General features: G+C 60.4%; 48 protein-coding genes (2 of these 48 running past the window's edge). 28 read left to right on the top strand and 20 right to left on the bottom strand.

The genetic code is table 11. The features are described 5' to 3' along the window. Positions 1-1,029, bottom strand: the 5' portion of a protein-coding gene (locus tag CKW30_RS07325) for an amino acid ABC transporter permease (RefSeq protein WP_041479500.1). Its footprint begins 153 nt before the window's first position; only the first 1,029 of its 1,182 coding nucleotides appear in the window; the start codon lies at positions 1,027-1,029; its stop codon lies off the left edge, out of view. Positions 1,030-1,095: 66 nt separating this feature from the next. Further along, positions 1,096-2,127 carry an amino acid ABC transporter substrate-binding protein gene (locus CKW30_RS07320; RefSeq protein WP_016771583.1) on the bottom strand — a complete coding sequence of 344 codons (1,032 nt, stop codon included), beginning with the start codon at positions 2,125-2,127 and terminating at the stop codon, positions 1,096-1,098. Positions 2,128-2,595: 468 nt separating this feature from the next. Here CKW30_RS07320 and CKW30_RS07315 point away from each other — a divergent pair, with 468 nt between their 5' ends. The 5 genes from CKW30_RS07315 to CKW30_RS07295 all read left to right on the top strand — a co-directional run bounded on the left by CKW30_RS07315 (position 2,596) and on the right by CKW30_RS07295 (position 7,878). After that, the gene (locus CKW30_RS07315; RefSeq protein ID WP_056783069.1) at positions 2,596-3,252 is read left to right on the top strand and encodes an alpha/beta hydrolase; all 657 of its coding nucleotides are present in this window, start codon (positions 2,596-2,598) and stop codon (positions 3,250-3,252) included. Positions 3,253-3,348: 96 nt separating this feature from the next. Next, entirely contained in the window at positions 3,349-4,827 is a 1,479-nt protein-coding gene (gene rhlB, locus CKW30_RS07310; RefSeq protein WP_095180428.1) for an ATP-dependent RNA helicase RhlB, read from the top strand. 117 nt (positions 4,828-4,944) lie between these two features. After that, a complete protein-coding gene (locus tag CKW30_RS07305) occupies positions 4,945-5,889 on the top strand; it encodes an ornithine cyclodeaminase family protein (RefSeq protein ID WP_095180427.1) in 945 nt (314 codons plus the stop codon). Positions 5,890-6,039: 150 nt separating this feature from the next. Beyond that, positions 6,040-7,167 carry an FAD-binding oxidoreductase gene (locus CKW30_RS07300; RefSeq protein ID WP_095180426.1) on the top strand — a complete coding sequence of 376 codons (1,128 nt, stop codon included), beginning with the start codon at positions 6,040-6,042 and terminating at the stop codon, positions 7,165-7,167. A gap of 84 nt (positions 7,168-7,251) precedes the next feature. Beyond that, on the top strand, positions 7,252-7,878 hold the full coding sequence (locus CKW30_RS07295) for a transcriptional regulator (protein ID WP_016771588.1): 627 nt from the start codon (positions 7,252-7,254) through the stop codon (positions 7,876-7,878). 101 nt (positions 7,879-7,979) lie between these two features. On the opposite strand, the gene CKW30_RS07290 is transcribed toward CKW30_RS07295, so the two are convergent. The 6 genes from CKW30_RS07290 to CKW30_RS07265 all read right to left on the bottom strand — a co-directional run bounded on the left by CKW30_RS07290 (position 7,980) and on the right by CKW30_RS07265 (position 13,236). Then, positions 7,980-8,756 carry an ABC transporter substrate-binding protein gene (locus CKW30_RS07290; RefSeq protein WP_056783062.1) on the bottom strand — a complete coding sequence of 259 codons (777 nt, stop codon included), beginning with the start codon at positions 8,754-8,756 and terminating at the stop codon, positions 7,980-7,982. Between the two features lie 262 nt (positions 8,757-9,018). Further along, the gene (moaE, locus tag CKW30_RS07285) at positions 9,019-9,471 is read right to left on the bottom strand and encodes a molybdopterin synthase catalytic subunit MoaE (RefSeq protein ID WP_095180425.1); all 453 of its coding nucleotides are present in this window, start codon (positions 9,469-9,471) and stop codon (positions 9,019-9,021) included. A 2-nt stretch (positions 9,472-9,473) separates the two neighbouring features. Then, the gene (locus CKW30_RS07280) at positions 9,474-9,716 is read right to left on the bottom strand and encodes a MoaD/ThiS family protein (RefSeq protein WP_016771591.1); all 243 of its coding nucleotides are present in this window, start codon (positions 9,714-9,716) and stop codon (positions 9,474-9,476) included. After that, positions 9,713-10,186, bottom strand: coding sequence for a cyclic pyranopterin monophosphate synthase MoaC (gene moaC, locus CKW30_RS07275; protein ID WP_095180424.1), 474 nt, complete (start codon positions 10,184-10,186; stop codon positions 9,713-9,715). Before moaC ends, CKW30_RS07280 begins: the two co-directional genes overlap by 4 nt. A gap of 240 nt (positions 10,187-10,426) precedes the next feature. Beyond that, entirely contained in the window at positions 10,427-11,821 is a 1,395-nt protein-coding gene (locus tag CKW30_RS07270) for a PhoH family protein (RefSeq protein WP_024011685.1), read from the bottom strand. Between the two features lie 338 nt (positions 11,822-12,159). Further along, complete coding sequence (locus CKW30_RS07265; protein WP_370695134.1) at positions 12,160-13,236, bottom strand: polysaccharide deacetylase family protein; 1,077 nt, start codon at positions 13,234-13,236, stop codon at positions 12,160-12,162. Positions 13,237-13,599: 363 nt separating this feature from the next. Here CKW30_RS07265 and yaaA point away from each other — a divergent pair, with 363 nt between their 5' ends. The 13 genes from yaaA (at position 13,600) to CKW30_RS07200 (ending at position 31,815) form a co-directional block, all read left to right on the top strand. After that, entirely contained in the window at positions 13,600-14,379 is a 780-nt protein-coding gene (gene yaaA / locus CKW30_RS07260; protein WP_095180422.1) for a peroxide stress protein YaaA, read from the top strand. A gap of 809 nt (positions 14,380-15,188) precedes the next feature. Next, positions 15,189-16,505: a nucleotide sugar dehydrogenase gene (locus CKW30_RS07255; protein ID WP_016771595.1), complete on the top strand. Its 1,317-nt coding sequence runs from the start codon at positions 15,189-15,191 to the stop codon at positions 16,503-16,505. Between the two features lie 79 nt (positions 16,506-16,584). Further along, positions 16,585-18,066 carry a mannuronan synthase gene (alg8, locus tag CKW30_RS07250; protein WP_162098720.1) on the top strand — a complete coding sequence of 494 codons (1,482 nt, stop codon included), beginning with the start codon at positions 16,585-16,587 and terminating at the stop codon, positions 18,064-18,066. A 35-nt stretch (positions 18,067-18,101) separates the two neighbouring features. Next, positions 18,102-19,271, top strand: coding sequence for an alginate biosynthesis protein Alg44 (locus CKW30_RS07245; RefSeq protein ID WP_024011680.1), 1,170 nt, complete (start codon positions 18,102-18,104; stop codon positions 19,269-19,271). Positions 19,272-19,280: 9 nt separating this feature from the next. Beyond that, positions 19,281-20,789 carry an alginate biosynthesis TPR repeat lipoprotein AlgK gene (gene algK, locus CKW30_RS07240; RefSeq protein ID WP_177342702.1) on the top strand — a complete coding sequence of 503 codons (1,509 nt, stop codon included), beginning with the start codon at positions 19,281-19,283 and terminating at the stop codon, positions 20,787-20,789. Then, on the top strand, positions 20,786-22,267 hold the full coding sequence (locus CKW30_RS07235; RefSeq protein WP_095180421.1) for an alginate export family protein: 1,482 nt from the start codon (positions 20,786-20,788) through the stop codon (positions 22,265-22,267). The genes algK and CKW30_RS07235 overlap by 4 nt, the downstream gene beginning before the upstream one ends. 26 nt (positions 22,268-22,293) lie before the next feature. After that, on the top strand, positions 22,294-23,865 hold the full coding sequence (algG, locus tag CKW30_RS07230) for a mannuronan 5-epimerase AlgG (RefSeq protein WP_073473915.1): 1,572 nt from the start codon (positions 22,294-22,296) through the stop codon (positions 23,863-23,865). A gap of 11 nt (positions 23,866-23,876) precedes the next feature. Beyond that, a complete protein-coding gene (locus CKW30_RS07225; RefSeq protein WP_095180420.1) occupies positions 23,877-25,343 on the top strand; it encodes an alginate O-acetyltransferase in 1,467 nt (488 codons plus the stop codon). Between the two features lie 8 nt (positions 25,344-25,351). Beyond that, entirely contained in the window at positions 25,352-26,464 is a 1,113-nt protein-coding gene (locus CKW30_RS07220) for a mannuronate-specific alginate lyase (protein WP_095180419.1), read from the top strand. A 271-nt stretch (positions 26,465-26,735) separates the two neighbouring features. Beyond that, a complete protein-coding gene (locus CKW30_RS07215; RefSeq protein WP_041479485.1) occupies positions 26,736-28,301 on the top strand; it encodes an MBOAT family protein in 1,566 nt (521 codons plus the stop codon). A gap of 10 nt (positions 28,302-28,311) precedes the next feature. Continuing rightward, positions 28,312-29,484: an alginate O-acetyltransferase gene (locus CKW30_RS07210; protein ID WP_041479484.1), complete on the top strand. Its 1,173-nt coding sequence runs from the start codon at positions 28,312-28,314 to the stop codon at positions 29,482-29,484. Between the two features lie 14 nt (positions 29,485-29,498). Then, a complete protein-coding gene (locus CKW30_RS07205; RefSeq protein ID WP_095180418.1) occupies positions 29,499-30,155 on the top strand; it encodes an alginate O-acetyltransferase AlgF in 657 nt (218 codons plus the stop codon). Positions 30,156-30,363: 208 nt separating this feature from the next. Further along, entirely contained in the window at positions 30,364-31,815 is a 1,452-nt protein-coding gene (locus tag CKW30_RS07200; protein WP_024011673.1) for a mannose-1-phosphate guanylyltransferase/mannose-6-phosphate isomerase, read from the top strand. A gap of 79 nt (positions 31,816-31,894) precedes the next feature. On the opposite strand, the gene CKW30_RS07195 is transcribed toward CKW30_RS07200, so the two are convergent. Then, positions 31,895-34,639 carry an RHS repeat domain-containing protein gene (locus CKW30_RS07195; RefSeq protein WP_177434202.1) on the bottom strand — a complete coding sequence of 915 codons (2,745 nt, stop codon included), beginning with the start codon at positions 34,637-34,639 and terminating at the stop codon, positions 31,895-31,897. 170 nt (positions 34,640-34,809) lie between these two features. Here CKW30_RS07195 and CKW30_RS07190 point away from each other — a divergent pair, with 170 nt between their 5' ends. The 3 genes from CKW30_RS07190 (at position 34,810) to CKW30_RS07180 (ending at position 37,591) form a co-directional block, all read left to right on the top strand. Beyond that, the gene (locus tag CKW30_RS07190) at positions 34,810-35,274 is read left to right on the top strand and encodes a hypothetical protein (protein ID WP_056783040.1); all 465 of its coding nucleotides are present in this window, start codon (positions 34,810-34,812) and stop codon (positions 35,272-35,274) included. A gap of 35 nt (positions 35,275-35,309) precedes the next feature. Next, positions 35,310-36,134 (top strand): SDR family oxidoreductase, encoded by an 825-nt coding sequence (locus CKW30_RS07185; protein WP_095180417.1) that lies wholly within the window; start codon positions 35,310-35,312, stop codon positions 36,132-36,134. Between the two features lie 161 nt (positions 36,135-36,295). Further along, positions 36,296-37,591 (top strand): hypothetical protein, encoded by a 1,296-nt coding sequence (locus CKW30_RS07180; RefSeq protein ID WP_095180416.1) that lies wholly within the window; start codon positions 36,296-36,298, stop codon positions 37,589-37,591. 45 nt (positions 37,592-37,636) lie between these two features. Here the strand turns inward: CKW30_RS07180 and CKW30_RS07175 are convergent, their stop codons facing one another. From CKW30_RS07175 to CKW30_RS07155, 4 genes are all read right to left on the bottom strand, one after another. Then, positions 37,637-38,503, bottom strand: a complete 867-nt coding sequence (locus CKW30_RS07175; protein WP_095180415.1) for an HlyD family secretion protein — start codon at positions 38,501-38,503, stop codon at positions 37,637-37,639. Positions 38,504-38,513: 10 nt separating this feature from the next. Continuing rightward, complete coding sequence (locus CKW30_RS07170) at positions 38,514-38,714, bottom strand: DUF1656 domain-containing protein (RefSeq protein WP_016771611.1); 201 nt, start codon at positions 38,712-38,714, stop codon at positions 38,514-38,516. Next, positions 38,704-40,893: an FUSC family protein gene (locus CKW30_RS07165; protein WP_095180414.1), complete on the bottom strand. Its 2,190-nt coding sequence runs from the start codon at positions 40,891-40,893 to the stop codon at positions 38,704-38,706. The genes CKW30_RS07170 and CKW30_RS07165 overlap by 11 nt, the downstream gene beginning before the upstream one ends. A gap of 139 nt (positions 40,894-41,032) precedes the next feature. Continuing rightward, positions 41,033-42,532 carry an efflux transporter outer membrane subunit gene (locus CKW30_RS07155; RefSeq protein WP_095180413.1) on the bottom strand — a complete coding sequence of 500 codons (1,500 nt, stop codon included), beginning with the start codon at positions 42,530-42,532 and terminating at the stop codon, positions 41,033-41,035. 272 nt (positions 42,533-42,804) lie between these two features. Here CKW30_RS07155 and CKW30_RS07150 point away from each other — a divergent pair, with 272 nt between their 5' ends. From CKW30_RS07150 to CKW30_RS07135, 4 genes are all read left to right on the top strand, one after another. Beyond that, positions 42,805-43,773: a LysR family transcriptional regulator gene (locus tag CKW30_RS07150; RefSeq protein WP_024011667.1), complete on the top strand. Its 969-nt coding sequence runs from the start codon at positions 42,805-42,807 to the stop codon at positions 43,771-43,773. Between the two features lie 413 nt (positions 43,774-44,186). Then, entirely contained in the window at positions 44,187-44,561 is a 375-nt protein-coding gene (locus CKW30_RS07145) for a DUF6124 family protein (RefSeq protein WP_095180412.1), read from the top strand. Positions 44,562-45,828: 1,267 nt separating this feature from the next. Further along, the gene (locus tag CKW30_RS07140; RefSeq protein WP_095180411.1) at positions 45,829-46,803 is read left to right on the top strand and encodes a D-glycerate dehydrogenase; all 975 of its coding nucleotides are present in this window, start codon (positions 45,829-45,831) and stop codon (positions 46,801-46,803) included. 140 nt (positions 46,804-46,943) lie between these two features. Then, positions 46,944-47,453, top strand: coding sequence for a DUF2165 domain-containing protein (locus CKW30_RS07135; protein ID WP_073473697.1), 510 nt, complete (start codon positions 46,944-46,946; stop codon positions 47,451-47,453). A gap of 18 nt (positions 47,454-47,471) precedes the next feature. Here the strand turns inward: CKW30_RS07135 and CKW30_RS07130 are convergent, their stop codons facing one another. Continuing rightward, positions 47,472-48,374: a DMT family transporter gene (locus tag CKW30_RS07130; protein WP_056783026.1), complete on the bottom strand. Its 903-nt coding sequence runs from the start codon at positions 48,372-48,374 to the stop codon at positions 47,472-47,474. 140 nt (positions 48,375-48,514) lie between these two features. Here CKW30_RS07130 and CKW30_RS07125 point away from each other — a divergent pair, with 140 nt between their 5' ends. Then, the gene (locus tag CKW30_RS07125; protein WP_056783023.1) at positions 48,515-49,390 is read left to right on the top strand and encodes a helix-turn-helix domain-containing protein; all 876 of its coding nucleotides are present in this window, start codon (positions 48,515-48,517) and stop codon (positions 49,388-49,390) included. Between the two features lie 462 nt (positions 49,391-49,852). On the opposite strand, the gene CKW30_RS07120 is transcribed toward CKW30_RS07125, so the two are convergent. The 6 genes from CKW30_RS07120 to CKW30_RS07095 form a co-directional block, all read right to left on the bottom strand. Further along, positions 49,853-52,282, bottom strand: a complete 2,430-nt coding sequence (locus tag CKW30_RS07120) for a TonB-dependent receptor (protein WP_095180410.1) — start codon at positions 52,280-52,282, stop codon at positions 49,853-49,855. Positions 52,283-52,494: 212 nt separating this feature from the next. Then, the gene (locus CKW30_RS07115) at positions 52,495-53,484 is read right to left on the bottom strand and encodes a FecR family protein (RefSeq protein ID WP_095180409.1); all 990 of its coding nucleotides are present in this window, start codon (positions 53,482-53,484) and stop codon (positions 52,495-52,497) included. Next, positions 53,481-54,047, bottom strand: a complete 567-nt coding sequence (locus tag CKW30_RS07110) for an RNA polymerase sigma factor (protein WP_071174434.1) — start codon at positions 54,045-54,047, stop codon at positions 53,481-53,483. Before CKW30_RS07110 ends, CKW30_RS07115 begins: the two co-directional genes overlap by 4 nt. Before the next feature lies 1 nt (position 54,048). Beyond that, complete coding sequence (locus CKW30_RS07105; RefSeq protein ID WP_095180408.1) at positions 54,049-54,375, bottom strand: DUF3325 domain-containing protein; 327 nt, start codon at positions 54,373-54,375, stop codon at positions 54,049-54,051. Beyond that, positions 54,375-55,958, bottom strand: coding sequence for a PepSY domain-containing protein (locus tag CKW30_RS07100; RefSeq protein WP_095180407.1), 1,584 nt, complete (start codon positions 55,956-55,958; stop codon positions 54,375-54,377). Before CKW30_RS07100 ends, CKW30_RS07105 begins: the two co-directional genes overlap by 1 nt. Next, entirely contained in the window at positions 55,955-56,260 is a 306-nt protein-coding gene (locus tag CKW30_RS07095; protein WP_095180406.1) for a DUF3649 domain-containing protein, read from the bottom strand. Before CKW30_RS07095 ends, CKW30_RS07100 begins: the two co-directional genes overlap by 4 nt. Before the next feature lie 146 nt (positions 56,261-56,406). Between CKW30_RS07095 and CKW30_RS07090 the strand changes: the two genes are divergently transcribed. Then, positions 56,407-56,937, top strand: coding sequence for a sigma-70 family RNA polymerase sigma factor (locus tag CKW30_RS07090; RefSeq protein ID WP_095180405.1), 531 nt, complete (start codon positions 56,407-56,409; stop codon positions 56,935-56,937). Then, a protein-coding gene (locus tag CKW30_RS07085; protein ID WP_095180404.1) for a DUF4880 domain-containing protein crosses the window boundary here: on the top strand, positions 56,934-57,671 show its 5' portion. It continues 195 nt past the right edge of the window; only the first 738 of its 933 coding nucleotides appear in the window; its start codon is at positions 56,934-56,936; the stop codon falls past the right edge of the window. The genes CKW30_RS07090 and CKW30_RS07085 overlap by 4 nt, the downstream gene beginning before the upstream one ends.

The following is a 57,671-nucleotide window of genomic DNA, read 5'->3' as shown; positions in this document are numbered from 1 at the left end:
TTCCGGGTAACCGATGCCGGCGGCCAGCGAGGAGTTCTTCGCAAGGTTCAGGTATTGGCTGGTCAGCGGCGGAATGATCACGCGCAGGGCCTGCGGGATGATCACCTTGCGCAGGGTCGGGCCGTTGCGCAGGCCAAGCGAACGCGCCGCTTCGGTCTGACCGTGGCTGACCGACTTGATCCCGGAACGCACGATCTCGGCGATAAACGCTGCGGTGTACACAGTGAGCGCCAGGGTCAACGCCAGCAGTTCCGGGATCAGCACCCAGCCACCGACAAAGTTGAAGCCCTTGAGCTCGGGCATTTCCCAGTGCAACGGAGCGCCGAAGATCAGCGCGCACAAGGTCGGGATCACCAGCGCAATTGCCAGGCCGGTCCAGAACTTGTGGAACGGTACGCCGGTTTCTTCGAAACGCTTGTTGGCCCAGCGGCACATCAGCACGATGCCGACGATGGCCAGCACGATGCTGATCACGAACGCCCAGAAGCCGTCAGCGGCGAGTGCGGCCGGCATGTTCAGGCCACGGCTGCTGACGAAGAAGGTGTCGCCGAAGTTGTGGCTGTTGCGCGGCCCCGGCATGGTCAGGAACACCGCGAAGTACCAGAACAGGATCTGCAGCAGTGGCGGAATGTTGCGGAACACTTCCACATACACCGTCGCCAGTTTGGCGATGATCCAGTTCTGCGACAGCCGCGCCACGCCGACGATGAAACCGAGGATCGTCGCCAGGATCACGCCGATAAAGGTCACCAACAGGGTGTTGAGCAGGCCGATGACAAACACCCGCGCGTAGCTGTCCGCTTCGGTGTAGTCGATCAGGGTTTGAGCGATGCCGAACCCGGCACTGCGCTCCAGAAAGCTGAAACCGGAAGTGATACCCCGGTGCTGAAGGTTGGTTTGCGTGTTGTCGAACAGGTACCAGCCAAGCGAGATCACCGCCACAACGGTGATGATCTGGAATAGCCACGCACGCACTCGTGGATCGCTGAGGCTGAGCCTCTGCTTTGGTGCGCCGATAGAATTTTGCATGAAGTGCCCCGGAAGAAATGGAACAAGAACATCACCCGGCGGTTGGCCCGCCGGGCGATAGAACCATTAGCGCACTGGTGGTGCGTACTGAATGCCGCCGTTGTTCCACAGGGCGTTCAGGCCACGGTCGATTTCCAGCGGAGTGCTCTTGCCGAGGTTTTTCTCGAAGATTTCGCCGTAGTTGCCGACCTGCTTGACGATCTGCACAACCCAGTCTTTGGGCAGCTTCAGGTCTTTGCCGTATTCGCCGTCAGCACCGAGCATACGGGCCACGTCCGGGTTCTTGGTGGACTTGGCTTCAGCTTCGACGTTCTTCGAAGTGATGCCGGCTTCTTCGGCATTGAGCAGCGCGTAGCCGACCCAACGCACGATGGCCAGCCACTCGTCGTCGCCGTTACGTACGACCGGGCCCAATGGTTCTTTGGAAATGGTTTCCGGCAGAACCACGTAGTCCTTCGGCGAGGCCAGCTTGCTGCGCTGGGCGAACAGCTGGGACTTGTCGGAGGTCAGCACGTCGCAACGACCGGATTCCAGCGACTTGGCGCTTTCATCGGAGGTGTCGAAGGTGATCGGGGTGTATTTCAGACCGTTGCCACGGAAGTAGTCGGAAACGTTCAGTTCGGTGGTGGTACCGGCCTGGATGCAGATGGTCGCGCCGTCGAGCTCTTTGGCACTTTTCACGCCCAGCTTGTTGTTTACCAGGAAGCCGATGCCGTCGTAGTAGGTGATGAAGCCCGGGAATTTCAGGCCCATGCCCGCGTCACGGGAGCTGGTCATGGTGGTGTTGCGCGACAGGATGTCGATCTCGCCGGACTGCAGCGCGGTGAAGCGCTCCTTGGCGTTCAACTGGCTGAACTTGACCTTGTTGGCGTCGCCGAAAACGGCTGCGGCCACAGCGCGGCAGACGTCGGCGTCGATGCCGAGAATCTTGCCGGTCGCATCCGGTACCGAGAAGCCCGGCAGACCGTCGCTCACGCCACACTGCACGAAACCTTTTTTCTGTACCGCATCCAGGGTTGCACCCGCCTGAGCGAACCCGCTGACGCCGAGTACTGCTGCAGCAGTCACGACCGCCAGAGTGGATTTCAACATCTTCATTCAAACCTCCAGTTTTGCTCTTGTTGTGTCGGAGCTTGAGTCCAGTCGCACCCTTTTGAGGCGTTGTTGACCCGTGTTGGCTTTTTTTGGGGTCAACCGACGTAAGACCTTCGCTATGAGTCTAGTAGGAGAAAATCCACATCATGGATCACTCACTTCTCACCAATCGGCCGAACGGGCTGTAGCCCTTTCACGTTCGCTAAGCCCGTAGCGGCCATTGGCGAACATCCATCACCGGATTCGTTGCTATCCCATCACGCGACTGACACTGATAGTGTTACCGCCACGCGTAGGACGCTTCGTACGCAAACCTCCATAGCAAACGCCGTACCACACCGCTTGCGAAAGTGATTGCGCGACACGTCAATAGCTAAACTTGTAACCTTGCGACATCTTGTTAACGGATCAACCGGGCGCGCACTTCAATCACGCACTCAATGAGAGCGCCCGCACATTTTTGGAGCAGACATGACCGAGCCCTTGATTCTTCAGCCTGTTAAGCCCGCAGACGCCTGCGTGATCTGGCTGCACGGCCTCGGCGCCGACCGTTACGACTTCCTGCCGGTGGCCGAGGCGTTGCAGGAAAGCCTGCTGAGCACGCGTTTTGTGCTGCCGCAGGCGCCGACGCGTCCAGTGACGATAAATGGCGGATATGCCATGCCCAGCTGGTACGACATCAAGGCCATGAGCCCGGCCCGGGCGATCGACCGTGACCAGTTGGAAGCTTCGGCAGAGCGCATCATCGAACTGATCGAAGCCGAGCGCGCCAGCGGAATAGACGCCTCGCGGATTTTTCTCGCCGGTTTTTCCCAGGGCGGCGCGGTGGTTCTGCACACCGCATTTCTGAAGTGGCAGGGGCCGTTGGGTGGGGTGCTGGCGTTGTCTACTTACGCACCGACATTCAGCGACGAACTGGAGTTATCCGCCAGCCAGCAGCGCATTCCGGTGCTATCGCTGCACGGCCAGTTCGATAACGTGGTGCAGAACTCGATGGGCCGCAGTGCTTACGAGCATTTGAAGAAGCATGGTGTCACCGTGACATGGCAGGAATACCCAATGGAGCACGAAGTGTTACCTGAAGAGATTCGCGACATTGGTGTCTGGTTGAGCGAACGACTGCGCTGATTGTCGACCAATCCCTGCCCATTGATCCCTCCTACTACGCCGCGCCCGATTCTTGCATTACACTGGCCGGCGTACATTCCTTAACCAATTGATGAGATGACCGTGCTCAAAGCACTCAAGAAAATGTTCGGTAAAAGCGAGGCTGAGCAGCTCGCGCCAGTTCCCAGTGCGCCGTCGCACGCCCCCGGTCATCGCGCCGATGCCCCGCAGGCCGACCGCCCCGCTCCCGCAGCCGCACCGAAGCCCGAAGAAAAACCCGCTGCGGCCGCGCCAATGGCCCTAGAGCCTGCACCCGGCGAAGCGCCGAAACCGGCCAGACCGCGTCGCGAACCGAAGCCCAAGGCACCGGTCATTCCATGGAAACTCGAAGACTTCGTCGTCGAGCCACAGGAAGGCAAAACCCGCTTTCACGATTTCAAGCTTGCCCCGGAACTGATGCACGCCATCCAGGACCTGGGCTTTCCGTACTGCACGCCGATCCAGGCGCAGGTGCTGGGCTTCACCCTCGCCGGCAAAGACGCCATTGGCCGCGCGCAGACCGGCACCGGCAAGACCGCCGCGTTCCTGATCTCGATCATCACCCAGTTGCTGCAGACGCCGCCGCCGAAAGAGCGCTATATGGGCGAGCCGCGTGCGCTGATCATCGCGCCGACCCGCGAACTGGTGGTGCAGATCGCCAAGGACGCCGCTGACCTGACCAAATACACCGGCCTCAATGTCATGACGTTCGTCGGCGGCATGGACTTCGACAAACAGCTCAAGCACCTCGAAGCGCGGCATTGCGACATCCTCGTCGCCACGCCGGGCCGCTTGCTCGACTTCAACCAGCGCGGCGACGTGCACCTGGACATGGTCGAAGTGATGGTCCTGGACGAAGCCGACCGCATGCTCGACATGGGTTTCATCCCGCAGGTACGGCAGATCATTCGCCAGACCCCGCCGAAGTCCGAGCGCCAGACCCTGCTGTTCTCCGCGACCTTCACCGAAGACGTGATGAATCTGGCCAAGCAATGGACCACCGACCCGGCGATTGTCGAAATCGAAATCACCAACGTCGCCAACGAGAACGTCGAGCAGCACATCTACGCCGTGGCCGCTGCCGACAAATACAAGCTGCTCTACAACCTGGTCAACGATAACGGTTGGGAGCGAGTCATCGTGTTTGCCAACCGCAAGGACGAAGTACGCCGCATCGAAGAGCGTCTGGTGCGTGATGGCATCAACGCCGCGCAGCTGTCCGGCGACGTGCCGCAACACAAGCGCATCAAGACTCTGGAAGGCTTCCGCGAAGGCAAGATTCGCGTGCTGGTGGCCACCGATGTCGCCGGTCGCGGCATCCACATCGACGGCATCAGCCACGTGATCAACTTCACCCTGCCGGAAGTCCCGGACGATTACGTGCACCGCATTGGCCGTACCGGTCGTGCCGGCGCCGATGGCGTGTCGATCAGCTTTGCCGGCGAGGACGACTCTTACCAGTTGCCGTCGATCGAAGAAAAGCTTGGTCGCAAGATCAGCTGTGAAACCCCGCCGACGCATCTGCTGCGTGCGGTTGAGCGCAAGCGTCCGCAGTAAGCGCCACGAAATGAAAAAGCGCAGCCGGCAACGGACTGCGCTTTTTTTATGCCCGATGGTTGCTCGCCAGAACTAAAAGTCCATAATGGAAAAATAAGTTTAGTTTCGGAGCGCGAAATGTCCAGTACGCCCTATGTGATCGATCAAGCCCAGGCCCATGAGCTATTGGCGCGTATCGATGTTCCGCAAATCCTGCGCAAGCTGTTCCGCGATCTGGCGGCCGGGAACGCCGTGCAGCCGGCGCAGCAATGGGTCGAGTTTCCGCAGGGTGCCGGCGACTTCATCAACTACTTGGGTGTACTGGCCGAGGACGGCGTGTACGGAGTGAAGACTTCGCCGTACATCGTCCGTGAGCAGGGAGCGCTGGTGACGGCATGGACCCTGCTGATGTCGATGAAAACCGGCCAGCCGCTGCTGCTCTGTGATGCCGGTGAACTGACCACCGCGCGCACCGCCGCGACCACGGCCGTGGCGGTCGACGTCCTCGCCCCGTTGAATGCACAGCGACTGGCGATCATCGGCAGCGGCAAGGTCGCTCAAGCGCATCTGCACTACGCCAAAGCGCTGCGCGACTGGCAGAGCATCAGCCTGTATTCGCCATCGCTGCTGGAAGATGCGCAAACACAGGCCGAGTTGAAGTGCATTGTGCCGTCAGTGAAGATTGCCGACAGCCTTGAGACCGTCACCGCCGATGCGGATGTGATCATGCTCTGCACCTCGTCGGCCGGGCCGGTGATTGATCCTGCAACGTTAAGCAAACCGGCGCTGATCACCTCGATCAGCACCAACGCCCCCCGCGCCCATGAGGTACCGCCGCAAAGTCTCAACGACATGCAGGTGTTCTGCGACTATCGTCTGACCACGCCGGGTTCGGCAGGTGAGATGCTGATTGCCGCCGAACAGCATGGCTGGAACAAGGATTCGATTGTCGGCGACCTCGCCGACTTGCTCAGCGAAAAAGTGCAGCGCCCGGGTTACGACCGTCACGTGTTCTTCCGTTCAATCGGCTTGGGCCTGGAAGACATTGCCCTCGCCAATGCGGTTTATCACTTAACCCACTAACGCCAAAAATCCCCTGTGGGAGCGAGCCTGCTCGCGAATGCGGTCTGACATTCAGCGAAGATGTCGACTGATACACCGCTTTCGCGAGCAGGCTCGCTCCCACAAGGGACTAGCGAACGCCTTGATATTGCGTACCCACTGGAGACCTACATGAACCACGCAGATTTCATCATCATCGGCGGCGGGATTGCCGGCGCTTCCACCGGGTTCTGGCTGGCGCCGCACGGCAAAGTGATCGTGCTCGAGCGTGAAACCCATCCCGGCTATCACTCCACCGGTCGCTCCGCCGCGCTGTACACCGCCGCCTACGGCACCGCACAGGTCCGCGCACTGACTCAGGCGAGCCGCGCGTTTTTCGACAGTCCTCCGAGCGGCTTTTGCGAGCACCCGCTGCTGACCCCGCGCGGCGAAATGACCGTCGACTTCATCGGTGATCCCGCCGAACTGAACAACCAATACCTCAGCGCCAAAGCCACCGTGCCGCAGATGCAACTGCTCAGCGCCGACGAAGCCTGCGCGCGTCTGCCGATCCTGCGCCGGGAAAAAGTCCACGGCGCGATCTACGATCCATCGGCCTGCGACATCGACACCGACGCGCTGCATCAAGGCTACCTGCGCGGCATCCGGCGCAACCACGGCGAAGTGCGCACCGATTGCGAAGTGCTCGGCTTGAGCCGCGATGCCGATGGCCTGTGGATCGTGCAGACCAACGGCGAGACATTCACCGCACCGGTGCTTATCAATGCCGCCGGTGCCTGGGCCGACAAGATCGCTGCCCTGGCCGGTGCGCAGCCGCTGGGTCTGCAAGCGAAACGCCGCGCCGCATTTATCTTTGCCGGCCCGGAAGGCGTTGACACTCATCATTGGCCAATGCTGGTCAGCCTCGACGAATCCTTCTACATGAAGCCCGACGCCGGCATGTTCCTCGGCTCGCCGGCCAACGCCGATCCGGTCGAACCGCACGATGTGCAGCCGGAAGAACTCGACATCGCCATGGGCATTTATCAGATCGAAGAGGCCACCACGCTGACCATTCGCCGTCCGACCCGCACCTGGGCCGGTCTGCGCAGTTTCGTTGCCGACGGTGATTTGCTCAGCGGCTTTGATCCGCAGGTGCCAGGGCTGTTCTGGGTCGCCGCGCAGGGCGGTTACGGCATTCAGACGTCGCCGGCGATGGGCCAGGCCAGTGCGGCGCTGGTGCGCGGCGAGCCATTCCCCGAGCACCTGCATCAATTCGGTCTGGACAGCGCCATGCTCTCCCCGGCCCGACTGGCTTGATCGCATCGACTCGTCCAAAGGATTGCGGCACACTCGCAGCGCCCCGGCACAAGGGGCGCTGACGCTGCCTGGAGCTCCACTGTCATGACTGCCCCCGAATTCGACCCAGCGCTGGATAACTTCCGCGCCATCGCCGACGCCATCGCCACGCTGTTCTTTCCCCACGCCGAGGTGGTGCTGCACGACCTGCGCACGCAGAAGGTCGACTACATCGCCAACAACCTGTCCAAGCGCGAGATCGGCGACGACTCGTCACTCGAAGACATGCTCAGCGAGGATGTCAGCGACAGGAACATCGGCCCGTACGAAAAGCTCAACTGGGACGGTCAGAAAATTCGCAGCCTGAGCACCGTGCTGCGTGACAGCGAAAGTCGGCCGCTGGCGGTGCTGTGCATCAATCTGAATATTTCCCTGTTCGAGAACGCCAAAGCGGCGCTGGACCTGTTTCTCTCGCCGAGCAAGCTGATTCCGCAGCCGGACTCGCTGTTCCGTGATGACTGGCAGGAACGCATCAACACCTTCCTCCACGCCTGGTTGCGCGAGCGGCAGTTGAGCCTGAACCTGCTGACCCGCGATCACAAACGCGAACTGGTGCTGGCGCTGCACGCCGAGGGCGCGTTCAAGGGCAAGAGCGCCTCGAACTACGTGGCCAATGTGCTGAACATGGGGCGGGCGACGGTGTACAAACATTTGAAGGAATTGAAGGGCTGAAGATTTGCATCGCTAGCGCTGGCCTCTTCGCGAGCAGGCTCGCTCCCACATTTGGAATGCGTTACCCCTGTGGGAGCGAGCCTGCTCGCGAAAGCGCTTGATCAATCGCCGTAGATATCGGTCTTGAAATACTTCTCGGAAATCTTCTGATACTCGCCATTCGCGCGAATCCCGTCGATGGCGCTGTTCAACTGGCTGACCAGTTCACCGTTGCCCTTGCGCACGGCAATCCCGGCACCCTCGCCGACGTACTTCGGATCCTTCAGCTCCGGCCCGACAAACTCATAACCCTTGCCACGCGGCATCGACAGAAAGTCATTGAGCGGGATGGTGTCGGCGAAAATCGCATCGAGGCGCCCCGCCGCCAGGTCCATGTAGATTTCTTCGTTGTTGCTGTAGCGCTTGACGTTGATGCCCTTGGGTTCGAACACCTCGGTGGCGTAACGATCAGTGGTGGTCGCGCGCTGCACGCCGACGTTCTTGCCTTTGAGGCTGGCGTACTGATCATCGACCGTAGCGCCTTCCTTCATGACCAGACGCGAAGAAGTGAAATAGTACTTGTGGCTGAAATCCACCGACTTCTTGCGATCTTCGTTGATGGTCATCGACGACAGCGCCATGTCGATCTTCTTCACTTTCAGCGAAGGAATCAGCCCGTCGAACTCACCTTCGACCCACACGCACTTGACCTTCATCTGCGCACAAAGGGCATTGCCGATGTCGTAGTCGAAGCCGACGATTTCACCTTTGTCGGTTTTCGACGCGAATGGCGGATAGGCCGCTTCGATGCCTATACGCAGGGTTTTCTCGGCGGCGAAGACGCTGGAGCAAGCCAGCAGACTGAGAGCCAGACCGGTGATGAGGGGAAGTTTCTTCATGTTCGTTCTCTCGCGGGTTGTTGTTGGTTTGGCGAAGAAGAGCAGCTACAAGCGGCAAGCTGATAGCTGCAAGACAGAAGCTTTTTTGTACTTGGAAATCCATACTGGACTCTCAGGTACAAATCGTCAATCGGGTAGAGAGGGAAGGATTTTCGGTGTCACAGATGACGCCTTCGCGAGCAGGCTCGCTCCCACAGGGGAACGCTTTCCAATTGTGGGAGCGAGCCTGCTCGCGAAGACTGACCGGAGGGCGCTACAGAAACTACTTCTTCCAGCGATCCGCAGCCGCATGATCACTGTCACGCCCTTCGACCCAACGCGGGCCGTCACTGGTGTTTTCTTTTTTCCAGAACGGCGCGCGGGTTTTCAGGTAGTCCATGACGAAGGCGCAGGCATCGAACGCGGCCTGGCGGTGGGCGCTGGCGGCGCCGACGAAGACGATCGGTTCGCCCGGCTCCAGCGCGCCGATGCGGTGCAGCACTTCCAGTTTCAACAGCGGCCAGCGCTGCTCGGCTTCGACAGTGATCTTGCCCAGAGCCTTTTCGGTCATGCCCGGATAGTGTTCGAGGAACATCCCGGCCACGTCGAGCCCGTCGTTGAAGTCGCGCACATAACCGACAAAACTCACCACTGCGCCAACGCCGACATTGGCCGCGTGCATCGCATTGACTTCAGCGCCCGGATCAAACGGCTTGGCCTGCACGCGAATCGTCATGTTCAGCCTCCGGTGACGGTGGGAAAAAACGCCACTTCGTCGCCATCAACTACTGGCTCGTCGAGCTGGCAGAGGTCTTCGTTGCGTGCGCACATCAGGTTCTGCTCGCTCAGCACTTCGGCGCCATCACGTTGCGCCAACAGTGCGCGAACGTCATCGACGGTGGCGAAATCGCCTTCAACCGCAACCGAATCCACGCCCAGCGCTTCACGGTAGCGGGCAAAAAATTTCACGGTCAGTTTCATGGCTGCTCCGCCTGGAAGTGGCCGCTCTTGCCGCCGACTTTCTCCAGCAGACGCACGCTTTCGATGGTCATGCCCCGGTCGACGGCTTTGCACATGTCGTAAATGGTCAGGGCGGCGACGCTGGCGGCGGTCAGCGCTTCCATTTCGACGCCGGTCTGCCCGGACAACTTGCAGCGAGCGACGATGCGCACGCTGTCATCACCCTCAGCGCTGAGTTCGACTTTGACGCCGGTGAGCAGCAGCGGGTGGCACAGGGGAATCAGATCGCTGGTCTTCTTCGCCGCCTGAATTCCGGCAATGCGCGCCACGGCGAACACATCACCCTTGGGATGGCCGCCGCTGACGATCATCTGCAGGGTTTCAGGGAGCATGCGCACCAGCGCTTGAGCGGTCGCTTCACGGAACGTCACGGCTTTTTCAGTGACGTCGACCATGTTGGCGCGACCTTGGGAATCGAGATGAGTCAGCACGGGATTACTCCTGATCAGGAGCGTGGATTGTAAACCTGTGGGTCAGATATCCGCATCACTGATTATGAAATCACCGTTGCCCCCTGTGGGAGCGAGCCTGCTCGCGAAAGCGGATTCAGATTCACTATAGATGTCGACTGATACACCGCATTCGCGAGCAGGCTCGCTCCCACAGGAGATATGCATTTATCCATAAAAAAACCGGGCGGCTTTAAGGGCCGCCCGGTTCTGGGTGAAGGGTTACAAATGCGATTCGGCGTATTCGGCCAGGATCGAGCGAGGCACCCCTTGCAGGGTGATGTGCACACCGTTGGGGAAATCCTTGAAGCGTTCGGTCAGGTAGGTCAGCCCGGAGCTGGTCGCGGACAGGTATGGGGTGTCGATCTGCGCCAGGTTGCCCAGGCACACCACTTTGGAACCGGCGCCGGCACGGGTGATGATGGTTTTCATCTGATGCGGCGTGAGGTTCTGGCATTCGTCGATCAGGATCAGGCTCTGCTGGAAGCTGCGACCACGAATATAGTTGAGCGATTTGAACTGCAACGGCACTTTGCTGAGGATGTAGTCGACGCTGCCATGGGTGTTTTCGTCATCCATGTGCAAGGCTTCGAGGTTGTCGGTGATGGCGCCCAGCCAAGGCTCCATTTTTTCCGCTTCGGTGCCGGGCAGGAAGCCGATTTCCTGGTCCAGACCCTGCACGCTGCGGGTGGCGATGATGCGGCGATAACGTTTGCTGACCATGGTCTGCTCGATCGCAGCGGCCAGCGCCAGAATGGTTTTACCGGACCCGGCGGCGCCGGACAGGTTGACCAGATGAATGTCCGGGTCAAGCAACGCGTACAGCGCCAGACTCTGATAGATGTCGCGCGGCTTCAGCCCCCAGGCCTCTTGATGCAGCAGTGGCTCCTGGTGCAGGTCGAGGATCAGCAGGCGGTCTTCCTGGATTTCCTTGATCCAGCCAACAAAGCCCTGCTCGTCGATGATGAACTCGTTGATGTGCACGGCCGGCAGGTTATCGATCAGTTGCACCTGATGCCAGGTGCGGCCGTGGTCCTGACGGGTTTCGACCTTGCTCACGCGGTCCCAGAAGGAGCCGGTCATGTTGTGGTAGCCGTTGGGCAGCAGGGACACGTCATCGACCAATTGGTCGGTGCTGTAGTCCTCGGCGTCGATCCCACAGGCGCGCGCCTTGAGGCGCATGTTGATGTCTTTGGTGACCAGCACCACCGGTTTTTGCGGATCGCGGGTATGCAGATCAATCAGTTGGTTGATGATTTTGTTGTCGTTCAGATGTTCGGGCAGAATCAGGTTCGACTCGGCCTGCTTGCTCATCAGAATTGACAGCAAGCCCTTCGGCCCGCCCTTGCCACGCTGGATCGGCACGCCCAGTTCAACGTCTTCAGGGGACGCATCGCCCAGGGTCTTGTCGATCAGGCGGATCGCCTGGCGGCATTCGGCGGCCACGCTGTGATGGCCGCTCTTGAGCTTGTCCAGCTCTTCCAGCACGGTCATCGGGATGGCGACGTGGTGTTCTTCGAAATTCAGCAGGGCATTTGGATCGTGAATCAATACGTTGGTATCGAGTACATACAGGATTGGCTGGTTGGAGGAAGGGCTGCGTCCGTGATCATCCATACTCGGTCACCTTTGTGGGAGCCATTCGACGCAATACCGTGACAGTGCTGCGCCTCGAGGTGACTGCCGAATTCATCCACGAGGGCTTGGATGAACTGCACACAATAGGAGTCTGGGAAGACGCCACCTGTGTTGCAGGTTTCGGCGGTCTGTCTTCGTAATACTCCAAAACCGATGACATAAAAAAGCTCTTTGACGGTTTTTTTAAGTTTATTTTTCAGAGTGACGAAAAGCCCTTGGCGGACTCCCCGTACCCCGCTAAAGTCGGAAGTCCGCCTGCATCGAATTCCTCCTGAAAATCACCCCAAGCCCAATGTTTCCGGGCTTTTTGTCGTTTCTCAACGAAACGCGTCCTGACAGTCTTCCCAGCCGATGCCGCTCTGCGCAGTCTGGGTGATCAGCCACGGCAGGGACGTCTTCACCGCATCCTGTTTCATGTTGAAATTGATCACCCCGTGCCGCCACAGCAGCATCAGGGTCAGCACCCGCTGCGCGCTTGCAGGGCCTTTGAGTTTGCCGGCACCGTCCTGGGCATCGATGTCCCACAGCGCCACTTGCAGGCCCTGGCTATTGAAGAAACCTTGTGCGTCACTGCGGCGCTGGCCATCCGGCGGACGGAACAGCGGCACGTAGTTTTCCGGCAGTTTGTTCTTCACCAGATCGGCGCTGCGCCGCACCGAATCCTGCCAGTCCTGCCAATGGCTGTGAGAGCGGAACTCCCAGCCCTGCACGCCAACGCACTGCCGGGAGAAACTCGCCTGCAGGCTGCTGACCGAACGGCCAGCGAGTCGCGCCTGAATATCCTTGCCCAGTACAAAGAATGTCCCGCTCAGATTAGATTTTCGCAGGTATTCGGTCAGCCAGTCGGTGTTGTCCGGTTGCACGTTGGCGGCGCTGTCGAAGGTCAGCAGAAACAGCCGGTCGTGCATGTCGTCGCCGTTGCGCTCGTAGTCGCCGAAACGATCGAATTCGTTACTGGTTTGCGGTGACAGCGCGGCCTTGCGCATCAGCTCGTCGAGGTACTGCAAATGGAAGATCCGGCTCGGCTCGGCCCACTTGGTGTAATAGCTGTCGTCGCTGACGACGAACTTGGCCGCCTGCTCGCGCAGGGTCGGCAGGTCTTCGACGAGGAAGCAGAACGAGGCGTCCTGATCGCAGCTTTGCTGGGCGTGGTTGTAGTTGGCGAGCAAGCGCTGCCAGAGGCGCTGGCGCAGCTGATTGACCGCATCGATATTGACCGTGCGCAGGCCCAGGCGCTGGGCCAGTGCCGCCTCGTCGATGGACTCGGTGCCGAGCAGGCCGCGAGCGAACATGAGGATTTCCGCCCGCGACGCGACGTCGAACAGGGTCGGATTGCTGAGCTGCTCCGGCCAGGTCGTGCGATCCAGCGTCGCCGCATCGCCGGGCGCCGCCATGGCGCCGAAGCTCAGCAGCCACGCGGTGAATAAAAGAACAATGCGCAAAGGGATGTCTCCATAACAAAACCCGCGCGGCACTATAGCTGATCCTGTCCTATTCCCCTCAGCCACGGATGATCGTTCCCACGCTCTGCGTGGTAACGCCTCCCCGGACGCTCCGCGTCCGACGACTGTGACGCAGAGCGTCACGGGCTGCATTCCCACGCGGAGCGTGGGAACGATCATGTGAATCCGCTTTCGCGAGCAGGCTCGCTCCCACAAGGGGTTTGAGTTAAGCCGTCGATCACCTATGGGCTTGATAGCTGGAGTCAACCCGGACAACCCCCTAGAATCGCCCCCACGATTAAAGGAGACGACTTCATGCTGATGGTGATTTCCCCCGCCAAGACCCTCGACTACGAAACACCGCCGGCGACCCAGCGCTTCACCCAGCCGCAGTACCTCGACCATTCCCAGGAATTGATCCAGCAGTTGCGCGAGCTGAGTCCGGCGCAGATCAGCGAGTTGATGCACGTGTCCGACAAGATCGGTGGCCTCAACGCCGCGCGTTTCGGCAGCTGGACACCCGCCTTCACCCCGGAAAACGCCAAGCAGGCCCTGCTCGCCTTCAAGGGTGACGTGTATACCGGCCTCGACGCTCAGTCCTTCAGCGAGGCGCAATTCGATTACGCGCAAAAGCACTTGCGCATGCTCTCCGGCCTTTATGGCCTGCTGCGGCCGCTGGACCTGATGCAACCCTATCGCCTGGAAATGGGCACCAAACTGGCCAACGGCCGTGGCAAGGATCTGTATGCGTTCTGGGGTACGCGCATCAGCGAGTGGCTGAATGAAGCGCTGGCCGATCAGGGCGATGACGTACTGCTCAACCTTGCATCCAACGAATACTTTTCTGCGGTCAAGCGCAGCGCCCTGAATGCGCGGATCATCAACACCGAGTTCAAGGATCAGAAGAACGGCCAGTACAAGATCATCAGTTTCTACGCGAAAAAAGCGCGCGGCCTGATGAGCCGTTTTGTGATCCAGGAACGGATCAACGACCCGGCTCAGCTCAAGCAATTCGATGTCCAGGGTTATCGCTACAGCGCCGAACAATCGAAACCCGACAATCTGGTGTTTTTGCGCGACCACGCCCCGGAATAAAGCATGCCCTTTGCACGACTCTTTTTCTCAAGAGTCGTGCAGTCCGCCCGAAGTCAAAATTCCCCCGCCGCATATCGCCAAATTCATGGCGCCAATAAAACCACACTCTATTTTCTAATTTTAGTTTCACTCGACACTGAAGTTTTTTTTCAGTAGTGGCACCTAAATTTTTTACCCGTAGTGGCACAAAACTATCGGCCCCGGTTTCGCCCCGATAACTAAAGGGCGAAATCGTTAGTGCTATCAATTTGCACCCAGTGCCATCTTCATCAATATTTCAAAAAATTTCGACTGGCACGATGAGCGGGCTGGAACTATGTCCAAATGCATTGCTCATACCACCGGTAACGATTCTCGCCGAGTTTGTACGAGATAACTTACGCAGAGCTGATAGCCATGTAACCAAGTTGTCACAGCAACTTGCCTGAGTGACTAACTAGTCTCAAAACAATCGAAGGACAGGAGATACGCACCATTAATATCCCCTACAAAGGCCAAGGCCGCGCCCCTATAAACGTGCTCGCCTGAGCACCTAACTGCTTGATTTACCGGCCCCCTACCGGACGTCGAGCAGGCTACACGACTGCACTAGAGTCTTCCCGCACGGAAGATCGGCTGCATAACAGGGCAAGTCATAACAACAAGGCCTAGTTGCGCACATCTTGAGTGCACTTATTAGACACTCGGAACTTTGTATGCCTGCACACGGCATTGTGGCGCCTGTAAGCCGCACTTCCGAGTGCACTAGTGACCGCTGAACACCATTAACTCCGGCCTTCTAAGGCCTGATATATACAGAGGTAATTGCGATGCGCATCAGCATATTTGGTTTGGGTTACGTTGGCGCAGTATGTGCCGGTTGCCTGTCTGCACGGGGCCATGACGTAGTTGGCGTCGATGTTGCCAAAGACAAGATCGACATGATTAACGCCGGCAAATCGCCGATTGTAGAACCAGGCCTGGGCGAACTGCTGCAGCAGGGTATCCAGACCGGTCGTCTGCGCGGCACGACCAACTTCGCCGAGGCGATTCGTGATACCGACCTGTCGATGATCTGCGTCGGCACGCCAAGCAAAAAGAACGGCGACCTGGAACTGAACTACATCGAGGCCGTGTGCCGCGAGATCGGTTTTGTCCTGCGTGAAAAAACCACCCGCCACACCATCGTCGTGCGCAGCACCGTGTTGCCAGGCACCGTGGCCAACGTGGTCATCCCGATTCTGGAAGACTGCTCGGGCAAGAAAGCCGGCGTCGATTTCGGCGTTGCGGTCAACCCGGAATTCCTCCGCGAATCCACCGCCATCGCTGACTACGATCAGCCACCGATGACCGTTATCGGCGAGTTCGATACCGCCTCGGGCGACGTTCTGCAATCGCTGTACGAAGAACTCGACGCACCGATCATCCGCAAGGACATCGCCGTTGCCGAGATGATCAAGTACACCTGCAACGTCTGGCACGCGACCAAAGTGACCTTCGCCAACGAGATCGGCAACATCGCCAAAGCCGTCGGCGTCGATGGTCGTGAAGTGATGGAAGTGGTCTGCCAGGACAAGACCCTGAACCTGTCCCAGTACTACATGCGTCCGGGCTTCGCCTTCGGCGGTTCGTGCTTGCCGAAAGACGTACGTGCGCTGACCTACCGCGCCGGTTCCCTGGACGTCGAAGCACCGCTGCTCAACTCGCTGATGCGCAGTAACGAATCGCAAGTGCAGAACGCTTTCGACATCGTTGAAAGCCATGAAAAACGCAAAGTCGCCCTGCTCGGTCTGAGCTTCAAGGCCGGCACCGACGACCTGCGCGAAAGCCCGCTGGTCGAACTGGCGGAAATGCTGATCGGCAAGGGTTACGACCTGAGCATCTACGACAGCAACGTCGAATACGCCCGTGTCCACGGTGCGAACAAGGACTACATCGAATCGAAGATTCCGCACGTATCGTCCCTGCTCAACTCCGACTTCGACTCGGTGATCGATAACTCCGACGTGATCATCCTCGGCAACCGCGACGAGAAATTCCGTTCGCTGGCCCAGGAAGCGCCGCAGGGCAAGCAAGTCATCGACCTGGTGGGCTTCATGTCCAAGGCCACCAGCGCCGGTAGCCGCACCGAAGGCATTTGCTGGTAAGGCAAGCCTCAAGCTTCAAGCCGCAAGCAAAAGCAACACGCTTGCGGCTTGAAGCCTCCATCACCTTCGGATGACGGTTATGACCAAGCTCAAACATTTTTTTCTGCAATCAGCCGGCTGGCTTTTTTATCTCAGTCTGCTGATGGGCCTGGCCTTGATGCTGCCCACGTCCACATTCGACTCCGAGTCGAAGGACTTCATTTTCCTGATTGGCGCCGTGGGTATCTGGCGCTACTCGATGGGTGCAACGCACTTTGTGCGCGGCATGATTTTTCTCTACATCGTTTACCCGCACCTGCGTCGCAAAGTACGCAAGCTGGGTAAAGCGGCCGATCCGTCGCATGTGTTTCTGATGGTCACCAGCTTTCGTATCGACGCGCTGACAACCGCGCAGGTCTACAGCTCGGTGATCCGCGAAGCCATCGACTGCGAACTGCCGACCACCATTGTCTGCTCGATCGTGGAAATGTCCGACGAGCTGCTGGTCAAGGCGCTGTGGGCACGGATGAATCCGCCGGAGCGGGTCAAGCTCGACTTCGTGCGCATTCCCGGCACCGGCAAGCGCGATGGTCTGGCCTTCGGTTTCCGTGCGATCTCCCGTCACCTGCCGGACGACCGTGCCGTGGTGGCCGTGATCGACGGCGACACCGTGCTCGGCGAAGGCGTCGTGCGCAAGACCGTGCCGTGGTTCCAGCTGTTCGGCAATGTCGGCGGCCTGACCACCAACGAGTTCTGCGAAGTGCGCGGCGGCTACATCATGAGCGAATGGCACAAGCTGCGTTTCGCCCAGCGCCACATCAACATGTGCTCGATGGCCCTGTCCAAGCGCGTACTGACCATGACCGGTCGGATGTCGGTTTTCAAAGCCTCCGTGGTGACCAATCCGGAGTTCATCGCCGACGTTGAAAGCGACTCGCTGCAACACTGGCGTCTGGGCCGCTTCAAGTTCCTGACCGGTGACGACAAGTCGAGCTGGTTCAGCCTGATGCGCCTGGGTTACGACACCTTCTACGTGCCGGACGCCGCGATCAACACCGTTGAGCATCCGCCGGAAAAGAGCTTCATCAAGGCCAGCCGCAAGCTGATGTTCCGCTGGTACGGCAACAACCTGCGCCAGAACTCGCGAGCACTGGGCCTGGGTATCCGCCGCCTCGGCGCGTTCACCTCGGTGGTGCTGTTCGACCAGCGCGTGTCGATGTGGACCTCGCTGCTCGGCCTGACCGTCGCACTGATCGCCAGCTTCAAGTACGGCACCGCGTTCATCCTCGTGTACCTGCTGTGGATCGGTATCACCCGCCTGATCCTGACGCTGTTGCTGTCGTGTTCCGGCCACCGCATCGGCCCTGCTTACCCGGCGATTCTGTATTACAACCAGATCGTTGGCGCCCTGGTGAAGATCTACGTGTTCTTCCGCCTCGACCAACAATCCTGGACTCGCCAGCCCACATCCCTGACCCGTGATCTCGCCAGCTTTCAACGTTGGTTCAACACCTGGTCGTCTCGGACCATGACCTTCTCCGCCGGCAGCATTTTTGTCGCCGTGCTGCTGATGATGGTCTGACCCGCTCCTATTGAATTAACAAGGAAATCGCCCCTATGAATACCGCCGTCAACGTCAACGTAGTGCATGAATCCGAAGCCCAGCGCCAGCACGCTCGCGTGAAAATCCCGGCCAAGCTGCGTTTCTTCGGCCCTGACCGGACTCCGCTCGAAGCGCGGGTCCTCGATCTGTCGGCTGGCGGTCTGGCGTTCAACGCCGGGCAGATGCCGCTGACCATCGGCGAGGTGTACAAGGCGCGTCTGCAATTTGTCATCGACAACCTCGGCCTGGCCATGGACGTTGAACTGCAGGTGCGTTCCTTTGACCGCGCCACCGGCCGCGCCGGCTGCCAGTTCCAGAACCTCGAGCCGCAGGACATTTCCACCCTGCGCCACCTGATCACTTCGCACCTGGCCGGCGACATCGTCAGCATCGGCGAAGTGCTGGCGACCCTGCAGCGCGACAACTTCACCAAGGCGCGCAAGAACAAGACCAACGACACCGGCATGACCCCGTTCGGCCGCCTGAAAGCCGTGACCTTCAGCGCCGGTATTTTCGCTGTTGGTCTGGTCGCTGCCGGTTTCATCTTCAAGTCGGTGTACGGCATGTACTTCGTCAGCCACGCGCAGGCCGGTCTGGTCAGCGTGCCGGGGATGAACATCACCATGCCGCGTGACGGCACCGTACAGAGCCTGGTCAAGTCCGACGGCGTTGCCGCCAAAGGCGCACCGCTGGCGACCTTCAGCACCAGCATGCTCGACGTGCTCAAGGGCCATCTGGCCGAAGACCAACTGGCCCCGGCCAAGGTTGAAGAACTGTTCGGCAAGCAAATGACCGGCACCCTGACTTCGCCGTGCGACTGCACCGTGGCCCAGCAACTGGTGGCTGACGGGCAGTACGCGAGCAAGGGCGACGTGATCTTCCAGTTGGTGCCGCGCAACACCCAGGCCAACGTTGAAGCACGCTTCTCCTATCGCCAGTTCGGCGACGTGCGCCCGGGCACCCCGGTGAGCTTCCAGATCGCCGGCGAAGACAAGACCCGCACCGGCAAGATCGTCAGCAGCACGAGCCTGAAGAGCGCCGACCTGTCCTCCGACATCCGCGTGCAGATCCAGCCTGACGAGCCGCTCGACAGCAGCCTGGCCGGCCGCCCGGTCGAAGTGAACAGCGACCGTGGCCCGAACCTGAACTGGCTGATCGACAAAGCCATGGCTGCCGGTCTTTAAGTCGAGGACATGCCTGTGACTACGCATAACTTGAACACACCGCCGACCCTGTGGGAGCGAGCCTGCTCGCGAAAGGGCCAGCGCGGTTTGTCTGAAGTACCGAGTCGACTGCTTCGCGAGCAGGCTCGCTCCCACATGGGATTGATGGTGTGCTCGCTGGCACTGGCAGTTTCTCTGGCCGGTTGCGCCGGGCTGCCCGATCAGCGTCTGGCCAACGAAGCGCTCAAGCGTGGCGACACCGCCACCGCTGCGCAGAATTACCAGCAACTGGCCGATCTGGGTTATAGCGAGGCGCAAGTCGGCCTGGCCGATATCCAGGTCGACAGCCGTGACCCGGCGCAGATGAAACAGGCCGAGGCGACTTACCGCGCAGCGGCCAGCGTGTCGCCGCGTGCCCAGGCACGTCTCGGTCGTTTGCTGGTGGCCAAGCCGGGCTCCACCGAAGCCGAGCACCACGAAGCCGAAACCCTGCTGAAAAAAGCCGCCGCCAATGGCGAAGGCAACACGTTGATCCCGCTGGCGATGCTGTACCTGCAATACCCGCACAGCTTCCCCAACATCAACGCGCAGCAGCAGATCGATCAGTGGCGCAAGTCGGGCTACCCGGAAGCGGGCCTGGCGCAGGTGCTGCTGTATCGCACCCAGGGCACTTACGACCAGCATCTGGATGACGTGGAAAAGATCTGCAAGGCCGCGCTCAACACCACTGACATCTGCTACGTCGAACTGGCCACCGTTTACCAGAAACGTGGCCAGGCGGACCAACAGGCCGAGCTGATCAAGCAGATGCAGGCCGGTTACAGCCGTGGCACCGTCACCGCGCAGCGTGTCGACTCCGTAGCCCGCGTGCTGGCCGATTCGACCCTGGGCAAGACTGACGAAAAAACCGCGCAGGCGCTGCTCGAGCCGATCGCTCCGGGCTACCCGGCATCGTGGGTCACCCTCGCCCAACTGCTTTACGACTTCCCCGAACTGGGCGACGTCGACCAGATGATGAAGTACCTGGACAACGGTCGCGCCGCCGACCAGCCGCGCGCCGAACTGCTGCTGGGCAAGGTCTACTACGAAGGCAAAATGGTCCCGGCCGATGCGAAAGTCGCCGAGGAACACTTCCAGAAAGCCGTTGGCCGCGAAGTCGCCGCCGACTACTACCTCGGCCAGATCTACCGTCGTGGCTACCTGGGCAAGGTCTATCCGCAGAAGGCTCTGGACCACCTGCTGACCGCTGCGCGCAACGGCCAGAACAGTGCCGACTTCGCCATCGCCCAGTTGTTTTCCCAAGGCAAGGGTACCAAGCCCGACCCGCTGAACGCCTACGTATTCAGCCAACTGGCCAAGGCGCAGAACACCCCGCAAGCCGATGAACTGGCAGCGACACTCGAGGCGCAATTGCCGCCCGAGCGCCTGCCCGAAGCCCGCCGCCTGTTGCAACAGGAACAGGCCAGCCGTGGCGCCCTGAACTCGAACACGCTGCAACTGCACGCCCTGCAAGAAGAAGACGGCGAGGAAAAACTATGAAGCTGAACCCATTCGTGAAGGCCGGTATTGGCCTCACCTTCGCGCTGCTCTGGTCTTGCCCGACACTGGCTGCGATGACTGAAACCAAGAATTTCGGTCTGGAAGTGAAACTCACCGGCCAGTCCGAAGACGACCGTGACCTCGGCACTGCCGGCGGCGGTGACGTCAATGGCGTGGGCCTCGACCTGCGTCCCTGGATCTACGGCGAAAGCGGCGCGTGGAGCGCCTACGCGATGGGTCAGGCAGTGACCTCGACCGACATCATCGAGACCGACACCCTGCAACAATCGGACGGTGAACAAGCCACCGACAACAGTGATCGCAAAACCAAGAAGAACTACCTGGCGATGCGCGAGTTCTGGGTCGGCTACAGCGGCCTCACCCCGTACCCGGGCGAGATGCTCAAGTTCGGTCGCCAGCGTCTGCGCAATGACGACGGCCAATGGCGCGACACCAACATCGAAGCGCTGAACTGGACCTTCGACACCACCCTGCTGCGCGCCAATGCCGGTGTTGCCGAGCGTTTCAGCGAATACCGCACCGACTTGAAAGAGCTGGCGCCGAAAGACAAGGATCGCCTGCACGCCTACGCCGACGCTGCTTACCAGTGGACACCGGGCCAGTGGGTCGGCATTCGCGGCCACCACACTCACGATGACGGCAAACTCGATTACGCCGAGCCGGGCGTCCCGCGCGACTCGCTGGACAAGACCGAGAACGGCGACATCAGCTGGATCGGACTGACTGCCGACAGCGACGCCTACAACTGGCGCAACACCAACACCGTCAACTACTGGGGCAGCATCACCGGCATGAGCGGCGACCGCGACACGGTCAATGCGCTGAACGCCGACGGCACGCGCCCGACACAAGCCAAGCGCAGCGATGACATCAGCGGCTGGGCAGCCGATGTCGGCGTGCGTCTGCGCCTCGATCCGCAGTGGCAAGTCGGCGGTGCATACGCCCGCGCCAGTGCCGATTACGAACAGAACGGTCTGGAGAGCAACCGCTCCAACTACACCGGTACCCGCTCGCGCGTGCAGCGTTTCGGCGAAGCGTTCCGTGGCGAAATGAACAACATGCAGACCGCCACCCTGTTCGGTTCCTGGATGGTCAACGACGAGTACGACGCCAGCCTGATCTACCACAAGTTCTGGCGTGTCGACGGCAACAAGCCGGTCGGCAGCAACGGCATCAATGCGGTGGAAAACAACACCGACGACGTCACCGGCGCAATCCTCTCCAGCACATCCTTGCCGCTTGAAGATGGCAACAAGGACCTCGGTCAGGAAATGGACCTGGTCGTCACCAAGTACTTCAAGCAAGGCCTGTTGCCGGCGGCGTTGAGCCAGTCGATCGACGAGCCTTCGGCACTGGTGCGATTCCGTGGCGGTGTGTTCAAACCGGGCGATGCCTACGGCAGCCAGGTTGATTCCTACATGCACCGCGCATTCATTGACGTGATCTGGCGCTTCTGATGCAAACCGCCAAGGGAGTGCCCGACATGATCAGCACCAGAACAGGCTCACTCAGCCTGCTGGCCGGCGCGATGCTGCTGGCCAGCGCCGGCGCCTTCGCCAATGTTGAACCGGCGAAACCTGCGACCGTGGCCAAGGAACTGCAACAGGCCAAGACCTACACCGTCAGCAGCGCGCCGACCGACGCACTGAAACTGGCCAAGCCGACACTGCCCGACCTCTCCGGCTTCACCGCCGAAGCCGCTGCCGCGAAGATCGTGCGCAGCAAACCGGGCAAGATCAGTGTGCGCCGGATGATGCAGGAAAACGCCCTGAAGGACTTCATCGGCGGCGATAACAAGATGGCCGAATGGGTGGTGCGTCAGCACGGCATCCCGCAGGCGATCTTCATCGACGACGGCTACATGAACCTCAAGGATCTGGCGAAAAAACTGCCCAAGCAGTATTTCAGCGAGACGTCCCCGGGCGTGTATCTGGCCAAATTGCCGATCGTCGTCGGCGAGAAAGGCATCCTCGAAATCGACGGTCAGACCCAGGAACTGCGCCTGTCCCAAGAGGCCGGTTCGTTCCTGGTCAACGACGGCAAACTGTTCGTGCGTGACACTAAAGTCACCGGCTGGCGCGAGAAGGACAACGGCCCGGCGACCTTCCGTTCGCCGAAGGAATTCCGTCCGTTCCTGCTCTCCTGGGGCGGCACCGAGACCTACATCGTCAACAGCAAGATGGCCAGCTTCGGTTACGCCAACAGTAAGTCGTACGGGGTGAGTATTTCCCAGTACACGCCGAACATGGCCAAAGTCCTCAAGCGCCCGGAACCGACCGGCTGGATCGTCGGCTCCGAGTTCTCGGACATGTGGTACGGCTTCTACTGCTACGAAACCAGCGACTTTGTGGTCAAGGGCAACACCTACAAAGACAACATCGTCTACGGCATCGACCCGCATGACCGCTCGCACCGTCTGATCATTGCCGAGAACACCGTTCATGGCACGAAGAAGAAGCACGGGATCATCATTTCCCGTGAGGTCAACGACAGCTTCATCTTCAACAACAAGAGTTTCGACAACAAGTTGTCGGGCCTGGTGATCGACCGTAACAGCGTCAACAACATCATTGCCTACAACGAGATCTACAAGAACCACACCGACGGCATCACGCTCTACGAGTCTGCCGACAACCTGCTGTGGGGCAACAAGGTCATCAGCAATACCCGTCACGGCATTCGTATTCGTAACAGCGTGAACATCCGCCTCTACGAAAACGTTGCCATGACCAACGGCCTGACCGGTATCTACGGCCACATCAAGGACCTGACCGACACCGACCGTGACATCAAGCTCGACCCGTTCGACGCGCAGGTCTCGCTGATCGTCGTCGGCGGCGAGCTGGCGGCCAATGGCAGCGGTCCGCTGTCGATCGACTCGCCGCTGAGTGTCGAGCTGTATCGCGTGTCGATGCTGGCGCCGACCAAGTCCAGCGGGATCAGCTTCAACGGCATCCTCGGCGAGCGCCAGGATGAAATTCTCGATCTGTTGGTGCGCCAGCAGAAAGCCGTGCTGATCGACCCTGTCGAACGCCAGACCGAATTGCAGGACTGAGGATAATTTTTATGCACCCACACATGATCAAACTGCTCAGCCTCTCGGCCCTGACTCTCGGCATTCTCGCTGCCGGCAACGCCCGCGCCGACGCTGAAGGCGCAAGCGTCACGCCACCGAAGTTCACCGCCGAGCCGTGCTGCAACCTGTGCCCGGCGGCCCATGACGCGAAGAACTACACCACGCGTTATCAGCAGAACTTCACCACCCTGGTACAGGCTCAGGGCGACTGGCTGTTCCGTACCCAGGAAGACCTGCGCACCGAGTTCAACACCACGCCGGCCGGCTACAAGCGCCTGCAGCAGTTGCACGATGCGTTCAAGAGCAAAGGCGTCGAGCTGGTGATCGTTTACCAGCCGACCCGTGGCCTGGTGAACCGCAACAAGCTCAACCCGCAGGAAAAAGCCGCGTTCGATTACGAAAAAGCGCTGGGCAACTACAAGACCATGCTCGGCCGTTTCGCCAAGATGGGCTACGTGGTGCCGGACCTGTCGCCACTGACCAACGAATCGCTGCCGGACACCCTGCCCGCCCACGATTTCTACTTCCGTGGCGACCAGCACTGGACACCTTACGGTGCCCAGCGCACGGCAAAAATCGTCGCCGAAAAGGTCAAGCAGATCCCGGCCTTCGCCGACATTCCCAAGCGTGAATTCGAGACCAAGCGCTCCGGGCGCATGGGCAAGACCGGCACTCTGCACAACATGGCCGGGCAACTGTGCGGCACCAGCTATGCGATCCAGTACATGGACCAGTTCACCACCGAGCCGAAAGGCGAGGCAGGCGACGGCGATCTGTTCGGCGATTCCGGCAATCCGCAGATCACCCTGGTCGGTACGTCGCACAGCGGCAAGAACTACAACTTCGCCGGCTTCCTCGAAGAAGCCATCGGCGCCGACATCCTCAACGTGGCCTTCCCCGGCGGCGGTTTCGAAGGTTCGATGCTGCAGTACCTGGGCAGCGAAGAATTCCAGAAGACCCCGCCGAAGATTCTCATCTGGGAATTCTCGCCGCTGTATCGCCTCGACCAGGAAACCATCTATCGCCAGATGATGGCGCTGCTGGATAACGGTTGCGAAGGCAAGGACGCGCAGATGTCCGCCAGCGCCACGCTGAAGCCGGGCAGCAAGCAAGAACTGCTGGTCAACAGCAAGAACCTGAACCTGCAGAACGCCAACCATCAGGTTGATATCCGCTTCGCCGACACCTCGGTGAAAACCCTGCAAGCCACCCTCTGGTACATGAACGGTCGCCACGAGGACATCAAGATCGAGAAACCGGAAACCTCCGACACCGACGGTCGTTTCGCCTTTGAGCTGCGCACGGACGAAGACTGGGCCTCGCAAAACCTGCTGGCAGTCGAAGTCCAGGGTCCTGAAGCCGGACCTGGCGCCGCGCCACAAAAAGTCGAAGCGAAAATCTGCAAACGCAACGTATTCCCGGGCGTCGGTCAACAGACCGCGCAGCTCGGGCAATGAGGTCTGCTATGCGAAATCCGAAACTGAAAAATCTGTTGGCACCGACACTCCTGAGCCTGGCGATGTTCGCCGGGGCAACTCAGGCCGCCGCGCCATTGCGTCCACCGCAGGGCTACTTCGCCCCGGTGGATAAATTCAAGACCGGCGACAAGAGCGACGGCTGCGACGCGATGCCGGCGCCATACACCGGTCCGCTGCAATTTCGCAGCAAATACGAAGGTTCGGACAAGGCCCGCGCGACGCTGAATGTGCAGTCGGAAAAAGCCTTTCGCGACACCACCAAAGACATCACCACGCTGGAGCGCGGCACCGCCAAGCGCGTCATGCAGTTCATGCGCGACGGTCGCCCGGAGCAGCTCGAATGCACGCTCAACTGGCTGACCGCATGGGCCAAGGCTGACGCGTTGATGTCCAAAGACTTCAACCACACCGGCAAGTCGATGCGCAAATGGGCACTGGGCAGCATGGCCTCGTCGTACATTCGCCTGAAGTTTTCCGACTCGCATCCGCTGGCCCAGCATCAGCAGGAAGCGCAGGTGATCGAAGCCTGGTTCAGCAAAATGGCCGATCAGGTGGTCAGCGACTGGGACAACCTGCCGCTGGAAAAAACCAACAACCACTCGTACTGGGCCGCCTGGTCGGTGATGGCCACCGCCGTCGCCACCAACCGCCGCGACCTGTTCGACTGGGCGGTGAAGGAATACAAGGTCGGCGTCAACCAGGTCGACGCCGACGGATTCCTGCCCAACGAACTCAAGCGCCAGCAACGCGCCCTCGCCTATCACAACTACGCCCTGCCGCCGCTGGCGATGATCGCCAGTTTCGCCCAGGTCAACGGTGTCGATCTGCGTCAGGAAAACAATGGCGCACTGAAGCGTCTGGGTGACCGCGTGTTGGCCGGCGTGAAGGACCCTGACGAGTTCGAAGAAAAGAACGGCAAAAAGCAGGACATGACCGACCTGAAAGAGGACATGAAATTCGCCTGGCTCGAACCGTTCTGCACGCTCTACACCTGTGCGCCGGATGTGATCGAGAAGAAACGCGACATGCAACCGTTCAAGACTTTCCGTCTTGGCGGCGACCTGACCAAGGTCTACGACCCGTCGCATGAAAAGGGCTAAAAGCCCCTCACCCTAACCCTCTCCCGGAGGGAGAGGGGACTGACCGAGGTGGCTGTGCGAGTTACGTCGAAATGAAATACCGAGTCGATCTCCATTTTTGAAAACCATGGAGATCAGGCTCCCTCTCCCTCCGGGAGAGGGCGGGGGGTGAGGGGCGCGGTTTGACGGCCAGCCCAGACCTCAAGCAAACACTGTGTCACCCCTCCACTACCACGGGGGGTTTGGGGGGGCTTTGGCCCTTGACTGTTGGTTCAAACATGGAGAGATCGGGATGGTATTTTCATCCAACGTGTTCCTGTTTCTGTTCTTGCCGATCTTTCTCGGCTTGTACTACCTGAGCGGGCAACGCTATCGCAACCTGCTGCTGCTGATCGCCAGCTATGTGTTCTACGCCTGGTGGCGGGTGGACTTCCTCGCGCTGTTCGCAGCGGTCACGTTGTGGAACTACTGGATCGGCCTGAAAGTCGGTGCCGCTGGCGTCAGAACCAAACCGGCGCAGCGCTGGCTGCTGCTCGGCGTGGCCGTCGACCTGTGCATCCTCGGCTACTTCAAGTACGCCAACTTCGGTGTCGACAGCATCAACGAAATCATGACTTCGTTCGGTCTCGAGCCGTTCATCCTCACCCACGTGCTGCTGCCGATCGGTATTTCGTTCTACATCTTCGAATCGATCAGCTACATCATCGACGTGTACCGTGGCGACACTCCGGCCACGCGCAACCTGATCGACTTCGCAGCATTCGTGGCGATCTTCCCGCACCTGATTGCCGGCCCGGTTCTGCGTTTCCGCGACCTCGCCGATCAGTTCAACAACCGCACGCACACCCTCGACAAGTTCTCCGAGGGCTGCACGCGGTTCATGCAGGGTTTCATCAAGAAGGTCTTCATCGCCGACACCCTCGCCGTGGTCGCCGACCATTGCTTCGCCTTGCAAAATCCGACCACGGGTGATGCCTGGCTCGGTGCGCTGGCGTACACCGCGCAGCTGTACTTCGACTTCTCCGGTTACAGCGACATGGCCATCGGTCTGGGCTTGATGATGGGTTTCCGCTTCATGGAAAACTTCAAGCAGCCGTATATCAGCCAGTCGATCACCGAGTTCTGGCGCCGCTGGCACATCAGCCTCTCCACCTGGCTGCGTGACTACCTGTACATCACCCTCGGCGGTAACCGTAAAGGCACGCTGATGACCTATCGCAATCTGTTCCTGACCATGCTTCTGGGTGGTCTGTGGCACGGCGCGAATATCACTTACATCATCTGGGGCGCCTGGCACGGCATGTGGCTGGCGATCGAAAAAATGCTCGGCCTGAACACTTCGCCGCGCAGCCTCAACCCGATCCGCTGGGCACTGACCTTCCTGCTGGTGGTGATGGGCTGGGTGATCTTCCGTGCCGAGAATCTGCACGTCGCCGGTCGCATGTACGGTGCAATGTTCAGCTTCGGCGACTGGTCGCTGTCGGAACTCAATCAGGCCAGCCTCACCGGTCTGCAAGTAGCGACTCTGGTGGTGGCTTACGTAACCCTGGCGTTCTTCGGCCTGCGTGATCTGTATACCAATCAGCCGCCAGCCAAGACCAAACCGGAAGTCAACGTCGAGGCCAATGGTCCTGCCACGGCGACGCCGGGAATGATCAAGGCAGCGCCTGGGGAAAATCCGGCGAGCATCCACGAACCTGGCTACACCGTTGGCGTCGAAGCCCAGGTGCAACCGGCTTACTGGACCGCTGACTGGTCGCGCTACGTGATGCGCGGGCTGATCCTGCTGCTGTTCATCGCCTCGATTCTCAAACTCTCGGCGCAAAGCTTCTCGCCGTTCCTTTACTTCCAGTTCTGAGGGATCTGACATGACCCGCTCATTACGCATCTTCTACATCGCCCTGTTCCTGGTGACGCTGTTGGTCCTGGGTCTGTGGTCGGTTCGCAGCTTCTTCGGCTTCAGCACCAACGCTGATGCGACGGTGCTCAACGGCCGCTGGACGAAGGCGGTGGAAACCCACTATGACGATGAATTCCCGATCAAGCGTCTGGGCACCAACCTCTGGGCCGCGCTGGATTTCAAACTGTTCAACGAAGGTCGTCCGGGCGTCGTGCTCGGCCGCGACCAGTGGTTGTACAGCGATGAGGAATTCAACCCGATCGTCAACGAACAGCAGAACCTGCAAGGCAACTACGCGCTGGTCGAAGGCGTGCGTCAGACCCTGAAAGAGAAAGGCGTGAAACTGGTGATGGCGATCGTTCCAGCCAAGGTGCGTCTGTACCCGGAGCATCTGGGTGAAGTGAAGCCTTCGAGCATTCACCAGAATCTGTACCAGGATTTCCACGCCCGTGTCGCGGCCGACAAGATCCTCGCCCCTGACCTGCTCGGCCCGCTGCAACAGGCCAAGCAGAACGGTGAGCAGGTGTTCCTGCGCACCGACACCCACTGGACGCCGGAAGGCGCCGAGATCGCCGCCAATACGCTGGCGAAAACCATTGCCGAGAAATTCCCGCTGAGCGGCGAGCCACAGCGCTTCGTTACCACGCCAGCAGAGAAGGTCACGCACAAGGGCGATCTGCGTCTGTTCCTGCCACTCGATCCGCTGTTCGAAAACATGATGCCGGCGCCTGAGCCACTGCTCAAACGCAACACCGTTGCCGCCGAACAGCCTGCCGGTGACGACGCCCTGTTCGCCAACAGCGAAGTACCGGTCGCGCTGATCGGCACCAGCTACAGCGCCAACCCCAACTGGAACTTCGTCGGTGCGCTCAAACAAGCGCTGCACAGTGACGTCGTCAACTACGCCGAAGACGGCCACGGCCCGATTCTGCCGATGCTCAGCTACCTGAAAAGCGATGACTTCAAGAACAGCCCGCCACAAGTGCTGATCTGGGAGTTTCCTGAACGATATCTGCCTGTGAACAACGAAATCGGCGACGCCGACCCGCAGTGGGTCGCAGAGCTCAAACAAGCCGGCGCCCGCCAACAAAACGTAGCCATCAACACTAAATCCGAGACGCCCGATCGGGCGCAAAACTGAAAGAGAGGTACACCATGACTTTCACTACTACTCCTCGTCGTCTCGCTAAAAGCTTCGCACTGGTTGCTGGCCTCAGCGTACTTTCCGTCCCAGCCTTCGCCGGTGGCGACGCCGCGCTGTACGGCCCGACCGCTCCGAAAGGCTCGACCTTCGTGCGTGTCTACAACGCCAGCAACGCCGAAGTCAGCGCGACTGTCGGCAGCACCAACCTGAGCGATATCGCGCCACTGGCCAGCAGCGACTTCAGCTTCATGCCGGGCGGCGATTACAGCGCCAAGGTCGGCAGCCAGACCCTGCCGGTCAAACTCGCCGGTGACCACTACTACACCCTGGTCAACAACGCTTCCGGCGCGCCACAACTGATCGAAGAGCCGCCGTTCAAGAACAAGCAGAAATCCCTGGTGCGTGTACAGAACCTCAGCGACAAATCGCTGACCCTGAAAACCGCCGACGGCAAGACCGAAGTGGTGCCGAACGTCGCTGCCAAGGGCCGTGGCGAACGTGAAATCAACCCGGTGAAAGTCAGCCTGGCACTGTACGAAGGCGACAAGAAAGTCGGCGACGTGAAACCGGTCGCTCTGGAGCGTGGTGAGGCAGCCGTGCTGTACGTCACCGGCAACGGCAGCAACCTGTCGCCCGTATGGGTGAAACGCCCGGTGTCGACTCGCTAACCAATTTCCCGCAGAGACGCTGATCCCTGTAGGAGCTGTCGAGTGAAACGAGGCTGCGATCTTTTGATTTTGAAGATCAAGATCAACAGATCGCAGTCTTCGGCAGCTCCTACAAGGGATGCGGCGTCTTCGGAAACGAGACAAAAACAAGAGTGAAACGACACAACGTTCGTTGCTCTAACCAAATTGATTTTATGGAGTAAACATTATGATTCCGGTGATCTTGTCAGGTGGTAGCGGTTCGCGTCTGTGGCCTCTTTCGCGTAAGCAGTTCCCTAAACAATTCCTCGCCCTGACCGGCGAACACACACTGTTCCAGCAAACCCTCGAGCGTCTGGTGTTCGAAGGCATGGACACGCCAATCGTGGTCTGCAACAAAGAGCACCGTTTCATCGTCAACGAGCAACTGGCCGCGCGCAATCTGGAATGTCAGCGCATCCTGATGGAACCGTTCGGCCGCAACACGTCGCCGGCCGTGGCCCTGACCGCGATGATGCTGGTCAATGAAGGTCGTGACGAACTGATGCTGGTGCTGCCGGCCGACCACGTGCTGGAAGACCAGAAAGCCCTGCAACGTGCGCTGGCCCTGGCGACTGTCGCTGCCGAGAACGGCGAGATGGTCCTGTTCGGCGTGCCGGCAACCAAACCGGAAACCGGCTACGGCTACATCAAATCCACTGCTGATTCGCTGCTGCCCGAAGGCGTCAGCCGCGTCTCGCACTTCGTCGAAAAACCGGATGTGAAGCGCGCCACCGAGTACGTCGAATCCGGCGGTTACTACTGGAACAGCGGCATGTTCCTGTTCCGCGCCAGCCGCTTCCTCGAAGAACTGAAAAAGCACGATCCGGACATCTACGACACCTGCCTGCTGACCCTTGAGCGCAGCCAGCAGGACGCCGACACCATCACCTTCGACGAAGCCACCTTCGCCTGCTGCCCGGACAACTCCATCGACTACTCGGTGATGGAAAAAACCCAGCGCGCCTGCGTGGTGCCGCTGACCGCCGGCTGGAGCGATGTCGGCTGCTGGTCGTCGCTGTGGGAAGTCAACGAGAAAGACGCCAACGGCAACGTCAGCAAAGGCGATGTGGTCATCCAGGACAGCAAGAACTGCATGATCCACGGCAACGGCAAACTGGTCTCGGTGATCGGTCTGGAAAACATCGTCGTGGTCGAAACCAAGGACGCGATGATGATTGCCCACAAGGACAAGGTCCAGGGCGTCAAGCAGATGGTCAACACCCTCAATGCCCAGGGCCGCAGCGAAACCCAGAACCACTGCGAAGTCTATCGTCCGTGGGGCTCGTACGACTCGGTGGACATGGGCGGGCGTTTCCAGGTCAAGCACATCTCGGTCAAGCCGGGCGCGTGCCTGTCGCTGCAGATGCACCACCACCGCGCCGAACACTGGATCGTGGTCAGCGGCACCGCCGAAGTGACCTGCGACGAGAACGTGTTCCTGCTCACCGAAAACCAGTCGACCTACATCCCGATCGCCTCGGTGCATCGCCTGCGCAATCCGGGCAAAATCCCGCTGGAAATCATCGAAGTGCAGTCGGGTTCGTACTTGGGTGAAGACGATATCGAGCGTTTCGAAGATATCTACGGCCGCTCCACCCCGATCGAACGCGGCGTGTCGGTGAAAACCATCGCGCAGTAATCGCCTGCTGAAACAAGAAGCCCTCGTCCAGCCCGTTGCGTTCCCTATCCGCAGCGGGCTGGGTGGGGGCTTTTTTTGTCTAGCCGAAGACTGAATTGCGGCGTCTCGCCAGTGGTGAATCTTCATCGACCGACTCGCCTTCCGTCGCCTGCGCCAGCTCCGCTGGACCTTGTGTAAACGCGGCTGCAAACAGTTGCTGCGCCAACGGTGTGGGCGTTGATTCCGGTTCTGCGAACAACGGCTGCCGCCGGGCCGATCGATTGAAGGACTGCAAGTCGACCGCCGGACTGTTCGAGGAGATGGCAAGAGGCACGGCAACGGGTGTGCTGAGCAGTTTGTACTGAATCCGCGTCTGAGCCTCGGAAACCTGCATGGCATTGCCCATTGCCACACTCAGTGAGCCCACCAACTGAGCTGCGGGGTTAGCGGCGTGCATCAGCAGATTTCCGCCGATCTGGAAGCCTTTGGCCACGGCACCGCGCCTGGCTGCAAGCACTTGCGGTTCTTCGACAGGGCTGTTGAACGCAACGGACATGGGTCCCATGATCCGGCTGGTGGTCTCCTCCCCCAACACCCGATTCATTGTCGAAGAAACGAATTCACCGGAGTGGTACAGCACGGCCCCCGAAGGTGGCGCGGTGTGCGTCCGGACGGCGGCAATGACATGTGCCTGATGTGTGTTGAGCACGGAGTTGTCCCGGGCTCCCAGCTCTGCCAGCGCTACCGGTATTTCGCGGCGGTAGGCCTGGACGTCGGGATTTGGGTCATTCTCGAAGTAACGGCGCACGGGCTGCATGCCGGCGGCTTGCACGGGATTGACCAGTTTCTGGTCGGCAAGATCGTGATACACCCGGTCGCCAGCACGCTTGTCGGGCTTGTCGGGCTTGCGCCCGTCGCTGTCCCTGTAAGTCATTGGGTTGTTGCGCAGCGCGCGGTAGCGATTATGGCCGTCGATCGCTCCACCAGGATCGCTGTTCAGCCAGCGTTGCAGCCACGGCACGTAATAGCGAAACCCGTAATAGTAAAGTCCCGTGGCGTCACGTTCCTTTGCCGAATACCGCGCGGTCTTGTAGCTGACGTCGGGTTCTTCGGCCCACGCCGTTGCACCGAATGGATAAAAATGCTCGCGGCTGATCAGTTGCGCATCCGCGTCCAGCTCAAGACTGATTGAGCCCAGATGATCATTGAAACTGTATCGGTAGAGATTATTGAGGCCGGTCGGCGGTGCGCTTTGCCAATGCAGGACGCGTACGATATTGAGTCCGGTCCGCACGATGATCACCTGCAGGCTCTCACCGGTGCCGGTATCGGTGCGTAATTCCAGCGCTGGCAGATAACGCACCTGTGCAAGAAGACTGCGTGCAGAGGCCCGTGACGAACGCGTCTTGCATACCCGCTGACCGGCGCCGTCATAGAGATAGCTTTCACGATCATCGGCATCTGATCGGCGTGAGACGACCACGACCGAGTCCAGCTGGCAACGCAGATTCCACTGCAACCGGCGCCCCTGATCCAGCAACAACAAATTACCCCGCGAATCGAAAGCTGCAGCGATCTCTGCTTCAGAGGGCGGCTTACCGTCGTGCCACGGCAAACACCGATTGCTAAAGCGTGCGGCCTGCAGTTGGTGACCTGGACTCTGTTGGCCGACGTGAGTCAGCCCGCGCAAATTGCCGCCGGCGTCGTAATGATAGCGCTGGCTGTAATTGGCGACAGCGGTCGGCCCGCCACCGCCAACGCCGGCCTCCCAGCCAGTGGCATGGGACAACTGATAAAGACTGTCATAGCGGTAACGACTGACCGGCTCGATACGCTGGTTGGCGAACCAGCGCACGGGCAATGCCTGGTCTTCGATACTCGTTACATTGCCCATCGGGTCGTAGGCGTAGATCAGATGCTGCAGCACATTGCCTAGATTGTCCTGAGCATGGCGCGTGAGCAGGCGGCCGTCTTCGGGACGGTAGCTCAGCGTAGTCAGCACGCCGTTGCCTGCCAGTTCATCAGTGACTTGTCCGTAAGCGTCGTAGCGAATATCACTGACGACCGAATGGTTCTGAGTCTGAAGTTTGAGCCGTATTTCAACTGCGCGTAACTGGCCGTGGAGAGTCAGTGCGAAGGCCTGCCGATTGCCACCGGCATCGAACTGTTCGAGCACAGGTCCCAGCGGGGCATAGCGCCATTGTGTGGTTGCCCCTTGAGGTTCGAGCAACTTCTGTCGATCGGCGATAGCCTCTGGCCAATCCGCGGCAACCGGCTCAAGCGTGAAGTGACGGATGTTTTCACTGCACTGCCCGGTGATCGCAAACTGCGAGAACAGAACACTGCCACCGGGATCGTCATGACGAATCACTTGACCGAGCTGATTGCGCAGCGGATCGCCCGCGCCGGGGCGGCCATAGGCAAGGCGCTCGGAACAACGGCGAGGTACGCCGGTGCCTTCCTCGAACACCGCGACAGGTCGCAACAAGTCATCGTATGCAATTTCGCGGCATGTGCCACGGCTGTCCCAGTTGCACAACGTCTGGCCGGCCAAACCCGGCAACTGGACCTGGACTCCCGCATCGGTACTGTCCGAGCGCAGCGCGATATCGTTCAAGGCATGGACAGTGGTGAGGCTGGCGGGCGCTTGTGGATCATTCGCCTGCAACGCCCACAATCGCGCATCCCATTGTTTGACTGCACGGCCGGCGTTGTCGCGCAACGTCCGCTCGATCCGGGGCTCGCTTGCCAACGCCGCATCGGCGCGCCAGTAGTTGACGCTGAGGATGGCCAACCCGCGCGGATCGTTCACGGCAAGCGTTGGCGTATTGCTGTGGATGCCCATAGTGCGTCAACGTCCCAGTGTGCCCTTGGCTCATGAGAGCAAGCGCGAAACCGCATTCCTACTGTCAGAAATTACAGTCCCGACCAACGGTGCGCACAAACTCGTCCCGAATACCCATTGCGCCAAGCCTTCGGTAGGATGGGGCTCACTCACCCACGGAGCGCTCACGCATGTTCATCGGCATCCTGCTGGTCATTACCTGGTTGATCCTGCTGCTGCGCTACCCGGCCAAGGCCTTGCCGGTTTCGGTAGCCGCTGCGATTGGCTTGGGTTTCGTGGCCATGTGGGTGGTGTGGCTGGACAACCGCGAGATCAAGCAACTGGCGCGCCTGGAACTGCGCATTGCCTACGCTCCCGAGCAATGCCCGGCCGACCGTCCGCTGCAATTGAAAATGAACAATGGCAACAATGTGCCGCTGACCGAGCTGCGCTGGCGCATCGCCGCTTATGCGCCGGGCGATACGGTCAACCTGGCCGACAATCAATACACTGCCCCACGCTATCGCGGCCCCGGCGAATTGCAGGCCGGCGCGACCTGGGAAGACTGCTTGCCACTGCCGCCGCTGCGCCCCGGCTATCGTCCGCAAACCCTGGAGTTTCGCGCCGAGCATTTGCAAGGTAGTTTCTCCGACTGATCCCCTCCCCCGACTGTTTGCACAAGGAATGCGCCATGCCCGTTGCGTTGATTACCGGTTGTTCCAGCGGCATCGGCCGCGCCCTTGCCGACGCGTTCAAAGCCGCTGGCTACGAAGTCTGGGCCAGTGCGCGCAAGGCTGAAGATGTCAGCGCGCTGAGCGCTGCCGGTTTCACCGCTATCGAGCTGGACGTCAACGATGGCGCCGCGCTGGAACACCTCGCCGAGCGCCTCCGCCAGCAACATGGCGGCCTCGATGTACTGATCAACAACGCCGGTTACGGCGCGATGGGGCCGCTGCTCGACGGCGGCGTGCAGGCGATGCAGCGCCAGTTCGAGACCAACGTGTTTTCGATTGTTGGCGTCACCCGCGCGTTGTTTCCGCTGCTGCGTCCGGCCAAGGGGTTGGTGGTGAATATCGGCAGTGTGTCGGGTGTGCTGGTCACACCGTTTGCCGGCGCCTACTGCGCGTCGAAAGCGGCGGTGCATGCGCTTAGCGATGCATTGCGCATGGAGCTGGCACCGTTTGGCATCCGTGTGATGGAAGTCCAGCCCGGTGCGATTGAATCGAGTTTTGCGAAGAATGCCGGACATGAAGCCGAGCAGTTGATCAACGAGCAATCGCCGTGGTTTCCCCTGCGTGAAGGCATTCGGGCACGGGCCAAGGCATCGCAGGACAAGCCAACACCGGCCAGTGAGTTTGCGGCTGAGCTGTTGAAAGCGGTGCGGCAGAGCAAGCCGCCACGGCTGGTTCGCATCGGCAACGGCAGCCGGGCGTTGCCGTTATTGGCGGCGTTGTTGCCGAAGGGTTTGCTGGAATCGACGTTGATGAAGCGGTTCGGGTTGCGCGCCAAGCTCTGATCCCCAGTCGTTGCGACCAGCGGTAGCCAGACCTGTCAGAGTTGACAGTAGGCGCCCTCTAAGCGAAGGCCTATCGTGAGTTCAAGCCAGGTGAATAGTGTTAAGACAGCGTTAGCGCCCGGCGAGTAAACCGACCTCCCGACAACCGCGCAGGGACGTATATGGCAATCGCAGAGAAGGCCGCGAACATCAGGGCGACAATCGACGCTACATGGGGAAGCGGCCAAGGCAAACTTCAACTTGACGATATATTCCAGGACGACCCGACGAAGTCCCGGCCCCTCACGGGGTCAACGCTGCTGCGCGATAAATCGTTGCTGGTCACCAGTACCTTCGACAAAGGCGTCTTCTTCGTTTCCAAGCTGAACCACTTGGGTGCCGTAGACCTGGCGTTTGGGGTCGCAGGGCGTGTCACGGGTTCGTTCCTGGCCAATGAGCAGGCCTCTGGCGGGCCGATTGCAGAAGGTGCCGATGGGCGGCTGTTCATGGCAGGCAGCACAGCCAATGAGCAATCGAACGAGGTTAGCGCTGCGATTCTCTGCCTTGACAGCAAAGGCAATCGAGTGAGCAGCTTTGGCGAGAATGGCCAAGTCATCATCGATCCCCCAAACACACAACGGCTTACGAAAAAAGGCCCGGCATTCGTCTTCGCGCTACCCGATGGCAGCGTTATTGTCGGCGTTGATTACCACACGCCTGACGTGCTCAGGGCGCACCTTTACAAATTCGATGCGCAAGGCGCACCCGTGAAGGCATTCGGCACAGATGGCCGAGTTGAAATTAATCACGGGATGCCGCATGCATCGACTTCACTCAGCGACGGTTGCGTGCTCGACAATGGACTCTTGTTATTTGCAGGCTACGAAAAATACGAGCCCGACGTGAACACGGACGGTCTCCTCGTGATGTTGAATTCAGACAGTGGCGCGCTCCATGAGAGTTTCGGCCTCTCGGAAAGACCCGGGGTTGTGGTAGTCCGGTACAACTTCATGGGTGCCGAACTCAATACTGTGAGACAGCGAGCCCCTGATAGATTTACGGCATCTGGCTACACCAACATGGGCAGCGGTGTCAGTGAGCGATACGGCATGTTGTTCGCCTTCGATGAAAAAGGTAAGCCCGATTTTGACGTTTTCGGCAGTCCGAATGCCATGCCACTCCCACCAGCTCTCGGCAGCGACAGGCGAGTCAACTGGGCGGACCATGTTCCTTTCGCTGATAACATCGTAGTTTCTGGTGGAGACGAGAAGGGCAATTATATTGCCTGTGTGAAAACCCGGAGCGGTGGCTACAACTCCGATTTTTCAGACGCGGGTGGCGTCATCCATCGCGAGGAGACGACCGACTCGCTCTCCAGGCTTCATTATCAGCAGGCCCCAGGCAAATTGATTGTTGCCCTCAACATCAATCCAGAAAACCCTCTGGGTTGTCTGTATCGCTACAACATTTCCCAGTAGCTGGAAGCATCACCGCGTCGCCCGGTTCAGGGGCGACGCCGTCGATCACTTGTCTGCCAGGTCCTGCTTCACCACTACCGTGCAAGTAATCCCCGCCGCCAGCAACACGCCCTCTGGCACCTCATCAATATGAATCCGCACCGGCACGCGCTGCGCCAGCCGCACCCAGTTGAACGTCGGGTTCACGTCGGCAATCAGTTCGCGGCTTTCCGGGTTGTCGCGGTCGTAGATCCCGCGCGAAATGCTTTCGACATGACCCTTGAGCACTTCGCCGCTCATCAATTGCATGTCGGCTTGGTCACCGACTTTGACGTGCGGCAGTTTGGTTTCTTCGAAAAAGCCGTAAACCCAGAACGAGTTCATGTCGACCACGGCCATCTTCGCTTCGCCGATACGTGCGTAATCGCCGCGATGCACATTGAGGTTGGTCACGTAACCGTCCACCGCCGCACGCACTTCGGTGCGTTTGAGGTTGAGTTCGGCGGCTTCCAGTTGCGCCTGGGCGTGTTGGTAATCAGCCAGTGCGGCGTCGGCGATGTTGCTGGCGTCGTCGCGGTTCTCTTTAGAGATCACCAGATTGTCGAGGTCGGCGCGGCGATGGGCGTTGACCTTGCGCATTTCCCAGGTCGACTTGCGCGAAGCGACCAGTGACTGCGCCTGCTTGACCGCAATGCGGTAGTGCTCGGGGTCGATGCGCATCAGCAGATCGCCCTTTTTCACCAGTTGGTTGTCACGCACCGGCACTTCGACCACTTCGCCGGTGACGTCGGCGGCAACGTTGATGATGTCGGCGCGAACGCGGCCATCGCGGGTCCACGGCGTGTTCATGTAGTGCTCCCACAACGTGCGGCCAATCCACAGCGCCAGGGCCAGCACCAGCAGGGTCGCGAGCAGGCTGAAAAACTTTTTCATCAAGATGTTCTCAACGGTAGACAGTCAGCGCCATGGCACCGAACAGACAGGTAAACAGGCTCAGGCGCAGCAGCGCCGGGTGCCAGAAAAAGCGGTACAGGTCGAACCCCGAGAGGAAGCGGTCAACTGCCCAGGCCAATCCCGCAGCAATGAAAAACATCAGGGTCATGGTCGGCATGTACACGCCGTGGAAGGCGATTTCACGAGGCATGGGGAAGTCCTTCGGGCCTGGCGGGAGCGAATTCGGCCAGGGGTGATTGCGGGTCGAGCAACGAGGTGCGAATAAAGTGCAGATAGCTTTTCACCCGGCGCAACGCGGAGGTATCGAAGTGCGGCGCGAACGGCTCATCGGTGGCGGCGACGCGGCTGATGGCGTGATCGACCGCGACCAGTGCGCGTTCGAGATTGCTTGCGTTCGGCTGCAAGAACAGCCGCACCAACGCACGCCCCATCACGCGGATTGCCTGACGCCACGGCTGCGATTCGGCATACGCCGGGTGCACCGGCAGGATCGCCTGCTCCTTGCGCAATTCGATGATCGCGTGGCCGACTTCCAGCACCACGAACATCCAGCGCAGCAGACTCTTTTGTACCTTCGGTTGCCCCGTCGCGAGGCCATAGGCCTGATGCAGCAGATCGCGGGTGCGGCTCTCGAAACTCGAGGCCAGGCCTTTGAGTTTTCCACTGATCGCATAGACCACTTGCCCGCGCAGATCCTGCTCCAGGCGCTGCCACAGCCAGCGACTGTTCGGCGGCAGAATAATCGCCCCCGCCGCAGCACACACGAGCATGCCCATGACCATGGCGATGTAGTCGTTGATGAAGGTGTAGGGGTTGTAGATCGTGAGATTGTCCGGCACTGAACCGGTGCTGAAAAAAATCAGCAGGCCCAGTCCGACCCCGGCGTATTGCGGCCGCGAGGCGAGGAACGAACCGAGCACGATCACCGGCGCGAGCATCACGCAGAGCAAGGGAAAACCGTCGATCCACGGGAAGATGAAAAACATCTCGACGAAGCCGATCAGTGCGCCGAGAAAAGTCCCGCAGGCCATCTGAAAAGCCATGCGTTTCGGGTTCGGTGTAGCCGCAGACAAACCGACAGTGGCGGCGGCGATCAGGGTCATGGTCGCCCCGCTCGGCCACGCGGTGGCGACCCAGTAACTGCCCAGCACAAGCAGAATGAACGAGGCGCGGATCCCCGAAGCGGCCGCCGCCCACCAGTTGGTTTGCGGGGTGAACGGCTCGTCCCAGCGTTCGCGTTCGTGACGATGCTCGCCCAGCGACGCGTGGGTCTGCGCATAGCTGTGCAGGTCATCGACGAAGCGGTAGAGCAATTCATAGGCGGTGTGAAAATCCAGTTGTTCGGCTTCGCTCGGAGCAGTGTCCTGAAAGATCCCGCGCAGGGTTCGGACACGTGCCGGCAGACCTTCCTTGTAGGTGGCCAACGCGGTCGCCAAACGTGCCGCATCCGGGCTGGTCAGCGCGCGACCGCTGAAGCCGTCGAGCACTTCGGCGAGGTCCTGCAAGCCCGGTTTGATCGCTGCCACGACGTGCTCTTCGCCACCGTTCAGGCGTTCGAGCAATTGATGCAAGGCGTTGAAGCGCGTGGTGATGCCCATGAACTCGCTGTTCAAACGACTCAGACGACCGTTGCGCCGGCGCATGTGCGGGTCTTCGAACACGGTCACGCTGCGCAGCCCTTCCAGGCCGACGGCTTCAGCAATGAAGCGCACGTTGCTGGCTTCGAACGCCTCTGCTTTGCTGCGCCCGCGCAAGCCGTCGGTGACGAAGAGCGCGAACACACCGAAGCGCTGATACAAGGCATTGCGCATCGCCGCACTGGCGGTCTGCGGCAGAATCGCCGCGCTGATCAGCGTCGAACAGAGAATCCCCAGTGATATCTCCAACACCCGCCACACCGCCGCCATAAAGGCGCCGTCCGGGTGCGCCAGCGCCGGCAGACCGACCATCGCTGCGGTGTAACCGGCAAGGACAAAACCATACGCGCGAAAGTTGCGGCACCGCGCGGCACCGGCCGAGCAGATGCCGACCCAGATCGCCAGCGAGCCGAGAAACAGCTCCGTGTTCTGCGCGAACAAAGCGATCAGCGTGACCATCATCGCCGACCCGGCCAGCGTGCCGAGCAAGCGATAGAAACTCTTGGCGAACACCTGGCCGCTCTGCGGCTGCATGACGATAAACACCGTGATCATCGCCGTACGCGGTTGCGGTAGTTCCAGACGCATCGCCAGCCATAGCGTGAGAAACGCGGCGAGCAACACCTTGAAGATATACACCCAGGTCACGCCATCGCTGCGTGCCCAGTCGAAAAAACCGCGACGCCATTCCAGGGAATGGAGCCAGCGCAGGGGGGCGGGCAAGGAGGTCATCGAAAATACTCAGGCATGCAATGCGGACTCGAAACCTGTGGGAGCGAGCCTGCTCGCGAAAGCGCAGTCTCAGGCAACATGTTCATTGACTGATACGCCCCCTTCGCGAGCAGGCTCGCTCCCACAATGGATGCTGTGTTCAACGCAGGAGCGCCGGGGTTTTCGGGGCCTGGGTCTGCGCGGCTGTCGGCACGTCATCACCGGCACCGAGGCCGCCCCCCAAGGCAGTCACCAGCTCGGCATGCGCACTCAACCGCGCCGCCTGGACCTGCTGCTGCACTTGCTGCTGTTTGAACAGCAAGGTCTGCGCATTGAGCACATTGAGGTAATCGGTGAGGCCGCGTTGATAGGCGATCATCGCGATGTCGTAAGTCTTCTGTGCGGCGGCCACGGATTCGGCAGCGAAGTCCTGCTGCTTGTCCATCGACTCGCGGCGGATCAACTGATCGGAAATGTTCTTCAGCGCGTTGATCAGGGTCTGGTTGTAGTGCGCCACGGCGATGTCATAACCGGCCGCCGCTTCGCCCAATTCACCACGCAGTCGGCCGCCGTCGAAGATCGGCAACGAGATCGCCGGGCCGACGTTGTAGTTGAGTTTCTTGCCGGTCAAAAACTCCAGCGCGCCGCCGCCAGTGGCCATGTAGCCGAGGCTGCCGACCAGATCGACATTGGGGTAAAACCCGGCGTGAGCGACATCGATACCGCGCGCCTGCGCCGCCACTTGCCAACGACTGGCGACCACGTCCGGACGCTGCCCGAGCAGTTCGGCAGGCAATGCCGAGGGCAATTTCAACGGCGCCGCGAGGGACAGCGTCGGCCGCTGCAGTTGCGCAGCAGCGCCCGGCCCTTTGCCGGCCAGCGCAGCAATCTGGTTGCGGCTCAGGGCGATTTCCTCGTCCAGCGCATCGAGTTGGCGATGGGTTTCCGGCAGCGGCGCTTCGGCCTGGCTGACTTCGAAATGCGTGCCGATACCGCCGCTGAGGCGTTTCTGCGCCAGATCGAGAATCTGCTGTTGCTGCTGGAGCGTCGCCGCGACGATGTCGCGCTGGGCGTAATGCAGCGACAACTCGATGTAGGCGCGGACCAGATTGCTCTGCAGTTCCAGCTGCGCCAGTCGCGCCTCGGCCACGCTCACATGGGCCAGATCCACCGCGCGTTCACTGGCATTGCGCTCGCGGCCCCAGAGGTCGAGGGCGTAGCTGAAGCCGAGCGCGGCGTTGTTGTCCCATGTGGTGGTATTGGCCAGTTCGCCGGGGCCGTAGAACTGATCGGTCGGCCAGTTGTGTCGCTTGAGGGTCGACTCGCCATTGATCTGCAACGCCTCGGCCGCTTCGGCAACACCGGCCATGGCCTTGGCCTGACGCACCCGCGCAGCGGCCATGGCCATGCTCGGGCTGCCTTGCACGGCGAGGTCGATCCAGCGATTAAGTTGCGCATCACCAAACGCCTGCCACCATTGGGCGCTAGGCCAGTGGGCGTCTTTGGCGGCCTCGGCAATGGCCGCGTCGGTGGCCAGTGAATCGGCCGCGAGTGCCTCGCCGTGAGGGGCAATGCCGTGGGTAGAGATGCAGCCGCCGAGAGCCAGGGTTAAAGCCAGAACACTGAGCGGCAAAAGCGCTCTGTTGATGCGACGCGGCACAGCTGCGAATTCCTGAGAAAGGGATCAATCGAGGGACTTGTGTAGGAGCTGCCGAAGGCTGCGATCTTTTGATCTTTTTAAAGACAACATCAAAAGATCGCAGCCTTCGGCAGCTCCTACAGGAATCGGCGCAATTCTATGGAGCTGCCTCTGCGGCGATAAGCTGGGATTTCTGTGAATCTTTGTTACGGTTAACGAGATAATCCCTTGGTCGGGGGTCTCAGCCCCTGAAACTTCGTGTCACAATTTGCCATCTCCCTTGAGAGCACCCCATGGACACTTTGCAAAACATGCGCGCCTTCAGTTGTGTTGCCGAAGCGGGCAGCTTCACCGCCGCCGCCGTGCAACTGGACACCACCACCGCCAACGTCTCGCGCGCGGTCTCCAACCTCGAAGCCCATCTGCAAACCCGTCTGCTCAATCGCACAACCCGGCGCATCGCCCTGACCGAAGCCGGCAAGCGCTACCTGCTGCGCTGCGAACAGATCCTCGCCTACGTCGAAGAAGCCGAAGCGGAAGCCAGCGACGCCCACGCGCGCCCGGCCGGCCAGCTGAAAGTGCACACCATGACCGGCATCGGTCAGCACTTCGTCATCGACGCCATCGCCCGCTACCGCAAGACCCACCCCGACGTGACGTTCGACCTGACCCTGGCCAACCGCGTGCCGGACCTGCTCGACGAGGGCTACGACGTGTCCATCGTGCTGGCCAGCGAACTGCCAGACTCGGGCTTCGTTTCGCAGCGCCTGGGCATCACCTACAGCATCGTCTGCGCCTCGCCGGCGTACGTGAAAGCCAACGGCGCCGCACAGAAACCCAGCGACCTGCTCAACCACGCCTGCCTGCGCCTGGTCAGCCCGGTGATCCCCCTGGAGAAATGGGCCTTCGACGGCCCGGACGGCCAGGAAACGGTCACCATCAACAGCTCACCATTCCTGGTGAACTCCGCCGACGCCATGAAAACCGCCATCACCAGCGGCATGGGCGTCGGCGTGCTGCCGGTCTACGCCGCCATCGAAGGCCTGCGCAACGGCACTCTGGTGCGCGTGATGCCGAACTACCGCTCGCAGGAACTCAACCTCTACGCGATCTACCCGTCGCGGCAGTACCTGGATGCCAAGATCAAAACCTGGGTGGAGTACTTGCGTGGGTCGTTGCCGGAGATATTGGCGGCGCATCAGGCGGAATTGGTCGCGTATGAGTTGAGCGGGAGTCTGGCTGGCGCGCGCGTCGCCACCTGACTTTAAACACCGCTGACTTCGTGCATGAGCTGACGAGTGCAACGAGGCTGCGATCTTTTGATCTTGTTGTTTAAAAATCAAAAAATCGCAGCCTACGACAGCTCCTACATCGCGGTGTTTACTGGGAAGTTTCCGACAGGTTTTGCAGGTTGTCCGTCGGAAGAGCGCTGGCTAGGATTTGGCGGTTGCTGACGAATCAGCGACCGGGTCTGGAAAACCCGCAGGATCACAGCGCATGACATAATGCCGCGCTCTTTCAGCGCCGGTATTCAGTTATGGCGGCTGTACGTGGGAGACCTTCGGGTCTGCCGGGTTTGATCCTTTGCCGGTTTTTCCAGTCCGCGTACAGCTGCCACCCCTTTCGCCTGGAAAACGAAAAATGGCAGCTCCATAAATCCAAAAGGATCTTTGCCATGTTCAAACCCACACCCAATCCCCCCGAATCCGCAAGCACCTCCCCCTACCAATCCCCCGACTCGAAAAAACTCCACGACGCCGCCGAGCGTGCGCTGGATCACTACCTCAAACCGTCCGCCAGCGCGCAGCAAAACCACAAACCCAGCACCATGTTCCAGGTCGCCCCGGACCAGGACAACGAAAGCCTGCTGGCCCACGCCTGCGAATCCCTCGCCTCGGCCAGCATCATGAGCAGCGACATCGCCGCCCACGTCGACAGCCCACAGCGACACACCATACTGGCCATCCAGCAGGTGATCATGCTGGCGGAACTGGCGGTGAACCGGGTGCTGGATAACTACGAAATCCATCAGCTCCCGTCACGCAGCTGACCTCCCGGGAGCGAGCCCGACCGCGAGGGCTTCGGCACATTCAACATTCGAGGTGTCAGATAAACCGCTTTCGCGAGCAGGCTCGCTCCCTCAGTTTGAATCGTGTACATCAGCGAGATATGAGTCGGCTGTCAGGCCGCCTTCGCTGGCAAGCCAGCTCCCACAGGGACGGGGTGAATCTGGCAGAGATGGGTTGACAGTGGAGACGCCTTCGCGAGCAGGCTCGCTCCCACAATTCTGGATCGTGTACATCAGCAAGATAGGAGTTGGCTGTCAGGCCGCCTTCGCTGGCAAGCCAGCTCCCACAGGGACGGGGTGAATCTGGCAGAGATGGGTTGGCAGTGGAGACGCCTTCGCGAGCAGGCTCGCTCCCACAATTCTGGATCGTGTACATCAGCGAGATATGAGTCGGCTGTCAGGCCGCCTTCGCTGGCAAGCCAGCTCCCACAGGGACGGGGTGAATCTGGCAGAGATGGGTTGGCAGTGGAGACGCCTTCGCGAGCAGGCTCGCTCCCACATTCTGGATCGTGTACATCAGCGAGATATGAGTCGGCGGTCAGGCCGCCTTCGCTGGCAAGCCAGCTCCCACAGGGACGGGGTGAATCTGGCAGAGATGGGTTGGCAGTGGAGACGCCTTCGCGAGCAGGCTCGCTCCCACAATTCTGGATCGTGTACATCAGCGAGATATGAGTCGGCTGTCAGGCCGCCTTCGCTGGCAAGCCAGCTCCCACAGTTTGAATCGAGTACATCAGCGAGAAACAGGTCGGCTGTCAGGCCGCCATCGCGAGCAGGCTCACTCCCACAAAAGCAAAGGCAAAGCAGCGCAGCTGCCCGCGGCGCAGCCGCCCCACTCAACAATGAGCGCAAGCTCGAGTACTGCTTTTGATCTTGATCCACCGGCGACGTCGGAAGGCTGAGTGGAGGGATTGATCCGGGCGTGGGAGCGCAGCGACCGTACGACGCAGTCGTACACAGCGAGTGTAGGTGCAGCGAAGCAAACCGGAGCCGCTGCGCCCGGATCGATCCCGCAGCGAAGGAACCCGAGCCTGCGAGGGCCGAACGCAGGAGCTAGCGTTTTTTGCTTACTTTTTTAGGCGCTTGTAAAAAAGTAAGTCGCCGTCAGGCGAAACCGCCAGCCGCCGCCCCGAAACCTTCGGATATTCACACCAGACAAACCCAAGGCATGGCCGGCCCAGAGGCCGCCAAGACAACCCGAGCGAGAAAATGTTAGCGTGCTTGCAATCAAGCCCCGACGAGCCCAAGCCCAATGAAAAAAACAGTCCTGGCCTTCAGCCGCATCACCCCGCCCATGATCGAACGCCTGCAAGAAGAATTCGACGTCATCGTCCCCAACCCCAAGACCGGTGACATCAACGCCCAGTTCAACGAAGCCCTGCCCCACGCCCACGGCCTCATCGGCGTCGGCCGCAAACTCGGCCGCGCACAACTGCAAAGCGCAACAAAACTCGAAGTGGTCTCGAGCGTCTCGGTCGGCTACGACAACTACGACCTCGACTACTTCAACGAACGCGGGATCATGCTCACCAACACCCCCGACGTGCTCACCGAAAGCACCGCCGACCTCGCCTTCGCCCTGATCATGAGCAGCGCCCGCCGCGTCGCCGAACTCGACGCCTGGACCAAGGCCGGGCAATGGCAGGCCAGCGTCGGCGCCCCGCTGTTTGGTAGTGATGTGCACGGCAAGACCCTCGGCATCGTCGGCATGGGCAACATCGGCGCCGCTGTCGCCCGGCGCGGGCGCTTCGGCTTCAACATGCCGATCATCTACAGCGGCAACAGCCGCAAGACCGAACTGGAACAGGAGCTCGGCGCGCAGTTCCGCAGCTTGGATGAACTGCTGGCCGAAGCCGATTTTGTCTGCCTGGTAGTGCCGTTGAGCGACAAGACCCGCCACCTGATCAGCCATCGCGAACTGGCGCTGATGAAGCCGAGCGCTATTCTGGTCAACATCTCGCGCGGCCCGGTGGTCGACGAACCGGCACTGATCGAAGCCCTGCAAAACAACCGCATCCGCGGCGCCGGGCTGGACGTCTACGAAAAAGAACCGCTGGCCGAATCGCCGCTGTTCCAGTTGAAAAACGCCGTGACCCTGCCGCACATCGGCTCGGCCACCACCGAGACCCGCGAAGCCATGGCCAACCGCGCCCTGGCCAACCTGCGCAGCGCCCTGCTCGGCGAACGGCCGCAGGATCTGGTCAACCCGCAAGTCTGGCGCGGCTGAAAAAAAGGGCCGGCGCAACATTGCGCCGGCCTTCACCTTACATAACTTGCAACCGAACAAAAACGCCAGACCAAGTAACAGCAATATAAGCTCTCGCAACTTATCAACTTATTGATTAATTGCCATGGAGAGCCAGCCTCGTGAACACCCTGACCACCGACAAACTCATTCGTTACAGCAAAGTCATCTTGATGGCTTATATAAGTTTCTTTGGCCTGCTGGTGATGATCCATAACTTCACTGACTATGAGTCCAACTACACTTACGTTGCACATATCCTGAGCATGGACACCACCAACGCCAGCGAAAACATCATGTATCGGGCCATTGATTCGCCGATGATCCATCACCGGATCTACTGGTTCATCATCACCATGGAAGTCACCTATACCGTGCTTTGCCTGATCGGTACTTACCAGTTGTATCGCTACATCGATGCATCGCCAGCGGCATTTCATGAAGCCAAGAAGTTTTCAATCATGGGCATATTGGTCGCCATCTTCATCTACTACGTATGCCTGCAAACGGTCGGCGTCGAGTGGTTCGACATGGACACTTCGCAATCCTGGAATGCCAAGGACTGGGCGCGACATATTGTCGACTTCATCTTCCCGGTAATGATCTACATCACTTTGAAAGTTGAGCGCTGAGTATCAGCGCTCGCTTTATCAAGCCAACTTCCCTTGACCTGCAGACAACAGCACTTTCGGTTTACGAAACACCAGCACGTTGCCCAACATCACCAACACCAGCCCGACCAGCGCCGGTGCGGTCCATTGATAACCTTCGGCAAACGCCGACACGTTCAGGGCCACCACCGGGAACAGCACCGTGCAGTAAGCCGCCCGCTCCGGGCCCATGCGCCCGACCAGCGTCAGGTACGCGGTGAAGCCGATCACCGAGCCGGGGATCACCAGATACAACAGCGCACCGACATATCGCGGCGACCAGTCCATGGTGAAGGGTATGCCGTTGAACAGACACCACACCGTCAGCATCGCCGCGCCGTAGGCCATGCCCCAGGCGTTGGTGGTCAGCGGTCTGAGGCCGGCCTTCTGTTGCAGGCTCGAAAGCATATTCCCCGCTGAAAAACACAAGGTGCCACACAACGCCAGACCCAGCCCCAGCAGGGTTTGCGGACTGGCCTGATGCCCGGCCAGTTCCGGCCAGAACAACAGCCCCAGACCGAACAGCCCCAGCGCACCGCCCATCAACACATTGCGGGCAATGCGCTGGCCGAAGAACACCCGCGCATTCAGCGCGTTCCACAACGTTGCCGTAGAAAACACCACCGCCACCAGACCACTGGGTATCCACTGGCTGGCCGTCAGAAAGCACATGAAGTTCACACAGAACAGACAGAGCCCTTGAGCCACACAAATCAAATGCCCACGGCGGTTCATCGGTTGCAGACGCCGGCTGAGCAGCAAGAGGGCAAACAACACCAGCGCAGCCAGGCCGAAGCGATAGACAATCGACACCGGAATTTCGACCACGCCCAATTGCCATTTCAAGGCAATCCAGGTGGTGCCCCAGATCAGTACGGTCAGCAAGTACAACGACAGGTTCATGGCCAACACTCCTTAAACAGGCCTTGAGTGTCTGCCTCGGGCAGCCTTCGACGCTTGCAAAATCTTGCGCTTTTGTCTGGCGGCAGGCTGGCAGGGCGGCGTCTACGGAGTAGGATGCAAAGCGTTGGAGAGAACAGAACATGGCCGCTATCGATACCCTGCAAGTCTTTCAAGCCCTCAACCGCTCGCCGAATGCACGCCTTGTGCACAGCGCCGAGCTCGGTGACGGCATGTCTGCGGCTTTGTGGACCAACCACCACGATGCCCAGGAATACGAAGCGCCAAGTCATCACACGCTGTCCTGCTACGTCGCCGGCGGCACCGGCACATTCCGTCGTGGCCAGCCGGGCCGCAAAGGCGGGCCGGACAAGCTGTGCATCCTGCCGGCCGATCACGAATCGGGCTGGGTGATCAATGGCGACATCCGCTTGGCGCACCTGTATTTCAGCGCCGAACAATTCGCCCTCGGTTGCGTCACTTTGCTCGATCGCGAACCGCGCGAGATGCAATTACGCGAGCAGACCTTTCTCGAAGATCCGCAGCAGGCGCAGCGCTTTCGGCAATTGCTGAACCTGAACTGGCAAGAGCCGGCCGAGCGCTTGCTGACCAGCAGCCTCGCCCATGAATTGATCAGCCACACCTTGCTCAGCCAGGTCGGTGCGCGACACGGCTTGCGCTTGAAGGGCGGGCTGGCACCGCATCAGCGCCGACAACTGGTGGAGTTCATCGACAACCAGTTGGCCGAGCCGATCAGCCTCGGGCAACTGGCCGGGCTGTGTGCACTGTCGGAATATCACTTTGCGCGGATGTTTCGCCTGAGCTTCGGCCTGCCGCCGCATCAATATGTGCTGGCGCGGCGCTTGAGCCGGGCGCGGGAATTGTTGCGCGGCACGGCGCTGCCCTTGGGCGAGATTGCACTGGCGTGCGGGTTTGCCAGTGCGAGCCATTTTACCAATCGGTTCAGGCAGGTTTTGGGTGGGACGCCGGGCGAGTATCGGCAGGCGTTTTTGCGTTGAGCCCTTTTCCCCTCACCCCAGCCCTCTCCCAGAGGGAGAGGGGGCCGACCGAGTTGTCTTGCACTGTACGTCGACCTGAAACACCGAATCGATTATGGATTCAAAGCAACACATTCAAGTCGGTGTACCTCTGGAATATCCCACGGTCAGTCCCCTCTCCCTCCGGGAGAGGGGGCTGACCGAGTTGTCTTGCACTGTACGTCGACCTGAAACACCGAATCGATTATGGATTCAAAGCAACACGTTCAAGTCGGTGTACCTCTGGAATATCCCACGGTCAGCCCCCTCTCCCAGAGGGAGAGGGGGCCGACCGCGTTGTCTTGCACTGTACGTCGACCTGAAACACCGAATCGATTATGGATTCAAAGCAACACGTTCAAGTCGGTGTACCTCTGGAATATCCCACGGTCAGTCCCCTCTCCCTCCGGGAGAGGGCTAGGGTGAGGGGCTTTTGATCTTGCCTCAAAACTCCAGCGTGCTGGAAAGCGAAACCTGCCGCGAATCCCCCATCGACACAAAGAAGCGGCTCGCCGACGAGGTGTAATAAGTGCGATCAAACAGGTTCTTCACGTTCAACTGAAACTTGACCTTCTGCCCCTCAACCGTGGTGTCGTAAGTGGCAAACGCATCCGCCACGGTATAGCTCGGCAGGTCAAAATCATTCACCGCGTTGCCGGCACGCTCGCCGACGTACCGCGCGCCCGCCCCGACACGCAACTGATCGCCGCCAAACACATTGCCGAAGTCATACACCGCCGACAGCGAGCCGGAATTCTTCGCTACGTTTTGCAGGCGCTTGCCTTTGTATTCCGGGTCTTCGGTGACTTCGGCATCGGTGTAGGCATAGCTGCCGATGAGGTTCCAGTGCTCGCTGAGTTGCCCACTCAGGTCGACTTCCAACCCACGGGAACGCACCTCGCCAGCGGCGCTGTAGATCGTCGTCGGACCTTCGGAGTTGGCCACCAGTACGTTGCGTTTCTTGATGTCGAACAACGCGATATTGCCGGTGATGCTGCCCGGCATATCCAGTCGCGCACCCAGCTCCCACGACTTGGCTTCTTCCGGCGCGATGCTGCCGTCGAGCACGGTACTGCTGCCGCTCAGCGGGGCGATGGTCGAGTTGGGTTTGAACGATTCAGTGTAACTGCCGTAGAACGATAAGGCGTCGGTGTAGCGATACACAAGACCGGCGCGCGGTACCCACTTCTGGCCATTGCTGTCGGTATTGGCCTTGAACGGCACGCCTTTGCCGGCGTACTGGTCGTACTCCTGAAAACGTCCGCCGGCGACCAGAATCCACTGCTCGTTGAGGTGAATCGAATCCTGCAGGAACAGCGAATCGCTGCGCAGCTTATCGGTCTGCGCACTGTCGGGCGCACTCACCGTAGTGCCCATCACTTCGCGACCATACACCGGGTTGAGATAGCTGAAGGTGGTCAGGCTTTTCTGCCGGATCAGATCTTCGCGGTAGATCTTGCGGTACTCGTCATCGACGCCGAACACCAGATCATGCTGCATGCCCAGCACATTCACTTTGCCTTCGAGGCTGGCGGTGGTGAAACGATCGGTGCTGATCGCGTTTTGCGTGCCGTCCATGCTCCGCGTCAGTGTGCCTTTGTTGGTGTCGATCGCCGTCACGCGCACTTGGCTGGCGTCGTAGGTTTCGCGGTTCCAGCTGTAGCCGAAGTGGGCTTTCCAGTCGTCGTTGAGTTCGTGGTCGGCTTCGAAATGGTAGAGGTCCGAGCGCCCTTCCATGTCGTTGAACGGCTCGTCGAGACGCTGCTTGCGCGAGATATCCAGCGGATGGTTGGTGCGCGGATCGATCAGCGTGCCACGGTCGAAGGGGGTGAGAAACTCGCGGTGCTCGTAGGCGAACAACAGCTTGGTGCGCTCGCCGTACCAGGCCAGCGACGGTGCGATCAGCGTCTCGCGGTGGGTGCCGAAGTTGCGCCAGTAATCTTCGTCTTCGTGATCGACGACCATGCGATAGGCGAAGCCGGAATCGCCCAGCGCACCGGTGCTGTCGAAGGCGCCACCGCTACCGTTCTTGCCGTCACCGTAGCTCGAACCGCGCATGGTCACGGCGTTGTACTGGGTCAGTTCCGGCTTCTTGCTGACCAGATTGACCACGCCACCCGGATCCTGAATCCCGTAGAGCAACGAGGCCGGGCCTTTGAGCACCTCGACGCGATCCACGGTCGCGTTCATGCCACGGCCCTGCACCAGCGGCATGCCGTCGCGCATGATCGAGCCGTTGCGGTTGTCGCCGAAACCGCGAGTCATCACCGAGTCCTGGGTACTGCCCAAGGTGTTGCCCTGGGTGATGCCGCTGACATTGGCCAGCGCGTCATCGAGATTGCGCGGCGCCTGATCGCGAATGACCTGCGCCGGGATGACATTGACCGTCTGTGGAATTTCTTGCAGCGACGCCGATGAGCGCATCACCGAACTGGTTTCCGGCGGCTGATAGCTCATCGATTCGTCGCGCGTGGACGTGATGGTGGTGGCGCCGAGATTGAGCGCCCCTTCGGTCGGCAACGGCTCCAGCGCCAGGGTATGACTGTCGGTGCGGCGAAAGCTCAGGCCGGAATTGCCGAGCAGGCGTTGCAGAGCCTGTTCGGCGCTCATCTGGCCGTTGACTGCCGGAGCATTGAGGCCGTACGGCGCTTCATCGGTGTAGACCACGCTTTGCCCGGTCACGCGGCTGAAGTCGCTCAGGGCTTGCGGCAACGGTTTCGCGGCGAGAGCAAAATTGAATTGCTGTTGCGCCTGATTGCTCACCGCTTCTGCCGCCAGGGCGATACTCATCGGCAGCAATGCCAAAGCGGAAAAACTCAACGCCGACACGCTTAACCACTGTTTGACCGAACCGGATTTTGCCCTGGACTTCATTGCTCAATGACCTGTGTAGAACCGCAACGGATGCGAATGGCTCGCAGTTTCAGTCACTACACGGATGGGGCTCGGGGTTACCTCACCTTTAATTTGAAAATATTTTGCGGGGGATTTGTTGCCTGGGCTGACGCCTTCGCGAGCAGGCTCGCTCCCACCTTTGAAATGCGTACCCTGTGGGAGCGAGCCTGCTCGCGAAGAGGCCGGCAGCCTCAGCGCAAAATAATCAACTGTCCCATCACCCGATGCTGCTCAAATCCCAGTACCCCTTGCAGCGAATTGAGCACCGCCTGCGGATCCTTGCTCGGGAAACTGCCGCTGACCTTGCGCGCCGCCAGCTCATCGTTGAGCAGCACAATCCGCCCCGGGTAATAGCGGCGCAGATCCTCGACGACATCGGCCAGCGTGGTCTTGTAGTAGGTCAGCCAACCCTGACGCCAGGCCAGTTGCGCTTCACTGTCCACGGGATGCAGTTTTTCCGCAGTGCCGTCGGCATAAGCAACTTGCTGACCAGCAGTCAGAATCTGTTGTTGACCGTGCTCATCCGCCGTCACCGCGACACGTCCGGACAATACCGTCACTTGCGCGCCATGAGGTTGCCGGCGTACTTCGAACTGGGTGCCCAGCACCCGCGCCTCGCCCTGCTCCGCCGCCACCACAAACGGATCGCCAGTGTGAGTGACGCTGAAGAAAGCAGCGCCGCGAATCAACTGCACGCGGCGCTGACCGTGGCTGAAATCCACAGCAATCGCACTGTCGGCATCCAGTGTCACTTGCGACTGATCGGCCAGTGTCACCGTGCGAATTTCCCCCGGTGCCGAGACATGATCAGCGCGCAGATCGTCGAGCCAGCGCTGCGCCTGCCACCCGGTGCCGAGGCTGACCATCAGCAGCAGACACGCGGCCAGCGCCAGCGCTCCAGACCAACGCAACATCGGGGAACGACGCGGGGCGTCCATCGCCTGCAGATAACCTTGCAGCGCGAACGCATCTTCATCGGCCAGCGTGCGCGCGGGGCTTTCGCTGAGTTCCCAGATCACCTGCGCCTGCGCATACGCTTCGGCATGGGCCGGATCGGCGCGCAGCCATTGGCTGAAGGTCAGTTGATCGCCAGTGCTCGGGCGGTCGTGCAACAGGCTCAGCCAGGCCAGCGCGGCCTGCTCCTGGGCCGGCGTCGGTGTGATCGGATCGGATGGCTTCACGGTGCTTTCCCTGGCAGGCGTGGCGCGGGGTCGCGCAGGCTGGCCTTGCAGGCCTCGAGGGCGCGCATCATATGTTTTTCCACGGCACTTTGGGACAGGCCCATGGCCTTGGCGATGTCGGCGTACTTGCGCCCGTGAATGCGATTGAGCAGAAAGATCTGCCGGGTACGCTCGGGCAAGGCGCGCAACGCGGCTTCGACATGGCGCAGATCGTTGCCCGCTTCCAGCGCGGCCTGAGGCTCACTGCCGTGGCTGTCGGGTTCGTCCGGCTGCCAGCCTTCGTTGACCCGCGTGCGCGTGCCTTCGCTGCGCAAATGATCGATGGCGATGTTGCCGGCGCAGCGCAGCAGATAGGTGCTGAGTTCTTCGACCTGGACCAGCGGCCGACGCCAGAAGCGCAAAAACAGATCCTGGACCAGATCCGCCGCCGTCGCCCGACAACCGACGCGGCGGTTCACCAGCGCCTCCATTTGCGCACGCTGGGACAGAAACACCTGAAGAAAATGCGCACGCGCGCCACGCGCTTCATCGTCACGCGATTCTGGCGGCAGACCGATCAGCACTTCAGCACTGCGCCCAGGCGGCGACCGGGCTCGCCAGCAGGCTCAACCCGGCCAGTGCCATGGCCTGACGCGGGCGATACGGCAGCAACAGCACCAATGCCAAAGCACTGAGCATCAGCACCGCGAACCAGTCGACCAGACCGAAACTCCAGCCATTGGCCGCCACCGCCGCCCACAGCGAAAGCGCCAGCAACAGCCATCCCGCCACCGCCAGACCCTGACGGCGGCGCGTCGACGGTTTGGCGCCGAGCAATTCGGCATGATGGCGTGGCATCGACAGGCACAACGCGGTGAAGCCGGCGTAAGTAAGCAACAGGGCCAGCAGCATCAGTTGGCACCCTGTTCGACAGTGATCGAGCGAGGCGAAGAACTTGCTTTGCGAACGCTGACGCGGTCGCCCGTACGCTGCATCTTGCGCGCAGCCCAGCCGAGGAAAAGCCCCGTCGCCAGACAAGTCAGATCAAATCCGGCCAGTGCCCAGTCGCGCTGCATCAGGGTCGCGCCAAGATTCCACGGTGTGGTCAGCGCATTGATCAGCGGCACCGCGATAAACAGCGCAGCGCCGAGCGTCAGCTGTTCGATCCAGGCCTTGCGTCCCGGACGCAACACCGCGTGCAACAGGCTAAGCCCCCACGCAATAAAAAACGCATTTACTTCCCAATCGGCCCGCCCCGCCAGACTCACCGGCAGCAGTCGATTGGCCAAAAAGAACACCGCCACCGCCGACACCAGGCCGGCCATGCTGGCGATATTCAGCACCTCGACCAAGCGCAGTTCGAACGGCAGCGCCGCGCTTTTCATGTGTTTGAGCTGCCGCTTGCCGAGCCAGATCACCAGCCCGGTGCCGATCATTGCCGTGCCGGCCAGCCCGCAAATGAAATACAGCCAGCGCAACAGCGGCCCGGCGAAATGGCCCATGTGCAAACCGTAGAACGCGCCACCCACCACCATCGCCATGGGTTGATCAGGGGTGCTGCTCAGAAGCTGCCCGGTGACGCCATTGAACGTCACCGCCCGGCCGAAATCATGCACCACCCGATCGCCCGCGCGGGACAGCACCACCGTGGCGCTGGCATCGCCCGGGTTGCTTACCGACAGGCGCGCGGTATGGCCGCCCGACCACTGCTCGCTGGCCTTGGCCAGTAGCGGCGCCATGGCGGTCAGCGGCGCGGCGATATCGGCGCGCTCGGGCGTCTTCGAGGCGGGAAAGACTTCGTCGTAGAACTTGCGCACGTCGCTGCCGTAAGAGGCGACGATGCTCGCCGGCATCACCATCGACATGAAAATCACCAGGCTGCTGTAAGTGATCATCAAGTGAAACGGCAGCACCAGCACACCCACGGCGTTATGCCCGTCGAGCCAGGAACGCTGGCCCTTGCGCGGGCGGAAGGTGAAGAAGTCCTTGAAGATTTTCTTGTGGGTGATGATGCCGCTGATCAACGCGACGAACATCACCATCGCAGCGAGAGTCGCCAGCCAGCGCCCCCACGGATAAGGCATCTGCAACTGGAAGTGGAAACGGTAAAAGAACTCGCCGCCCATGCTTTCGCGGCCCTGTACCTCGGCCCCGGTTTGAGCATCGAGGGTTCGGGATTCGAAGCGGCCGCGCTCGCCGGGTTTGCCCGGCGCCTGCTGCCAGCGCACGGTCAGACCGGGGTCGCGGGCATCGGGCAGATCGATCAGCCAGCGCGAGGCACCGGCGGCGTGTTGTTGTAGATAATCTTGCGCCAGCGCCAGGCTCGCTTCGCTATCAAGCGAATGCGCAGCGATTTCCGGCTGCATCCAGTGGCTGATTTCGTCTTTGAAGTAAGCCAGCGTTCCCGTGAGGAAAATCGCGAACAGCAACCAGCCGAACACCAGCCCGGCCCAGGTGTGCAGCCAGGCCATCGCCTGCCGGAACCCTTCCTTCATGCCAGCCCCAGACCGCGCGCGGCACCGGAAACGGTGGCGAGAATCACGCTCGGCACCAACAGGCCGACCCACGCCGACCACGCGCTGCGGCAGGCAAAACACCAGAGCACGGCAACCAGATAGACCAGAAAGGACACGGTCATGCCAGTGACCACCGCTTCGGCGCGGTTCAGCGGCAGCCACAACGTCAGGGTGACACTGGCCAGCGCCGCGACCAGATAGCCGCCGAAAACCGCCGCCAGCACTCGCGAAGTGACGGCCAGACGATAGGACATGGGAAGGGTGGCGTGTTTGCCTTTCATGTTTCGACCCTGAAACGAAAAACGTCCGGCCGACAAGCCGAATCTACAGGCGAGCAATATTAATGATAAATATTCTCATACGCAAAAGCATCTGATTGCCGGACACTGTCGCCAGCCTCTACAATGCGAACCGTTCTTGTTCTCTAATGCACGTTCTCTACGCAAGTTTTGCGTCCGGAGTCATTTCGTTGCCGCCCGCCCATCCCGTCGAATCGCTCTACCACGCTCATCACAGCTGGCTCACCGGCTGGTTGCGGCGCAAGCTCGGCTGCCCGGACAGCGCAGCGGATCTGGCCCAGGACACGTTCATCAAGGTGCTCACCGCCCGCGAGCCACCGGTGATCATCGAACCGCGCGCCTTTCTCACTACGCTGGCCAAGCGCGTACTGTTCAACCATTACCGGCGGCAGGATCTGGAACGCGCCTACCTCGAGACACTGGCGCAGATGCCGGAAATGGTCGCGCCGTCGGAAGAGCACAAAGCGATCATCCTGCAGACGCTGGTCGAACTCGATGAGCTGCTCGACGGTTTGCCGCGCCAGGTCAAACGCGCCTTCCTGCTCGCTCAGGTCGATGGTATGACTTATCCACAGATCGCCGCAGAACTGGGAATCTCGGTGGCCACGGTCAAACGCCATCTGAACAAAGCGGCCATGCGCTGCTATTTCGCCCTGTGAATCGCGCGCCGGATTTCTCCGCGCAAGTCGCCGAACAGGCGGTGCACTGGCTGCTGGAAATGCAGCAGGGCACGCTGACCTCGCGCCAGCAACAGGCCTGGCAACAATGGCTGGATGCGCATAGCGAACACCGCCGGGCGTGGGAACACATGCAACGGGTCAACCAGCGCTTGCGCGGCGTGTCGTCGCCGTTGGCCCACGCCGCGTTGAACGGACCGAAGTCTGGCAGCCGTCGTCAGGCGCTGAAAATGCTGCTGATTCTCGGTGCAGGCTCAGCGGCGACCTGGGGCATGCGCGAGCACACTCCGTTGCCGTCGCTGCTCGCCGATTACCGCACGCCGGTCGGCCAGCGACGCAAGATTGCCTTGGGCGGTGCCGATTCGTTGCAGCTCAATACCGCCAGCTCGGTTGATGTTGATGGTGCGCAGCGGTTGATTCGTCTGCTCGAGGGCGAAATGCTGTTGAGCGCTGCGAATCCGTTCGAGATACGTACGGCACACGGCGTGCTGAAAAGCCAAGGTGCGCGCCTCAATGTGCGGCAGTTTGTTGATCACACGCATATCGCGCTGTTTGAAGGACGAGTCGAACTCATCGCCAGCCAGCGCGCGCCCCTGCTGCTGCCGATCGCGCGGCAGTTGAGTTTTACTGCCAGCTCGGTCAGCGCCCCCAAACCGCTGGACGCCAACAGCGGCGCCTGGAGCGACGGCATGCTGGTCGCCGCCCATATGCGCCTC

Origin of the sequence: Pseudomonas sp. Irchel 3F6, assembly GCF_900187595.1 — a bacterium.
In the GTDB taxonomy this organism is placed as follows: Bacteria; Pseudomonadota; Gammaproteobacteria; order Pseudomonadales; family Pseudomonadaceae; genus Aquipseudomonas; species Aquipseudomonas siliginis.
The sequence above is the reverse complement of the archived record's forward strand: the minus strand, read 5'-3'. Positions and strand labels throughout refer to the sequence as shown.

Excerpts from the sequence above, each read along its gene's own strand:
- CKW30_RS07245 (WP_024011680.1), top strand. The coding sequence starts at position 18,102 with ATGAATACCGCCGTCAACGTCAACGTAGTGCATGAATCCGAAGCCCAG.
- CKW30_RS07125 (WP_056783023.1), top strand. The coding sequence starts at position 48,515 with ATGGCCGCTATCGATACCCTGCAAGTCTTTCAAGCCCTCAACCGCTCG.
- CKW30_RS07280 (WP_016771591.1), bottom strand. The coding sequence starts at position 9,716 with ATGAAACTGACCGTGAAATTTTTTGCCCGCTACCGTGAAGCGCTGGGC.
- CKW30_RS07205 (WP_095180418.1), top strand. The coding sequence starts at position 29,499 with ATGACTTTCACTACTACTCCTCGTCGTCTCGCTAAAAGCTTCGCACTG.
- CKW30_RS07295 (WP_016771588.1), top strand. The coding sequence starts at position 7,252 with ATGACTGCCCCCGAATTCGACCCAGCGCTGGATAACTTCCGCGCCATC.
- CKW30_RS07255 (WP_016771595.1), top strand. The coding sequence starts at position 15,189 with ATGCGCATCAGCATATTTGGTTTGGGTTACGTTGGCGCAGTATGTGCC.
- CKW30_RS07140 (WP_095180411.1), top strand. The coding sequence starts at position 45,829 with ATGAAAAAAACAGTCCTGGCCTTCAGCCGCATCACCCCGCCCATGATC.
- algK (WP_177342702.1), top strand. The coding sequence starts at position 19,281 with ATGCCTGTGACTACGCATAACTTGAACACACCGCCGACCCTGTGGGAG.
- algG (WP_073473915.1), top strand. The coding sequence starts at position 22,294 with ATGATCAGCACCAGAACAGGCTCACTCAGCCTGCTGGCCGGCGCGATG.
- CKW30_RS07120 (WP_095180410.1), bottom strand. The coding sequence starts at position 52,282 with ATGAAGTCCAGGGCAAAATCCGGTTCGGTCAAACAGTGGTTAAGCGTG.
- CKW30_RS07090 (WP_095180405.1), top strand. The coding sequence starts at position 56,407 with ATGCACGTTCTCTACGCAAGTTTTGCGTCCGGAGTCATTTCGTTGCCG.
- CKW30_RS07175 (WP_095180415.1), bottom strand. The coding sequence starts at position 38,503 with ATGAAAAAGTTTTTCAGCCTGCTCGCGACCCTGCTGGTGCTGGCCCTG.
- CKW30_RS07145 (WP_095180412.1), top strand. The coding sequence starts at position 44,187 with ATGTTCAAACCCACACCCAATCCCCCCGAATCCGCAAGCACCTCCCCC.
- CKW30_RS07315 (WP_056783069.1), top strand. The coding sequence starts at position 2,596 with ATGACCGAGCCCTTGATTCTTCAGCCTGTTAAGCCCGCAGACGCCTGC.
- CKW30_RS07305 (WP_095180427.1), top strand. The coding sequence starts at position 4,945 with ATGTCCAGTACGCCCTATGTGATCGATCAAGCCCAGGCCCATGAGCTA.
- CKW30_RS07095 (WP_095180406.1), bottom strand. The coding sequence starts at position 56,260 with ATGAAAGGCAAACACGCCACCCTTCCCATGTCCTATCGTCTGGCCGTC.
- CKW30_RS07130 (WP_056783026.1), bottom strand. The coding sequence starts at position 48,374 with ATGAACCTGTCGTTGTACTTGCTGACCGTACTGATCTGGGGCACCACC.
- CKW30_RS07185 (WP_095180417.1), top strand. The coding sequence starts at position 35,310 with ATGCCCGTTGCGTTGATTACCGGTTGTTCCAGCGGCATCGGCCGCGCC.
- CKW30_RS07180 (WP_095180416.1), top strand. The coding sequence starts at position 36,296 with ATGGCAATCGCAGAGAAGGCCGCGAACATCAGGGCGACAATCGACGCT.
- CKW30_RS07105 (WP_095180408.1), bottom strand. The coding sequence starts at position 54,375 with ATGCTGCTGGCCCTGTTGCTTACTTACGCCGGCTTCACCGCGTTGTGC.
- CKW30_RS07220 (WP_095180419.1), top strand. The coding sequence starts at position 25,352 with ATGCGAAATCCGAAACTGAAAAATCTGTTGGCACCGACACTCCTGAGC.
- CKW30_RS07200 (WP_024011673.1), top strand. The coding sequence starts at position 30,364 with ATGATTCCGGTGATCTTGTCAGGTGGTAGCGGTTCGCGTCTGTGGCCT.
- CKW30_RS07215 (WP_041479485.1), top strand. The coding sequence starts at position 26,736 with ATGGTATTTTCATCCAACGTGTTCCTGTTTCTGTTCTTGCCGATCTTT.
- CKW30_RS07210 (WP_041479484.1), top strand. The coding sequence starts at position 28,312 with ATGACCCGCTCATTACGCATCTTCTACATCGCCCTGTTCCTGGTGACG.
- CKW30_RS07150 (WP_024011667.1), top strand. The coding sequence starts at position 42,805 with ATGGACACTTTGCAAAACATGCGCGCCTTCAGTTGTGTTGCCGAAGCG.
- CKW30_RS07235 (WP_095180421.1), top strand. The coding sequence starts at position 20,786 with ATGAAGCTGAACCCATTCGTGAAGGCCGGTATTGGCCTCACCTTCGCG.
- CKW30_RS07270 (WP_024011685.1), bottom strand. The coding sequence starts at position 11,821 with ATGGATGATCACGGACGCAGCCCTTCCTCCAACCAGCCAATCCTGTAT.
- CKW30_RS07300 (WP_095180426.1), top strand. The coding sequence starts at position 6,040 with ATGAACCACGCAGATTTCATCATCATCGGCGGCGGGATTGCCGGCGCT.
- CKW30_RS07190 (WP_056783040.1), top strand. The coding sequence starts at position 34,810 with ATGTTCATCGGCATCCTGCTGGTCATTACCTGGTTGATCCTGCTGCTG.
- CKW30_RS07170 (WP_016771611.1), bottom strand. The coding sequence starts at position 38,714 with ATGCCTCGTGAAATCGCCTTCCACGGCGTGTACATGCCGACCATGACC.
- CKW30_RS07100 (WP_095180407.1), bottom strand. The coding sequence starts at position 55,958 with ATGAAGGAAGGGTTCCGGCAGGCGATGGCCTGGCTGCACACCTGGGCC.
- moaE (WP_095180425.1), bottom strand. The coding sequence starts at position 9,471 with ATGACGATTCGCGTGCAGGCCAAGCCGTTTGATCCGGGCGCTGAAGTC.
- CKW30_RS07290 (WP_056783062.1), bottom strand. The coding sequence starts at position 8,756 with ATGAAGAAACTTCCCCTCATCACCGGTCTGGCTCTCAGTCTGCTGGCT.
- CKW30_RS07265 (WP_370695134.1), bottom strand. The coding sequence starts at position 13,236 with ATGGCGGCGCCCGGCGATGCGGCGACGCTGGATCGCACGACCTGGCCG.
- CKW30_RS07165 (WP_095180414.1), bottom strand. The coding sequence starts at position 40,893 with ATGACCTCCTTGCCCGCCCCCCTGCGCTGGCTCCATTCCCTGGAATGG.
- CKW30_RS07320 (WP_016771583.1), bottom strand. The coding sequence starts at position 2,127 with ATGAAGATGTTGAAATCCACTCTGGCGGTCGTGACTGCTGCAGCAGTA.
- yaaA (WP_095180422.1), top strand. The coding sequence starts at position 13,600 with ATGCTGATGGTGATTTCCCCCGCCAAGACCCTCGACTACGAAACACCG.
- CKW30_RS07195 (WP_177434202.1), bottom strand. The coding sequence starts at position 34,639 with ATGGGCATCCACAGCAATACGCCAACGCTTGCCGTGAACGATCCGCGC.
- CKW30_RS07225 (WP_095180420.1), top strand. The coding sequence starts at position 23,877 with ATGCACCCACACATGATCAAACTGCTCAGCCTCTCGGCCCTGACTCTC.
- rhlB (WP_095180428.1), top strand. The coding sequence starts at position 3,349 with ATGACCGTGCTCAAAGCACTCAAGAAAATGTTCGGTAAAAGCGAGGCT.
- alg8 (WP_162098720.1), top strand. The coding sequence starts at position 16,585 with ATGACCAAGCTCAAACATTTTTTTCTGCAATCAGCCGGCTGGCTTTTT.